Origin of the sequence: Acidovorax sp. LjRoot194, from assembly GCF_964253015.1 — a bacterium.
Lineage (GTDB): Bacteria > Pseudomonadota > Gammaproteobacteria > Burkholderiales > Burkholderiaceae_C > Acidovorax.
Map to the genome: position 1 here is coordinate 4594484 of NZ_CAXUQB020000001.1, position 55036 is coordinate 4649519.

Annotated in this window: 54 protein-coding genes (1 of these 54 only partly in view); 25 read left to right on the forward strand and 29 right to left on the reverse strand. The window is 67.6% G+C overall.

Annotated features, from left to right (window positions below; genetic code table 11):
• From ACSQ3N_RS20855 to ACSQ3N_RS20870, 4 genes are all read right to left on the reverse strand, one after another.
• Positions 1 to 861, reverse strand: the 5' portion of a protein-coding gene (locus ACSQ3N_RS20855; RefSeq protein WP_436147342.1) for an ABC transporter permease. It extends 60 nt beyond the left edge of the window; only the first 861 of its 921 coding nucleotides appear in the window; the start codon lies at positions 859 to 861; its stop codon lies off the left edge, out of view.
• Positions 861 to 1934: an ABC transporter permease gene (locus ACSQ3N_RS20860; protein ID WP_056167796.1), complete on the reverse strand. Its 1074-nt coding sequence runs from the start codon at positions 1932 to 1934 to the stop codon at positions 861 to 863. Before ACSQ3N_RS20860 ends, ACSQ3N_RS20855 begins: the two co-directional genes overlap by 1 nt.
• Positions 1927 to 3540 carry an ABC transporter ATP-binding protein gene (locus ACSQ3N_RS20865; protein ID WP_056167794.1) on the reverse strand — a complete coding sequence of 538 codons (1614 nt, stop codon included), beginning with the start codon at positions 3538 to 3540 and terminating at the stop codon, positions 1927 to 1929. The genes ACSQ3N_RS20860 and ACSQ3N_RS20865 overlap by 8 nt, the downstream gene beginning before the upstream one ends.
• 79 nt (positions 3541 to 3619) lie before the next feature.
• Complete coding sequence (locus ACSQ3N_RS20870) at positions 3620 to 4552, reverse strand: LysR family transcriptional regulator (RefSeq protein ID WP_436147343.1); 933 nt, start codon at positions 4550 to 4552, stop codon at positions 3620 to 3622.
• Between the two features lie 253 nt (positions 4553 to 4805).
• Here ACSQ3N_RS20870 and cobG point away from each other — a divergent pair, with 253 nt between their 5' ends.
• Genes cobG through cobJ form a run of 4 tightly spaced genes read left to right on the forward strand, consistent with a single transcriptional unit; the run spans position 4806 to position 8380 of the window.
• The gene (gene cobG / locus ACSQ3N_RS20875; protein WP_436147344.1) at positions 4806 to 6245 is read left to right on the forward strand and encodes a precorrin-3B synthase; all 1440 of its coding nucleotides are present in this window, start codon (positions 4806 to 4808) and stop codon (positions 6243 to 6245) included.
• Positions 6167 to 6796 (forward strand): precorrin-8X methylmutase, encoded by a 630-nt coding sequence (locus ACSQ3N_RS20880; RefSeq protein WP_056167792.1) that lies wholly within the window; start codon positions 6167 to 6169, stop codon positions 6794 to 6796. The genes cobG and ACSQ3N_RS20880 overlap by 79 nt, the downstream gene beginning before the upstream one ends.
• Before the next feature lie 4 nt (positions 6797 to 6800).
• Positions 6801 to 7556 carry a precorrin-2 C(20)-methyltransferase gene (gene cobI, locus ACSQ3N_RS20885; protein WP_156372068.1) on the forward strand — a complete coding sequence of 252 codons (756 nt, stop codon included), beginning with the start codon at positions 6801 to 6803 and terminating at the stop codon, positions 7554 to 7556.
• A complete protein-coding gene (gene cobJ / locus ACSQ3N_RS20890) occupies positions 7550 to 8380 on the forward strand; it encodes a precorrin-3B C(17)-methyltransferase (RefSeq protein WP_056167786.1) in 831 nt (276 codons plus the stop codon). Before cobI ends, cobJ begins: the two co-directional genes overlap by 7 nt.
• On the opposite strand, the gene ACSQ3N_RS20895 is transcribed toward cobJ, so the two are convergent.
• Positions 8335 to 9114: a cobalt-precorrin-6A reductase gene (locus ACSQ3N_RS20895; protein WP_056167782.1), complete on the reverse strand. Its 780-nt coding sequence runs from the start codon at positions 9112 to 9114 to the stop codon at positions 8335 to 8337. The two genes, cobJ and ACSQ3N_RS20895, sit on opposite strands and share 46 nt — an antisense overlap.
• Here ACSQ3N_RS20895 and ACSQ3N_RS20900 point away from each other — a divergent pair.
• From ACSQ3N_RS20900 to xdhB, 6 genes are all read left to right on the forward strand, one after another.
• Entirely contained in the window at positions 9113 to 10306 is a 1194-nt protein-coding gene (locus tag ACSQ3N_RS20900) for a bifunctional cobalt-precorrin-7 (C(5))-methyltransferase/cobalt-precorrin-6B (C(15))-methyltransferase (RefSeq protein ID WP_056167780.1), read from the forward strand. The genes ACSQ3N_RS20895 and ACSQ3N_RS20900 overlap by 2 nt on opposite strands.
• The gene (locus ACSQ3N_RS20905; protein ID WP_436147345.1) at positions 10303 to 10854 is read left to right on the forward strand and encodes a cobalamin biosynthesis protein; all 552 of its coding nucleotides are present in this window, start codon (positions 10303 to 10305) and stop codon (positions 10852 to 10854) included. Before ACSQ3N_RS20900 ends, ACSQ3N_RS20905 begins: the two co-directional genes overlap by 4 nt.
• Positions 10851 to 11693, forward strand: a complete 843-nt coding sequence (gene cobM, locus ACSQ3N_RS20910; RefSeq protein WP_056167778.1) for a precorrin-4 C(11)-methyltransferase — start codon at positions 10851 to 10853, stop codon at positions 11691 to 11693. The genes ACSQ3N_RS20905 and cobM overlap by 4 nt, the downstream gene beginning before the upstream one ends.
• The gene (gene cobF, locus ACSQ3N_RS20915; RefSeq protein WP_436147346.1) at positions 11690 to 12511 is read left to right on the forward strand and encodes a precorrin-6A synthase (deacetylating); all 822 of its coding nucleotides are present in this window, start codon (positions 11690 to 11692) and stop codon (positions 12509 to 12511) included. The genes cobM and cobF overlap by 4 nt, the downstream gene beginning before the upstream one ends.
• Before the next feature lie 164 nt (positions 12512 to 12675).
• Complete coding sequence (gene xdhA, locus ACSQ3N_RS20920) at positions 12676 to 14343, forward strand: xanthine dehydrogenase small subunit (RefSeq protein ID WP_436147347.1); 1668 nt, start codon at positions 12676 to 12678, stop codon at positions 14341 to 14343.
• Positions 14340 to 16793 carry a xanthine dehydrogenase molybdopterin binding subunit gene (gene xdhB, locus ACSQ3N_RS20925; protein ID WP_056167774.1) on the forward strand — a complete coding sequence of 818 codons (2454 nt, stop codon included), beginning with the start codon at positions 14340 to 14342 and terminating at the stop codon, positions 16791 to 16793. The genes xdhA and xdhB overlap by 4 nt, the downstream gene beginning before the upstream one ends.
• Positions 16794 to 16870: 77 nt before the next feature.
• On the opposite strand, the gene rsmD is transcribed toward xdhB, so the two are convergent.
• From rsmD to ACSQ3N_RS20940, 3 genes are read right to left on the reverse strand one after another with little or no spacing between them, the layout of a single operon-like run.
• Positions 16871 to 17569 (reverse strand): 16S rRNA (guanine(966)-N(2))-methyltransferase RsmD, encoded by a 699-nt coding sequence (gene rsmD / locus ACSQ3N_RS20930; RefSeq protein ID WP_056167771.1) that lies wholly within the window; start codon positions 17567 to 17569, stop codon positions 16871 to 16873.
• Complete coding sequence (locus ACSQ3N_RS20935; protein ID WP_436147348.1) at positions 17566 to 18912, reverse strand: M16 family metallopeptidase; 1347 nt, start codon at positions 18910 to 18912, stop codon at positions 17566 to 17568. The genes rsmD and ACSQ3N_RS20935 overlap by 4 nt, the downstream gene beginning before the upstream one ends.
• A 21-nt stretch (positions 18913 to 18933) precedes the next feature.
• Positions 18934 to 20367: a M16 family metallopeptidase gene (locus ACSQ3N_RS20940; RefSeq protein WP_436147349.1), complete on the reverse strand. Its 1434-nt coding sequence runs from the start codon at positions 20365 to 20367 to the stop codon at positions 18934 to 18936.
• Between the two features lie 552 nt (positions 20368 to 20919).
• Here ACSQ3N_RS20940 and ftsY point away from each other — a divergent pair.
• Positions 20920 to 21891: a signal recognition particle-docking protein FtsY gene (gene ftsY, locus ACSQ3N_RS20945; RefSeq protein ID WP_369817151.1), complete on the forward strand. Its 972-nt coding sequence runs from the start codon at positions 20920 to 20922 to the stop codon at positions 21889 to 21891.
• Positions 21892 to 22010: 119 nt separating this feature from the next.
• Positions 22011 to 24668, forward strand: coding sequence for an EAL domain-containing protein (locus ACSQ3N_RS20950; RefSeq protein ID WP_436147350.1), 2658 nt, complete (start codon positions 22011 to 22013; stop codon positions 24666 to 24668).
• 112 nt (positions 24669 to 24780) lie between these two features.
• On the opposite strand, the gene ACSQ3N_RS20955 is transcribed toward ACSQ3N_RS20950, so the two are convergent.
• A complete protein-coding gene (locus ACSQ3N_RS20955) occupies positions 24781 to 25074 on the reverse strand; it encodes a hypothetical protein (protein WP_056167760.1) in 294 nt (97 codons plus the stop codon).
• 93 nt (positions 25075 to 25167) lie between these two features.
• Positions 25168 to 25455, reverse strand: coding sequence for a hypothetical protein (locus ACSQ3N_RS20960; RefSeq protein ID WP_056167756.1), 288 nt, complete (start codon positions 25453 to 25455; stop codon positions 25168 to 25170).
• Positions 25456 to 25946: 491 nt separating this feature from the next.
• Here ACSQ3N_RS20960 and rpoH point away from each other — a divergent pair, with 491 nt between their 5' ends.
• A complete protein-coding gene (rpoH, locus tag ACSQ3N_RS20965) occupies positions 25947 to 26888 on the forward strand; it encodes an RNA polymerase sigma factor RpoH (protein ID WP_056167754.1) in 942 nt (313 codons plus the stop codon).
• A gap of 133 nt (positions 26889 to 27021) precedes the next feature.
• Positions 27022 to 28080, forward strand: coding sequence for a Bug family tripartite tricarboxylate transporter substrate binding protein (locus tag ACSQ3N_RS20970; protein ID WP_056167751.1), 1059 nt, complete (start codon positions 27022 to 27024; stop codon positions 28078 to 28080).
• Between the two features lie 127 nt (positions 28081 to 28207).
• Here the strand turns inward: ACSQ3N_RS20970 and ACSQ3N_RS20975 are convergent, their stop codons facing one another.
• Genes ACSQ3N_RS20975 through ACSQ3N_RS20995 form a run of 5 tightly spaced genes read right to left on the reverse strand, consistent with a single transcriptional unit; the run spans position 28208 to position 32381 of the window.
• Positions 28208 to 28819 carry an SCO family protein gene (locus tag ACSQ3N_RS20975; protein WP_056167749.1) on the reverse strand — a complete coding sequence of 204 codons (612 nt, stop codon included), beginning with the start codon at positions 28817 to 28819 and terminating at the stop codon, positions 28208 to 28210.
• Positions 28820 to 28824: 5 nt separating this feature from the next.
• On the reverse strand, positions 28825 to 29724 hold the full coding sequence (gene cyoE / locus ACSQ3N_RS20980) for a heme o synthase (protein WP_056167746.1): 900 nt from the start codon (positions 29722 to 29724) through the stop codon (positions 28825 to 28827).
• Positions 29721 to 30902 carry a COX15/CtaA family protein gene (locus tag ACSQ3N_RS20985; RefSeq protein WP_056167743.1) on the reverse strand — a complete coding sequence of 394 codons (1182 nt, stop codon included), beginning with the start codon at positions 30900 to 30902 and terminating at the stop codon, positions 29721 to 29723. Before ACSQ3N_RS20985 ends, cyoE begins: the two co-directional genes overlap by 4 nt.
• Entirely contained in the window at positions 30902 to 31648 is a 747-nt protein-coding gene (locus tag ACSQ3N_RS20990; RefSeq protein ID WP_056167740.1) for an SCO family protein, read from the reverse strand. Before ACSQ3N_RS20990 ends, ACSQ3N_RS20985 begins: the two co-directional genes overlap by 1 nt.
• Positions 31590 to 32381 (reverse strand): SURF1 family protein, encoded by a 792-nt coding sequence (locus ACSQ3N_RS20995; RefSeq protein WP_056167737.1) that lies wholly within the window; start codon positions 32379 to 32381, stop codon positions 31590 to 31592. Before ACSQ3N_RS20995 ends, ACSQ3N_RS20990 begins: the two co-directional genes overlap by 59 nt.
• A gap of 15 nt (positions 32382 to 32396) precedes the next feature.
• Between ACSQ3N_RS20995 and ACSQ3N_RS21000 the strand changes: the two genes are divergently transcribed.
• Positions 32397 to 32627, forward strand: coding sequence for a twin transmembrane helix small protein (locus ACSQ3N_RS21000; RefSeq protein ID WP_056169145.1), 231 nt, complete (start codon positions 32397 to 32399; stop codon positions 32625 to 32627).
• Positions 32628 to 32746: 119 nt separating this feature from the next.
• Here the strand turns inward: ACSQ3N_RS21000 and ACSQ3N_RS21005 are convergent, their stop codons facing one another.
• The 8 genes from ACSQ3N_RS21005 to ACSQ3N_RS21040 form a co-directional block, all read right to left on the reverse strand.
• Positions 32747 to 33628, reverse strand: coding sequence for a cytochrome c oxidase subunit 3 (locus ACSQ3N_RS21005; protein WP_056167734.1), 882 nt, complete (start codon positions 33626 to 33628; stop codon positions 32747 to 32749).
• A 102-nt stretch (positions 33629 to 33730) separates the two neighbouring features.
• Positions 33731 to 33961 carry a DUF2970 domain-containing protein gene (locus tag ACSQ3N_RS21010; RefSeq protein ID WP_436147351.1) on the reverse strand — a complete coding sequence of 77 codons (231 nt, stop codon included), beginning with the start codon at positions 33959 to 33961 and terminating at the stop codon, positions 33731 to 33733.
• On the reverse strand, positions 33958 to 34590 hold the full coding sequence (locus tag ACSQ3N_RS21015) for a cytochrome c oxidase assembly protein (protein ID WP_436147352.1): 633 nt from the start codon (positions 34588 to 34590) through the stop codon (positions 33958 to 33960). The genes ACSQ3N_RS21010 and ACSQ3N_RS21015 overlap by 4 nt, the downstream gene beginning before the upstream one ends.
• Positions 34591 to 34607: 17 nt before the next feature.
• Complete coding sequence (locus ACSQ3N_RS21020; RefSeq protein ID WP_232727916.1) at positions 34608 to 34718, reverse strand: cytochrome oxidase small assembly protein; 111 nt, start codon at positions 34716 to 34718, stop codon at positions 34608 to 34610.
• Positions 34719 to 34728: 10 nt separating this feature from the next.
• Entirely contained in the window at positions 34729 to 36360 is a 1632-nt protein-coding gene (gene ctaD, locus ACSQ3N_RS21025) for a cytochrome c oxidase subunit I (RefSeq protein WP_056167726.1), read from the reverse strand.
• 33 nt (positions 36361 to 36393) lie between these two features.
• Positions 36394 to 37563 (reverse strand): cytochrome c oxidase subunit II, encoded by a 1170-nt coding sequence (gene coxB, locus ACSQ3N_RS21030; RefSeq protein WP_056167724.1) that lies wholly within the window; start codon positions 37561 to 37563, stop codon positions 36394 to 36396.
• Positions 37564 to 37622: 59 nt separating this feature from the next.
• Entirely contained in the window at positions 37623 to 38099 is a 477-nt protein-coding gene (locus tag ACSQ3N_RS21035; protein ID WP_056167722.1) for a DUF2244 domain-containing protein, read from the reverse strand.
• Between the two features lie 241 nt (positions 38100 to 38340).
• A complete protein-coding gene (locus ACSQ3N_RS21040) occupies positions 38341 to 39267 on the reverse strand; it encodes a class I SAM-dependent methyltransferase (RefSeq protein WP_436147353.1) in 927 nt (308 codons plus the stop codon).
• Between the two features lie 34 nt (positions 39268 to 39301).
• On the opposite strand from ACSQ3N_RS21040, the gene ACSQ3N_RS21045 reads away from it, so the two are divergent.
• Both ACSQ3N_RS21045 and trmL read left to right on the forward strand, forming a co-directional pair.
• Positions 39302 to 40024, forward strand: a complete 723-nt coding sequence (locus ACSQ3N_RS21045) for a ComF family protein (RefSeq protein ID WP_436147354.1) — start codon at positions 39302 to 39304, stop codon at positions 40022 to 40024.
• A 63-nt stretch (positions 40025 to 40087) separates the two neighbouring features.
• Positions 40088 to 40615, forward strand: a complete 528-nt coding sequence (gene trmL / locus ACSQ3N_RS21050) for a tRNA (uridine(34)/cytosine(34)/5-carboxymethylaminomethyluridine(34)-2'-O)-methyltransferase TrmL (protein WP_436147355.1) — start codon at positions 40088 to 40090, stop codon at positions 40613 to 40615.
• A gap of 207 nt (positions 40616 to 40822) precedes the next feature.
• Here the strand turns inward: trmL and ACSQ3N_RS21055 are convergent, their stop codons facing one another.
• The 4 genes from ACSQ3N_RS21055 to ACSQ3N_RS21070 all read right to left on the reverse strand — a co-directional run bounded on the left by ACSQ3N_RS21055 (position 40823) and on the right by ACSQ3N_RS21070 (position 43947).
• Positions 40823 to 41764 carry a LysR family transcriptional regulator gene (locus ACSQ3N_RS21055; protein WP_436147356.1) on the reverse strand — a complete coding sequence of 314 codons (942 nt, stop codon included), beginning with the start codon at positions 41762 to 41764 and terminating at the stop codon, positions 40823 to 40825.
• A 185-nt stretch (positions 41765 to 41949) separates the two neighbouring features.
• Entirely contained in the window at positions 41950 to 42414 is a 465-nt protein-coding gene (locus tag ACSQ3N_RS21060) for a MaoC family dehydratase (RefSeq protein ID WP_056417946.1), read from the reverse strand.
• A 105-nt stretch (positions 42415 to 42519) separates the two neighbouring features.
• A complete protein-coding gene (locus ACSQ3N_RS21065; RefSeq protein ID WP_436147357.1) occupies positions 42520 to 43137 on the reverse strand; it encodes an AAA family ATPase in 618 nt (205 codons plus the stop codon).
• Between the two features lie 171 nt (positions 43138 to 43308).
• Complete coding sequence (locus ACSQ3N_RS21070) at positions 43309 to 43947, reverse strand: LysE family transporter (RefSeq protein ID WP_436147358.1); 639 nt, start codon at positions 43945 to 43947, stop codon at positions 43309 to 43311.
• A gap of 360 nt (positions 43948 to 44307) precedes the next feature.
• Here ACSQ3N_RS21070 and kefC point away from each other — a divergent pair, with 360 nt between their 5' ends.
• Positions 44308 to 46212 (forward strand): glutathione-regulated potassium-efflux system protein KefC, encoded by a 1905-nt coding sequence (gene kefC, locus ACSQ3N_RS21075; protein WP_436147359.1) that lies wholly within the window; start codon positions 44308 to 44310, stop codon positions 46210 to 46212.
• Between the two features lie 148 nt (positions 46213 to 46360).
• Here kefC and ACSQ3N_RS21080 read toward each other — a convergent pair whose 3' ends face one another.
• Both ACSQ3N_RS21080 and ACSQ3N_RS21085 read right to left on the reverse strand, forming a co-directional pair.
• Positions 46361 to 47227, reverse strand: coding sequence for a DUF4424 family protein (locus ACSQ3N_RS21080; RefSeq protein ID WP_436147360.1), 867 nt, complete (start codon positions 47225 to 47227; stop codon positions 46361 to 46363).
• A gap of 92 nt (positions 47228 to 47319) precedes the next feature.
• Positions 47320 to 47811, reverse strand: coding sequence for a hypothetical protein (locus tag ACSQ3N_RS21085; protein ID WP_056167691.1), 492 nt, complete (start codon positions 47809 to 47811; stop codon positions 47320 to 47322).
• Positions 47812 to 48201: 390 nt separating this feature from the next.
• Here ACSQ3N_RS21085 and ACSQ3N_RS21090 point away from each other — a divergent pair, with 390 nt between their 5' ends.
• From ACSQ3N_RS21090 to ACSQ3N_RS21120, 7 genes are all read left to right on the forward strand, one after another.
• Positions 48202 to 50397, forward strand: a complete 2196-nt coding sequence (locus tag ACSQ3N_RS21090) for a TonB-dependent siderophore receptor (RefSeq protein WP_436147361.1) — start codon at positions 48202 to 48204, stop codon at positions 50395 to 50397.
• 34 nt (positions 50398 to 50431) lie between these two features.
• A complete protein-coding gene (locus tag ACSQ3N_RS21095; RefSeq protein ID WP_436147362.1) occupies positions 50432 to 51592 on the forward strand; it encodes a PepSY-associated TM helix domain-containing protein in 1161 nt (386 codons plus the stop codon).
• A gap of 157 nt (positions 51593 to 51749) precedes the next feature.
• Positions 51750 to 52604, forward strand: a complete 855-nt coding sequence (locus ACSQ3N_RS21100) for a hypothetical protein (protein ID WP_436147363.1) — start codon at positions 51750 to 51752, stop codon at positions 52602 to 52604.
• Positions 52601 to 52951 (forward strand): hypothetical protein, encoded by a 351-nt coding sequence (locus tag ACSQ3N_RS21105; RefSeq protein WP_436147364.1) that lies wholly within the window; start codon positions 52601 to 52603, stop codon positions 52949 to 52951. The genes ACSQ3N_RS21100 and ACSQ3N_RS21105 overlap by 4 nt, the downstream gene beginning before the upstream one ends.
• Positions 52952 to 53080: 129 nt before the next feature.
• The gene (locus ACSQ3N_RS21110; protein ID WP_056417913.1) at positions 53081 to 53728 is read left to right on the forward strand and encodes a trimeric intracellular cation channel family protein; all 648 of its coding nucleotides are present in this window, start codon (positions 53081 to 53083) and stop codon (positions 53726 to 53728) included.
• 129 nt (positions 53729 to 53857) lie between these two features.
• Positions 53858 to 54571: a transglutaminase-like domain-containing protein gene (locus ACSQ3N_RS21115; RefSeq protein ID WP_436147365.1), complete on the forward strand. Its 714-nt coding sequence runs from the start codon at positions 53858 to 53860 to the stop codon at positions 54569 to 54571.
• Positions 54568 to 55035, forward strand: a complete 468-nt coding sequence (locus ACSQ3N_RS21120; RefSeq protein ID WP_436147366.1) for a PaaI family thioesterase — start codon at positions 54568 to 54570, stop codon at positions 55033 to 55035. The genes ACSQ3N_RS21115 and ACSQ3N_RS21120 overlap by 4 nt, the downstream gene beginning before the upstream one ends.
• Position 55036: the final 1 nt, after the last annotated feature.

Genomic DNA, 55036 nt, shown 5'->3' on the forward strand with positions numbered 1-55036 from the left:
CGGATTGCGCGATATCAGCGCCAGCACCACGATGGTCGCCACGTACGGCAGCATCGACAGTAACTGGCTGGCCACCTGCACGCCCGTGGCCTGCAGGTGGAACTGCAGCATCGTCACGCCGCCGAACAGGTAGGCCCCAAGCAGCACCCGCGCAGGCCGCCAGGTGGCAAAGGTGGTCAGCGCCAGCGCGATCCAGCCGCGGCCAGCCACCATGCCCTCGACCCACAGCGGGGTGTAGACGGTGGAGATGTAGGCGCCCGACAGCCCGCACAGCGCGCCCCCGGCCACCACCGCGGCCAGCCGGATGCGGCGCACCGGGTAGCCCAGCGCATGGGCGGACTCGGGCGACTCGCCCACCGAGCGCAGCACCAGGCCCGCGCGCGAGCGGTACAAAAACCAGATGAGCGCCGCCACCAGCACCATGGTCAGGTACACCAGCGGGTGCTGCTGGAACAGCGCGGGCCCGAGCAGCGGCACGTCGGACAGCACCGGGATGGCGTACTTGGGCAGCTCGGGCAGCTTGGCCTGCACGAAGCTGATGCCCGCAAAGGCCGAGAACCCCACCCCGAACAGCGACAGCGCGAGCCCGGTGGCGTACTGGTTGGTGTTGAGCCAGATCACCAGCACACCGAAGATGGCCGCCAGCAGCGCCCCGGCAGCCATGCCCGCGGCAAAGCCCAGCCAGGTGTTGCCCGTGTGCACCACGGTGGCAAACCCGGCGATGGCGGCGCAGAGCATCATGCCCTCGGCCCCCAGGTTCACGATGCCGGCCTTCTCGTTGATGAGCAAGCCCAGGGCCGCGATGGCCAGGACCGTGCCGGCGCTCAAGGTGGCGCCGATGAGGAGTGCGTAGGATTCCATCAGGCCACCACTTTCTTGGCGCCTACCCAGCGAACGCGGTAGGCAATGAGTGTGTCGCAGGCCAGCAGCGTGAACAGCAGCAAGCCCTGGAACACGCCGGTGAGCGACTTGGGCAGCCCCAGGCGCGACTGCGCCAGCTCGCCGCCGATGTAGAACATGCTCATCAAAATGGCCGACAGGATCATGCCCACCGGGTGCAGCCGCCCGACAAACGCCACGATGATGGCCGCAAAGCCATAGCCCGCCGGCACGTACGGCGTGAGCTGACCGATGGGCCCGGCCACCTCCAGCGCGCCCGCCAGGCCCGCTGCACCGCCCGAAATGAGCAGTGCCGTCCACAGCGCCCGGCGCGATGAAAAGCCCGCGTACCGCGCCGCCGCTGGCGCCAACCCGCCCACCTGCTGGGCAAAGCCCGCGCGGGTGCGGAACAAAAACACCCACAGCGCCGCAGCCCCGGCCAGCGCCAGCAGCAGCCCGATGGACATGCGCGAGCCCTGCATCAGCCGCGGGATCTGCGTGACCTTCTCGAACGTCTTGGTCTGCGGGAAGTTGTAGCCCATGGGGTCCTTCCACGGGCCGTAGACCAGGTAGCCCAGCACCAGCGTGGCCACGTACACCAGCATCAGGCTGACCAGGATTTCATTGGCGTTGAACTTGTCGCGCAGCAGGGCCGTGAGCCCCGCCCACGCCATGCCGCCCAGCACGCCCGCCACCAGGATGGCGGGCACGATCCACGGCCCGGTGGTCTTGTCGGCCAGCAGCGCCACGCCGCCGGCCACCACGGCACCGATGACGAACTGGCCCTCGGCACCGATGTTCCACACGTTGGAGCGAAAGCACACCGCCAGACCGAGCGCGATGAGCAACAGCGGCGTGGCCTTGACCATGAGTTCGCCGATGGCGTACTGCGTCTTGATGGGCTCCCAGAAGAACACCTGCAGCCCGCGCACCGGGTCCTTGCCCAGCGCGGCGAACAGCGCGATGCCGATCAGCACCGTGAAGGCCAGCGCCAGCAGCGGCGAGCCGTAGGTCCAGAGTTTGGACGCCTGGGGGCGCGGTTCGAGCTTAAGCATGCTGCACCTCCCCCACCTTGGCGCTGTGGGCGCTGTGAACGTTCTGGGCCAGATGGGCCTGCACGTCGGCATGCCACAGGCCACTCATCCATTCGCCGATCTGCTCCACCGTGGCATCGGCGCGCGGTACCGAGGGCGACAGGTGCCCCTTGGCCACCACATGCAGCCGGTCGCAGATTTCGAACAGTTCATCCAGCTCTTCACTGACCACCAGCACCGCGCAGCCGGCATCGCGCAGCGCCAGGATGGAGCCGCGGATCTGCGCCGCCGCACCCACGTCCACGCCCCAGGTGGGCTGCGAGACGATGAGCAGCTTGGGGTTGGCGTCGATCTCACGCCCCACGATGAACTTTTGCAGATTGCCGCCCGACAGCGATTTGGCCGCCGCGTGCGGGCCGCCCGCCTTCACGTTGAAGCGCTCGATCAGCGCCTTGGCATGCGCCTCCAGCGCACCCACCTTGATCCAGCCGCTGCCCGCCACCGAGTTGGTGCGCGTGAGCAGCAGGTTGTGCGCCAGGCCCATGGTGGGCACGGCGCCCCGGCCCAGGCGCTCCTCGGGCACGAAGTGCAGGCCCAGCGCACGGCGCTGCCCGGGGCGCATGCGGCCCGCGTTCTGCCCGGCCACCTGGATGGCGGCGGGCTCCGCCCGCGTGTCCTCGCCCGACAATGCGTACAGCAGCTCCTTCTGGCCGTTGCCGGACACTCCGGCAATGCCCACCACCTCGCCCGCCTTGACCTCGAACTGCAGGTCGACCAGGTCCACGCCGAACTGGTCCGCGCGCGGCAGCGACAGGCCCTGCACACGCAGCACCGTGGCGCCGGTCTGCACCGCGCGGTGCTCCAGCGCCGGCGGCTCGGCGCCGATCATCAGGCGCGAGAGCGACGCGTTCGATTCCTCGGCCGGGTTGCACACGCCCGTGACCTTGCCACCGCGCAGCACGGTGCAGGCGGTGCACAGCGCACGGATCTCGTGCAGCTTGTGGCTGATGTAGAGGATGCTGCAGCCCTCGCTGGCCAGCTGGCGCAGCACGACGAAGAGTTTTTCGACCGCCTGGGGCGTGAGCACCGAGGTGGGCTCGTCCAGGATCAGCACCTTGGGGTTGGTGAGCAGCGCACGGATGATCTCCACCCGCTGCATCTCACCCACGCTCAGGGTGTGCACCGGGCGCAGGGGGTCGATGTCGAGGCCGTACTCGGCCGCCTTGGCAGTGATGCGCTGCGTGACCTCGGGCAGCGACAGGCTCTTGTCCAGGCCCAGCCAGACGTTCTCGGCCACCGTGAGCGTGTCGAACAAACTGAAGTGCTGGAACACCATGGCGATGCCCAGCGCGCGCGCCTCCTGCGGGTTGCGCACCTGCACGGCCTGGCCGTTGAAGTGCACGCTGCCCTCGTCGGGCTTGACCGAGCCGTAGATGATCTTCATCAGCGTGGACTTGCCCGCGCCGTTCTCGCCCAGCACGGCGTGGATCTCGCCGGGCAGCACCGTCAGCGACACGCCGCTGTTGGCCACCACGGCCGGGTAGCGCTTGGTGATGCCCGCGAGCTGCAGCCGGGGCGGCGGTGCGCCCGGACCACCCGGGGCGCTGGAGGTAGGAGGTGAACTCATGCGGGGATTGTCTCTCAGTTTTATGACTTGTTTTTGGAATGAAAATACCGCCTTGCGCTTGCTCCGTATGCGCTAGCAGCTATTCTTTTCGTAGCGACGCAGCCACGGTCTTCACGCAGTCGCGCAGCCAGATGGCCGCCGCCGAATGGTGGGTGCGCGCATGCCACAGCTGGTAATACATCAGGCGCGGGAAGGGCACGGGGCTGGGCAGTATGGCCAGCGGCAGCTGGTCAACGTAGCGTTCGCAGTACTGGCGGCCGGTGGTCAGCACCAGCAGGCTCGACGCCACGATGGGCGGTATGGCGCTGAAGTGCGCGCAGCGTGCGGTGATGTTGCGGGCCATGCCCAGGCTGTCCAGGTGCGCGTCGATCACGCCGCGCGCGCCCGGGTGGGTGGGGGTGGGCGCGATGTGCTCGGCGGCCAGCCAGCTCTCGGCGTCCCAGCCCCGGCGCACGGCCGGGTGCTCGCGGCTGACCAGGCACACCACCTCGTCGCCGAACAGGCGGCCCATGTGCAGGTCTTCGGGCGGCTGCGGCCAGTTGCCGATGACCACGTCGACCTCGCCCTGCGCCAGGTGCGCGTGGTAGTGGGCGTCGGCCGACAGCGGCAGAATTTCGATGGGGCACAGCGGTGCCTCGACCTTCAGGCGCGCGACCAGTTGGGGCAGGAACAGCGGGTCCAGGTAGTCGCTGGCCGCCACGCGGAAGGTACGGGTGGACGTGCGCGGATCGAACCCCCGCGCATCGGAGAACAAGGCCTCGGCCGATCGCAGGATGGCGCCCGCGGGCTCCACCATGCGCAGCGCGGCGTCGGTGGGCATCATGTTGGCACCCGATCGCACCAGCAGCGGGTCGCCCGCCAGGTCCCGCAGGCGCTTGAGCGCGGCAGACACGGCCGGCTGGTGCATGCCCAGCCGGACGGCGGCCCTCGATACGCTGCGTTCTGTGAGCACGGTGTGCAAGACCCTTATGAGATGGAGGTCTATCTTGTCGAAAAGGGCGTGGTCTCTCATACGGGGGCCTGCATTCCTGTCATACGGCATCGTGTATGCCGTGCGGCGCGGGGCTGCGCAACGCACCGCAAGGGGCTTGCCAATCTTCACATAGAACGCCGCGCCAGCAGCAGCGCGCAAGGCAAAAGTCCCGCGACCGGGCTGCGGGTTGACGGCGACTGCCCGGTCGTGGCCGACCACGCCGCAGGTACATTTGTCGGTTGCGCGGCCCACGCATCCGCCTGCGCGCAAGCGCTCCTCCTGTTCCCCCTGCATGAATCCCACACCGCACATCCAAGGCTGGTGCCCCGGCGCCTGGCAGCCCATGGCCTCGGGCGACGGGCTGGTGGTGCGCGTGCGCCCGCCGCTGGGCTGGCTGACCCTGCACCAGGCACTGCGGCTGTCGCGCCTGGCGCAGGTGCACGGTGCGGGCACGCTGGAGCTGTCGAGCCGCGCCAACGTGCAGCTGCGCGGCGTGCCGCCCGAGCGCCATGCCGCGTTGCTGCGATCCCTGGCGGCCTGCGGGCTGCTGGATGCGGATGCACGCAGCGAGCGCCTGCGCAATGTAGTGGTCGACCCGCTGCACCGGCCCGGCGACGGGGTGCAGGCGCTGGCTTTGGCGCTGCACCAGGCGCTGGCGCAGTCGCCAGAACTGGACGCCCTGCCCGCCAAGTTCGGCTGGTCCATCGACGGCGGATATTCGACTTGGCTGCATGGCGTGTCGGCGGACATCCGCCTGCTGCGCGCACCGGGCCCGGGCACCACCGCATGGTGTGTGCAGCCCGATGGACTGCGCTGGGCGCTGGCGGCAAACAATCAGCAAGACGCTGTGGCTGCAGGCCTGGCACTGGCACGCTGGTTTGCACAACGTTGCGTGCGCCAGAAAGCCTTGGGGCAACGGCCCGGACGCATGGCCGCCTGTGCAAAAGAACTGGAAAGCGCACTTCATCACCCTGCTGACGAAAATTCCACGGCCACGTCATCCACGTCTCTGGAATGGCTGACGAGCCTGCCTGCGGGCGTGGCGTGGGTGCCGGCCGACGGGGTGGTCTCTGCACAAGCGTCAGAGCCGCCCCTTGAAGGCGATGCCCTGCCCTGCCTGGTGCCCGGCGTCGGCACGCTGGTGGCGGCCCCGCTGGGGCGGGTGCCTGCCCAAGCGTGGGCCGAAATGGTTTGCGCAGCGCGCCGCAGCGGCGTCACGGGCCTGCGCATCACGCCGTGGCGCATGGTGTTGCTGGAATCTGGCTCCGACGCCGTTGGCGGCGGCAGGCAGGGATGTGATGCCGCGGCGGGCCTCCCATCCAGCCCGCACTGGATCACCCACCCCGACGACCCGCGCCTGCGCGTTTCCGCGTGCACCGGCGCCCCGGGCTGCCCGCAGGCCCACGCCCCCACCCAGGCCCTGGCGCTGACCTGCGCGCCCCACGTGCCGCCGGGCGCGCACCTGCACGTGTCGGGCTGCGCCAAAGGCTGCGCGCGCCAGGCGCCGGCCACGGTCGCTCTGCGGGCGGAAGCGACCGAACGCGGACCGATTTGGGCGGTGATTCGCCAAGGGACTGCCAGCCAGGTCACCGATGAGCGCATGAAGGAGGCCATCCTGCAAGACAATCCCGGGTTGTTGTTTGCAAAGAATTCATGCTCCACCGCTACGAAACCCAGGGCGCCGAGATCTACCGGCAGTCCTTTGCCACCATCCGGCGCGAAGCCGAGCTGAGCCGCTTCACCCCCGTCGAAGAGCGCGTCGTGGTGCGCATGATCCACGCCGCGGGCATGGTCGAGCTGGCCCCGCTCGTGATGTTCTCCCCCGGCATGGCCGAGGCCGCGCGCCAGGCGCTGCAGGACGGCGCCCCCGTGCTGTGCGATGTGCGCATGGTGAGCGAGGGCATCACCCGCACCCGCCTGCCCGCCACCAACCCCATCATCTGCACGCTGCAGGACGAGCGGATACCCGCTCTCGCCCAGCAACTGGGCACCACGCGCAGCGCCGCGGCGGTGGAGCTGTGGCGCCCGCAGCTGCAGGGCGCCGTGGTCGCCATCGGCAACGCACCCACAGCCCTGTTCCACCTGCTCAACATGCTGCAGGAGCCCGGTTGCCCGCGCCCTGCGGCCATCATCGGCTGCCCGGTGGGCTTCATCGGCGCGGCCGAATCCAAAGATGCCCTGATGCACGACCTGCCCGTGCCGGCGATGATCGTGCGCGGCCGCCTGGGCGGCTCTGCGATGACGGTGGCCGCCATCAACGCACTGGCCAGCGATGTCGAGTAGCGCCATGGCATCCGCGCAGGCCCGGCCCGGCATCGTGTGCGTGGGCCTGGGCCCCGGTGACCCCGACCTGATGAGCGTGAAGGCCGACCGCCTGGTGCGCGGCGCGCTCCACGTGGCCTTCTTCCGCAAGAAGGGCCGCCCCGGCAAGGCGCGCCAGCTGGTGCAGGGCCTGCTCGCACCCGGCGTGACGGAATACCCCATGGAATACCCCGTGACCACCGAACTGCCGGTGGACAGCGCGGACTACGTAGCCCAGCTCTCGGCCTTCTACGACGACTGGTGCACGCGCCTGGCCCTGCTGGCGCAAACCCAGCAGGTGGTGGTGCTGTGCGAAGGCGACCCGTTTCTGTACGGCTCGTTCATGCACCTGTACACCCGCCTGCGCGAGCGCACCGGCACCGCGCCCGATGTGGTGCCCGGCATCCCCGGCATGGTGGGTTGCTGGCACGCCACGGGCGAGCCCATCACCTGGGGCGACGACGTGCTGAGCGTGATGACCGGCACCCTGCCCGAGGACGAACTGGTGCGCCGCATGCAGACCGCCGACGCGCTGGTGGTGATGAAGGTGGGGCGCAACCTGCCCCGCATCCGCCGCGCGCTGGTGCGCACCGGGCGGCTCGATACCGCGTGGCTGGTGCAAAACGGCACCACGTCCACGCAGCAGGTCGCGCGCCTGGCCGAAGTGGCGGACGACGCCTGCCCCTACTTCGCCATCGTGCTGGTGCACGGCCAGGGACGGCGGCCGGAGGCGGCATGGTGAACGGGTCTGCCAACCCCGCCCCGGGCCGCCTGACCATCGCAGGCCTGGGCCCCGGCTCGCTGGCGCAGATCACACCCGAGGTGGCAGCCGCCCTGCAGCACGCCACCGATGTGGTCGGCTACTTGCCGTACGTCGAGCGGGCGCAAGCCCTGCGGCAGCAAGCCGACGCACTACAACCTGTGGCCTGGCACGCGTCCGACAACCGGGTGGAACTGGACCGCGCGCAACAGGCGCTGGCCCTGGCCGCACAAGGCCGGCAGGTCGTGGTGGTGTCGTCGGGCGACCCCGGCGTGTTTGCCATGGCGTCAGCAGTGTTCGAGGCCATGGAGCACGCCGAGCCCGCCACATCGGCAGCCTGGCAGGCGCTGGACGTGCAGGTGCTGCCCGGCATCACTGCCATGCTCGCGGCAGCCGCGCGCGCCGGGGCGCCGCTGGGCCACGACTTTTGCTGCATCAACCTCTCGGACAACCTCAAGCCCTGGCCGGTGATCGCCAAGCGCGTGCGGCTTGCGGCCGAGGCCGACTTCGCGATGGCCTTCTACAACCCGCGCTCGCGCAGCCGGCCCGAGGGCTTCGTGCGGCTGCTGGAATTGCTGCGCGCCCACTGCGAGCCCGGGCGCCTGCTGGTGTTTGCGCGGGCCGTGTCCACGCCCGACGAGCAGCTCACCGTCTGCACCCTGGCCGAGGCTGCGCCCGAGATGGCCGACATGCGCACCGTGGTGCTGGTGGGCAACAGCACCACGCGGCGCGTGGGCCGGTTCACCTACACGCCGCGCTTTTATGGCGTGCCAGCCGACGCGTCTTCACCAGGCAATGCGCCATGACGCAGCCAGTGCATCACCGCGCCCACATCCTCGGTGCGCGCACGCTGCGGCAGGGCTGGCCGCTGCACCATCACCACCGGCAGGCCCAGCGCGCGCGCCGCGTCGAGCTTGCCGCGCGTGGCCTCGCCGCCCGCGTTCTTGGCCACCAGCCACTGCACGCGGTGCGCCTGCAGCAGGGCCAGGTCTTGGTCCGCGCTGAAGGGGCCACGCCCGATCTCCAGGCCCACCGAGGCATCGGGCCAAGGCAGGCTGCCGGGTTCGGGGGCATCCACCAGCCGCAGCAGGTAGTGGTGCTGCCCCAGGCCCGCAAAGGCCTGCAGCTGCTTGCGCCCCACGGCCAGGAACACCCGCGCCGGTGTCTCTGGCAAAGCCAAGGCAGCGGTCGCCATGTCGGGCACGTCGATCCACCGGTCGCCCGGCCCGGGTTGCCACGGGGCACGCTCCAGCGCCAGCAGCGGCACACCGGCCATGCCACACGCCTCGCAGGCATGGCGGCTCATCTGCGCGGCAAAGGGGTGCGTGGCGTCGACCGCGTGCGTGATGCCATGGTCCACGAGGTACTGCACCAGCCCCGGCACCCCGCCAAAGCCGCCGACGCGCACAGGCAAGGGCTGCGCCAGCGGGGCCTGTGTGACGCCCGCATACGAAAAAACGGCCGGCACGCCCGCCTGGTGCAGGGCCTGGGCCAACTGGCTGGCGCCGGTGGTACCGCCCAGCAGGAGAACATGCGTCATGACTGATCCGTGGTTGACATTGGTCGGCCTGAGTGAAGATGGGCTGGAAGGACTGGCCCCCGCCGCCCGCCGCGCACTCGATGCCGCCCAGGTGGTGTTCGGCGGCCCGCGCCACCTGGCGCTGGCCGAGGTGGGAGACCGCGGCCAGCCCTGGCCTGTGCCCTTCGACGTCGCCCCCGTGCTGGCCCTGCGCGGGCAGCGCGTGGTGGTGCTGGCATCGGGCGACCCGTTCTGGTTCGGCGCGGGCGGCAGCCTGGCGGCGCACCTAGCGCCCCACGAGTGGCGCTGCCACGCGCAACCCTCGACATTCTCGCTGGTCGCGGCGCGCCTGGGATGGCGGCTGGAGGCAGTCGATTGCCTGGGGCTGCACGCCAGCCCGCTGCAGCAGTTGCTGCCCCGCCTGGCGCCAGGGCGGCAGTTCATCGTGCTGCTGCGCGATGGCGCGGCCGTGGCGCAGCTGGCGCAGTGGCTGGTGCACGAAGGCTGGGGCGACAGCAGCCTGTGGGTGATGGAGGCCGTGGGCGGCCCGCGTGAGCGCTGCCGCAGGCTGGCGGCGCACGAGGCGATCATCGCGCTGCCGGCAGACCCCGCACAGGCCCCCTTGGCCGTGGCCCTGCAGGCCCTGGGCGGCGTGGGCATGCCCCAGGTGCCGGGCCGTGCCGACGATTTTTATGCGCACGACGGCCAGATCACCAAGGCCCCGGCCCGCGCGCTCACGCTGGCCGCCCTGGCGCCACGGCGCGGCGAGCGGCTGTGGGACATCGGCAGCGGCTCCGGCTCCATCGCGGTGGAATGGTGCCTGGCCGGAGGCATGGCGCACTGCGTGGAGCAGCACGCGGCCCGCGCCGACAACATCCGCCGCAACGCCGAGCGCGTGGGCCTGCACGCCGCGCTGCAGGTGGTGCACGGCCTCGCACCCGCAGCCTTGCACGGGTTGCCGTCGCCCCAGGCGGTGTTTGTCGGTGGCGGTTTCGACGCCGCGCTGTTCGCCGAACTGCAGGCGTTGATGCCCGCCGGTTGCCGCCTGGTGGTCAACGCCGTCACGCTGGAGACGCAGGCGCTGCTGGTGCAGCTGCATGGCGCGCACGGCGGGCAGCTACTGCGGCTGGAGCTGTCCAGCGCCCAGCCGCTCGGGCGCATGCACAGCTGGCAGGCCGCCCGTCCGCTGGTGCAGTGGAGCTGGCAGCGATGACGGGTGATACCCACCTGATGCCACCCCACTCCGCCTCGAGCCAGGACCACGTCTGCACGGTGGTGGGCGTGGGCCTGCGGGCCCATGCGCAGCCCGCCGCGCTGCACGCGCTGTGGGCCCAGGCGCAGGCCTTGCTGCGGGGCGATGCGGCGTGGGCTGCAGACGACCTGCGGCCTTGCGCCGTGGCCGTGCTCGACACCAAGGCGGCGCATCCCGCGCTCGCAGCCTGGCTGTCGGGCATCGCCGGCAGCGCACCGCCCGTACCGGTACGGGCAATACCCGCCGCAGACCTGGCCGGCCAACCGGTGGCCACCCAATCGCCGCGCTTGCAGGCGCGCTACGGCACCGGCAGCGTGGCCGAAGCAGCTGCCTTATCGGCTGCAGGCCCGCAGGCAGAGCTGGCCGTGCCGCGCCTCGTGGCCGCCGATGGCAGCGCCACACTGGCCGTGGCCATCCGGCGCACCGGCAACCCGGCCTGTGGCATCGCAGCGGTTGTCCTGCCGCATGCCACGGGCCCATCTCAAGAACTACAAGGAGCACCGGCATGACCGTGCATTTCATCGGCGCTGGCCCCGGCGCTGCCGACCTGATCACCGTGCGCGGCCGCGACCTGATGGCCGCGTGCCCAGTCTGCCTGTACGCCGGCTCGCTGATCCCGCGCGACCTGCTGGCGCACTGCCCGCCGGGCGCCCGCATCGTCAACACGGCGGCCATGAGCCTGGACGACATCGTGGCCGAGATCGAGGTCGCCCATGCGCAGGGCCAGGACGTGGCGCGCCTGCATTCGGGCGACCTGTCGGTGTGGTCCGCCATGGGCGAGCAACTGCGCCGGCTGCGCGTGCTGGGCATTCCGTACACCGTGACGCCCGGCGTCCCCTCATTCGCTGCCGCTGCGGCCACGCTGGGCGCGGAGCTCACGCTGCCCGGGCTGTGCCAGTCGGTGGTGCTCACGCGCACCTCGGGCCGCGCCACGTCCATGCCCGAGGCCGAGAACCTGGCGGCGTTTGCCGCCACCGGCGCGGTGCTGGCGATCCACCTGTCGATCCATGTGGCCGACAAGGTGCAGGCCGAGCTGCTGCCGCACTACGGCGCCGACTGCCCCGCCGCCATCGTGTGGCGCGCCAGTTGGCCCGACGAGACCGTGGTGCGCACCACGGTGGGCGCGCTGGCGCAGGCCGTGGCCACCAGCATGGAGCGCACCGCGCTGATCCTGGTGGGCCGCAGCCTGCAGGCCGAGGACTTTGCCGAGAGCCGCCTCTACGCCGCCGACTACGACCGCCGCTATCGCCCCCTGGGCACTGCGCCGCGCTTTCCGGCCACCGATGTGCGGGGCGGCACGGCGCTGGACACCGCCCGCGACGAGCCGCTGGACGCGCCCTCCGCATGAGCGCCGAACAGGCCCTGCCCCCCGTCGCGCTGACTCTCATCGGCATCGGCACCGGCAACCCCGACCACCTCACGCGCCAGGCCATCGCGGCGATGAACGCGGCCAACCTGATCCTGCTGCCGCACAAGGGCGAGGACAAGGCCGAGCTGGCGGCCCTGCGGCAGTCGCTGTGCGATGCGGTGCTGACGGGCACCGCAGTGCCGTGCATCGCCGGCTTCGACATGCCGGTGCGCCGCAGCGAGGGCGACGACTACCTGGCCCAGGTGGACGAATGGCATGCCGCGATCACGCAGCAGTGGCAGGCGGCCATCGCCAGTGCACTGGCGCAGGCCCGCCTGCCTGTGCCCGCCGATGGCGCAGCGCTGCGCGTGGCGCTGCTGGTGTGGGGCGACCCGTCGCTGTACGACAGCACGCTGCGCATCGCGGCCCGCCTGCAGCCCGCGCCGGCACAGGTGCAGGTGGTTGCGGGCATCACGTCGGTGCAGGCGCTGGCGGCGGCGCACGCCATCGCACTCAACGACATCGGCCAGCCCTTCGTGGTGACCACCGGCCGCCAACTGCGCGACCACGGGTGGCCCGCCGGGGTGGACACGGCCGTGGTCATGCTCGACGGGCAGTGCAGCTTCACCACCTTGCCAGCTGAAGGGCTGCACATCTGGTGGGGCGCCTACCTGGGCATGCCCCAGCAATTGCTTGACAGCGGCCCGCTGGCCGATGCCGGCCCGCGCATCGACAGCGCGCGCGCCCAGGCCCGCGCGCGCCATGGCTGGATCATGGACATCTACCTGCTGCGCCGCCAGCCTGCCCACGAGGGCTGATGGCGCGGCCCGGTGCCGTCCTGCCCAGCCGCAACATCAGAAACCCATAGCGCGCCGGGCATCCTCGTTATACGCTCGCGCTTATGTGGGCGCTGCGCGGTGCGCATACGCTCTGGAACTATCCTTCTGACGACTACCTGCCCGGACCCCGGGCCGCCCCACGCATGACGACGCCCCACCGCCTTATTCGCTTCATCCGCCGCGGCCAGCCCGTGGTGCTGAACCACATACCGCCCGACCGCACACTGCTGGAGGTGCTGCGTGAAGACCTGGGCTGCACGGGCACCAAGGAAGGCTGCGGCGAAGGCGACTGCGGCGCCTGCACGGTGGTGCTGGGCGAACCGCGCGACGGCCATGTGCACTACAGCGCGGTGAACAGCTGCATACGCCTGGCGCATTCGGTGGACGGCATGGCGCTGTGGACGGTGGAGGACTTGGCGGAAGACCCACTGATTCAGCCGGCTGATGAACCGCCCAAACCGTCGCGAGCGGACGGCGGGCTAGGCGCACGGAGCGCAGGAACCGGAATGGACATTCAGGTCCATGAGGATTCCGAGCACCGCGCAACGACGCCCACCGTTCGCGCAGCAGGTTTGCATCCTGCGCAGGAGGCCATGGTGCAGTGCCATGGCTCCCAATGCGGCTTCTGCACCCCCGGCTTTGTGATGAGCCTGTTTGGCATGTACCAGCGGCACGTCGTGCCCCTGCAGGCCGTGGGCTGCACCACCCAGGCCACCCACCCCATCCAGACCATCCAGCCCATCCAGCCCATCACCCGCGAGATGGCGCAGGAAGACCTCTCGGGCAACCTGTGCCGCTGCACGGGCTACCGCCCCATCCTCGACGCAGCGCAGCAGATGGCCGCACTGCCCCCCGTAGCGGTCAACGAAACGCTCTTGCTACAGAAATTGCAGCAAATGAATGAATCAGGGCCAGCGGCAGCGCCTGATTCTTCTTACATCGCCCCCACGACACTGCCTGAACTGCTGGCCGCCCGCGCCGCCCACCCCGGCGCGCAAATCGTGGCCGGCTGCACCGATGTCGGCTTGTGGGTGACCAAGCAGCACAAGCAGTACGAACGCATCCTCGATGTGACCCGCGCGGCCGAGCTGCGCAAGGTGCAACGGGATGCGCACCACATCGCCATCGGCGCCGCCGTATCGCTGACCGAGGCGTTCGCGGTGCTCAAGGCCCAGTGGCCCCAGTTGCACAGCTTTGCCGCGCGCTTTGCGGGCCTGCCGGTGCGCAATTCGGGCACGCTGGGCGGCAATGTGGCCAACGGCTCGCCGATTGGCGACTCCATGCCGCTGCTGATCGCGCTGCGCGCCCAGGTGGTGCTGGCCAGCAGTGCGCGCGGCGAGCGCACGCTGCCGCTGGAAGACCTGTACACAGGCTACCGCCAGAACGTGATGGCGGCCGATGAGCTGCTGGTGCGCATCGTCGTGCCGCGCCCCGGCGTGACCGAGGCGCTGCGCGCGTACAAAATTTCCAAACGCTTCGACGACGACATCTCCGCCGTGTGCCTGGTCATCAACCTCGACATCGACGCGGGTGTGGTGCGCCATGCCAGCATCGGCGCTGGCGGCGTCGCCGCGACGCCCGCGCGGGCCCGACAGACCGAAGCCGCCCTGACTGGCCAGCCCTGGAATGCCGACACCGTGCAGCGCGCCGTGCAGGCGCTGCAGGCCGAGTTCAACCCCATCTCCGACATGCGCGCGAGTGGCGCCTACCGCCGCACCGTGCTGGCCAGCCTGCTGCAGCGCTTCTGGCTCGAAAGCCAGGGCGAAGACGTGGTGAGCGTGGAGAACTTCCGCCTGGAGGCCACCGTATGAACCAGCGCGACAACGGCTCCACCAGCCTGCCCGTGAGCCGCGACGCAGGCGACGACCCGATGGTGGCAGCGGCCGACGCCCACGCCGCCGACCCGCAGCCCCCGACGGCTGCCGGCGCACCCTCCGCCCCGGTCCCCGCGCCCAGCCTGCGTGCCATGGGCCAGTCCCACATCCACGAAAGCGCACGCGCCCAGGTGGCCGGGGCTGCCCACTACATTGACGACCTTCCCGAGGTGAAGGGCACGCTGTACGCCGCGCCCATCCTGTCCACCGTCGCTCACGGCAAGCTGAACAGCGTGGACGCCAGTGCCGCCCTCGCACTGCCCGGCGTGCGCGGCGTGGTGCTGTCGGCCGACGTGCCGGGCGACAAGCTGCTGGCCGCCTTTGCGCACGACGAGCCCGTGTTCGCCATCGACACCGTGCAGCACATCGGCCAGGTCATCGGCCTCGTCGTGGCGGACTCGGTGATGCAGGCGCGCCGCGCGGTGCGGGCGGTGAAGCTCGACATCACACCCCTGCCCGCCGTGCTCACCGTGCAGGACGCGCTGGCGGCCCAGAGCTATGTGCTGCCGCCAGTGTTCGTGCGCCGGGGCGACGCGGCCGCAGGCCTGGTCTCGTCCGAACACCGCCTGAGCGGCCAGTTCGAAGTCGGCGGGCAAGAGCACTTCTACCTCGAAGGCCAGATCGCCTACGCCCTGCCGCTGGAGCAAAAGCAGTGGTGGATCTACTCCAGCACCCAGCACCCCGGCGAGGTGCAGCACTGGGTGGCACACGCGCTGGGCATCGACAACCACGCGGTCAAGGTCGAATGCCGCCGCATGGGTGGCGGCTTCGGCGGCAAAGAGACGCAGGCCGGCCACCTGGCCGTGTGGGCGGCCGTGGCCGCGAACAAATTCGGCCGCCCCATCAAGCTGCGCCTGGACCGCGACGAAGACTTCATGGTCACCGGCAAGCGCCACCCGTTCGCGTACGACTACGACGTGGGCTTTGACGCCACCGGCCGCATCACGGGCCTGAAGCTGCAGATGGCGGCCAACTGCGGCTTTTCCGCCGACCTGTCGGGCCCCGTGGCCGACCGCGCCGTGTTCCACAGCGACAACGCGTACTACCTGAGCGACGTGGAGATAGCCTCGTGCCGCTGCAAGACGAACACCCAAAGCCACACGGCGTTTCGCGGCTTCGGCGGCCCGCAGGGCGTGATCGTGATCGAGGCCATCCTGGGCGACATCGCGCGCGCGCTGGGCCGGGATGCGCAGGACGTGCGCATGGTCAACCTGTACGGCAAGGACGCATCCGAAGGCCGCAACGTTACCCACTACCAGATGACGGTGGAGGACAACATCCTGCACGCGCTTTTGCCCCAGTTGGAGCGCGACGCCGACTACCGCCAGCGACAGGCGTCGATTGCGGCGTGGAACGCCACCAGCCCTGTGCTCAAGCGGGGCCTTGCGATCACCCCGGTCAAGTTCGGCATCAGCTTCACCGCTACCCTGTTCAACCAGGCCGGCGCGCTGGTGCACGTGTACACCGACGGCAGCGTGCAGGTGAACCACGGCGGCACCGAGATGGGCCAAGGCCTGCACACCAAGGTCGCGCAGATCGTGGCCGACGAGCTGGGCGTGCCGCTGGCCCGCGTGCTGGTCACCGCCAGCGACACCAGCAAGGTGCCCAACGCCAGCGCCACCGCCGCCAGCAGCGGTACCGACCTGAACGGCCGCGCAGCCCAGTTCGCAGCGCGCAACGTGCGCGACAACCTTGCAGCTTTCGTGTCGGGGCTCGACACCTGCGGCGCGGGTGCGATCCGCTTCGAAGGCGGGCAGGTGATCTCGCCCAAGAAAGTGCGGCAGTTCGACGACGTGGTGAAAGAAGCGTACGCCAACCGCATCCAGCTGTGGAGCGACGGCTTCTACCGCACGCCCAAGATCCACTACGACAAGGCCACGCTCACCGGCCGGCCGTTCTACTACTTCGCCTACGGCGCGGCATGCTCCGAGGTCGTCATCGACACCCTCACCGGCGAGAGCCGCGTGACGCGCGTGGACATCCTGCACGACGTGGGCCACAGCATCAACCCGGCCATCGACATCGGCCAGATCGAAGGCGGCTTCGTGCAGGGCATGGGCTGGCTCACCACCGAGCAGCTGGTGTGGAACGACAAGGGGTACCTGGTCACGCACGCCCCCAGCACGTACAAGATCCCGGCGACGGGCGACATCCCCGCGCACTTCCGCGTGACCCTGTGGCCCGAGGCCAACCGCGAAGACAACGTGGGCGGCAGCAAGGCCGTGGGCGAGCCGCCGTTCATGCTGGCGATCAGCGTGTACGAGGCGCTGCGCAACGCGGTGGCTGCCGGGCGCGCTGGCGATGAAGCAGCGCAAGCGCCGGTGGTGTTGACAGCGCCTGCGACGGCGGAGAATGTACTGAAGGCGCTGGGGCGATTAGGCAACTGAGCCAGGGTGCGGGCCAATCAGGCTGGGCAATAGCGGACGGCGTGTAGGGCCACACCGCCATGCCAGCACATCGCCGCTCAGGCGGCGGTAGCCGCCGCTCCCCGGCGCAGCAGATGGGCATGCACCGCCCCCGCCTTCAGATGCCGGTGCACCACCAGCCCCCAATCCGCCAGCTCCTCATCTACCCACACCCGCGGTGCCTCCAGGTAGATATGCCCATCGGGGGCCACGGCACGCGCTGCGGCCTGCAGTGCCTTGCCAAAGATATCGCTGCCGAACGGCGGGTCGAGCAGGATCAGGTCGAGGCTGCCGGGCCCGGCCTGCTGCAGGGCAGATAGGCCGTCGCCGCGGGTCACCCGCACGGTGGTGGCCTTCAAGCGCTGTTGCTGGGTGTTGAGCTGCGCCACCAGGGAGGCATCGTTCTCCACCAGTTGGACCGCCGCGGCGCCGCGCGATGCGGCTTCCAGGCCCAGGGCGCCGGTGCCGGCGAAGGCGTCGAGGCAGCGCCAACCAGTGAGGTCCTGGCCGAGCCAGTTGAACAACGTCTCGCGCACGCGGTCTGGCGTGGGGCGCAGGCCGGGATGGCGGGCGACTGCGAGGCGGGTGCGTTTCCACTGGCCGCCAATAATGCGGATCTCGCCCGCGCCCTTATGGACGGCCGGGTCGGTGGGTGCGGCATTGCTTTGGGGACCTTTCGGCTTCGCTGTAGACGCGGCGGTTGCGCCCGCGTTTTTGCCGCCGGGCAGGTCGCTGGGGCGCAGGGTGGAGCGGCTCATGGCTTGCCTCCCACCACTACGGTCACCATGCGCTCGGGCTGCAGCTTGCGGGCCATGGCGGCGCGCACTTCGGCCACCGTGAGGGCATCGACCTTTTGGGTCCACTTGTCCAGGTAGTCGAGCGGTAGGTCGTTCCAGGCGATGTTGGCCACGTTGCCCAGCAGTTTCTTGTTGCTGTCGATGCGCAGTGCGAAGCCGCCGATGAGGTTGTCCTTGGCGGCACGCAGCTCGGCCTCGGTGGGGCCTTCGGCCACGAAGCGGGCGATGACCTCGCGCGAGACCTTGACGGCCTGGGCCGCCTGGTCCGGGCGGGTCTGCAGGCCCACGGTAAAGGCACCCGCATGCATGCCGGCGGCAAAGTAGCTGTACACGCTGTACGAGAGGCCGCGCTTTTCACGCACCTCGTTGGTCAGGCGCGAGACGAAGCCACCGCCGCCCAGGATGTGGTTGCCCACCAGCAGCGCGATGAAGTCCGGGTCGCGGCGCTGAAAGCCGGGCTGGCCGATCAGAACATGGGCCTGAGCCGACGCGAACGGGATGTTCTGCTCGGCCGGCGCAGTCAGCGCGTTGATCTCGCCAACTGCTGGCAACGGCGCGCAGCCCGACGTGGCGGGCAGGCGCGAGAGCAGCGTGGCCACCAGCGTCTGTGCCTGCGCACGCGACACGGCGCCCACGATGCTGACCTTGGCACGGCAAGCTGCGATGAGCTGGGTGTGAAAGGTCTGCATGTCGGCGATGTTGACGCGCATGAGGCTTTCTTCCGTGGTGCGCAGGCCGTACGGGTGGGTGCCGTACACGGCCGATGCAAATGCGTAGCCCGCCACGGTCGCTGGACGCGTGGCCGCTTCCTTGAGGCTGGCGGTCCAGCGGGCGCGGTCGCGTGGCCACACGTCGGCAGGCCAGCTGGGCTCGCCGATCTGGCGGGCGGCCAGGCGGGCGGCCTTGTCGAGCAGCGGCGGGTCGGTGAGCGAACGCAGCGAGTAGTGAAGTGCATCGTTCTCGGCACCGGCCTCGAAGTTCGCGCCCAGGTCGGCCCAGGCCTCGCCCAGGCCGTTCTCGTCCAGCGCGGGCTCGCTGCCCACAGCCTTGACGCCCTTCGATGCCATGGTGGCCACCGCGCTGGCCAAGCCTTCTTTACCGGAAGGATCGCGGCGACTGCCGGCGTCGAAGTCGATCTGCACGTCCACCATGGGGATGACCGGGCTTTCGACCAGATAGACCTTGGCGCCGTTCGCCTCCGTCCAGTGCTGAATGGGCAGCAACGCCCAGGCAGGGTTTGAATAAAAAACCACTCCAGCGCTTATCAGGCAAGCGCGAGCAGCTATATTTTTGATAGTAATCATGTGCAATGGCCCAAGGCTTGTTCAACGGATCACGGTGCCAGGGGGCAGTGTGGGGCGGGCGCGCAGGCCCTCCAGGGGCTGGGGCAGCAGCGTGCCCACGGTGAGCTGGTCGTCGCCGAAGTACTTGGCGGCCACGGCCTGTACCTGGGCTGGCGTCACGGTGCGCAGCAGCGCCAGCAGGCGCTCGTTGGCGTCGAGCGGAAAGCCCTGGATCCAGTTGCCGCCCAGCTCCTGGGCCTGGTTCATCACGGAGTCGCTTTCGTACACGGTGGAGGCGATCCACTGCGTCTTGACCCGTGCCAGTTCGGCCTCGCTCACGCCGTCACGCGCCACGCGGGTGACTTCGGCGCGCAGCGCGTCTTCGACCTGCTGCGCGGTCTTGCCCGCAGCGGGCACGCCACTGAGCATGAACAGGCTGGGACCGCGGCCGGTGACCATGGCGCCGCTGCTGGCACTGTCGGCCACACGGTTCTCGCCCTGGGTCAGGGCGCGGTCCAGGCGGGCACCGTCATAGCCGCTGAACACGGCCGACAGGACCATCAATGCCAGAGCATCGTTGTCGGCGTCGGTGAGCTTGTCCAGCCGCTCCAGGCTGGGCGTGCGAAACGCCAGCGCCACGTAGGCCTGCTCGGCCGGGGCCTTGACGGCGATGCGGCGCATGCCTTGCTGTACGGGCTCGATGCGCGGCTTGCGCTCGGGCAGCGCATGGGCGGGGATGCTGCCGTAGTACTTTTCGGCCCAGGCGCGCACCTTGGCGGGGTCTACGTCGCCAGCCACCACGACCACCGCGTTGGTGGGCGTGTACCACTGGCGGTAGAAGGCGCGGGCGTCGTTGGGGGTGAGCGCATCCAGGTCGCTCATCCACCCGATGATGGGGCGGCGGTAGGGCGATGCGATGAAGGTGGTGGCAAAAAGCTGCTCGGACAGCACGGCCCGGGGCTGGTCTTCGGTGCGCAGGCGGCGCTCTTCCTTCACCACCTCCAGCTCTTTCTTGAATTCCTCATCCGGCCACTGGTTGTTGGCAAACCGGTCGGATTCGAGCTTCATCACGTCTTCCAGCCGATTGGACGGGATCTGCTGGTAGTAGCCCGTGTAGTCGCGGCTGGTGAACGCGTTTTCGCGCCCGCCCAGGGCGGCCACGCGGCGCGAGAAGTCGCCGGGCGGCAGCGTCTTGGTGCCCTTGAACATCATGTGCTCGAGCACGTGGGCGACGCCCGTGACGCCATCGACCTCGTCCATGGAACCCACGCGCACCCACACCATGTGCACCGCGGTGGGTGCGCGGCGGTCCGGCTGCACGATGAGCTGCATGCCGTTTTTGAGCGTGAACAGCTCTGCGCCAGAGGCCGTACTGGACGGCGTGGCGGGGGTTGGAACAGCCGGGGTGGTCGCCGCAAAGGCAGCCCCGGACGAGAGGCAGGCCACCAGGGCCAGAAGGGTGAAAGCGCGTTTCATAGAATGGCTGATTCTAAGAACCCGCCAATGTTCAGTTTTTTCAAGAAAAAGCCCTCCCCCGAGTCCACCCCGGCCCCGGAAGCCGCCGCACCTGCGGCCGCCCCTCCGGTCACAGCCGCGCCGACCACGCCCCCAGCCCCTTTAACCCCTCCATCGGCGGCCCCCGCCCCGACTGCGGCGCCTGTGCCGCCCTGGCCTGCCGCGCCTGCCCCAGCGGCTTCCGGGGCCGTGCAACCCGTTGCGCCAGTCGCAGCGCCAGCCCCCTCGGCCTTCGGCTGGCTGCGCAATCCTTTTGGCAACAAGACGGCGGAGCCGCCACCCTCAACGCCGGTAGCCGCCCCGGTACCTACACCGGCACCTGCGCCGGTGTCCACGCCGGTGTTTGCGCCCGTGGCGGTACCTGCAGCGGCACCTGTGCTTGCGCCCCCTGCGGTGACGCCGCCTGCCGCAGCGCCCGCTCTGGCGCCCGCCGCTCGCGTCCCTGCGCCCGCGCCGTCCACCCCGGCCGTCGCACCATCTCCGGCTCCGGCTCGGGCTCCGCTCGCGCCGTTCATGGCGCCCACACCAGTGCCAGTGCCGGTGTCAGCACCAGCCCCCGCTGCAGCCATCGCCGCCGCCCCTGCCGAACGCACGGGCTGGCTCGACCGCCTCAAGTCCGGCCTGCGCAAGACCGGCACCAGCATCACCACGGTCTTCACCGGCACTCAGATCGACGATGCGCTGTACGAAGAACTGGAAGAAGCCCTGCTCATGGCCGACACGGGCGTCAAGGCCACCACGCACCTGCTGCAGGACCTCAAGCGCCGGGTGAAGGATGCCAAGGCCACCGACCCTGCAGCGGTCAAGGGCCTGCTGGCTGACGCTTTGGCCGACCTGCTGCGCCCGCTGGAAAAGCCGCTGGTCATCGGCGAGTTCACGCCCACCGTGATCATGGTGGCGGGCGTCAATGGCGCGGGCAAGACCACGTCCATCGGCAAGCTCACCAAGCACCTGGCCGACGAAGGCGCCGCCGTGCTGCTGGCCGCGGCCGACACCTTCCGCGCCGCGGCGCGCGAGCAGCTCGGTGTCTGGGCCGACCGCAACACGGTGGAGATCGTGAGCCAGGAAGGGGGCGACCCGGCCGCCGTGAGCTTCGATGCCGTGACGGCCGGCAAGGCACGCGGCAAGGACGTGGTGCTGGTGGACACCGCCGGCCGCCTGCCCACGCAGCTGCACCTGATGGAAGAGCTGAAAAAGATCCGCCGCGTGGTGACCAAGGCCGATGCCACGGCACCGCACGAGGTGCTGCTGGTCATCGACGGCAACACCGGCCAGAACGCGCTGGCCCAGGTGCGGTCTTTTGATGATGCACTGCAGCTCACCGGCCTGATCGTGACCAAGCTCGACGGCACGGCCAAGGGCGGCGTGCTGGCCGCCATTGCGCAGGAGCGCCCGATCCCGGTGTACTTCATCGGCGTGGGCGAGAAGCTGGAAGACCTGGAAACCTTCAACGCACGCGAATTCGCCCAGGCACTGCTGAGCTGAATCCGGCAGCCTCCACGGCGCGCCATGGCCCCTTGCCGGGGCCATTTTCACGTTTACGGATCACGGTTATTCCCCCATGATGGACCTTTTCCGTCCAGAAGAAAACGTGTGGAAGGCCCATGTTCATTGAGCTGGTCAAAGGTCTCGCCCTGCTGCTGGCTCTGTGTTTTCTGCACAGCACTAGCATCCGGCTGTGGCGCCATCATCCGTTGACCGGACAGGCCGTCTCCGGGGTCTTGTTTGGCGGCATCTGCGTGGTCGGCATGCTGACTCCGGTGGTGTTGATGCCAGGGGTGATCTTCGACGCACGCTCGGTGGTGCTCAGCATGGCGGGCCTGTTCGGCGGCCCCCTGGTGGCCTGCATTGCCGCCGCCATGGCTGCTGCGGACCGGCTGTGGCTGGGCGGTGGCGGTACCGAGGTCGGCCTGGCCAGCATCGCGCTGTGCACGGTGCTGGGGCTGCTTTACCGCGAAGCGCGCACGCGCGGGCGCCTGAGCGTGAACCTGCTTCCGCTGGCCCTGTTCGGGCTGCTGGTGCATGTGGCGCTGCTCGGCGTGTTCCAGTGGCTGCCGCCCGCCGCGGTGGCGCGGGTGAACGAGACGCTGGCTCTGCCCTTTTTGCTGACCTTTACTCCTGCCACAGTGGCGCTGGGCCTGCTGCTGCGCGACGTGGAGCAGCGCTTGGCCACCGAGCTTGCCCTGGCCGGCAGCGCCGCCCGGCTGCGTGCCATTGCGCATGCGATCCCGGATGTGCTGCTGGTGCTCGATGCGCAGGGGCGCTATGTGGAAGTGCTGTCGTCCGACGATGCATCGCTCGCGGCCAGCCCTGCACAGCTGATCGGCAAACGCCTGCACGACGTGCTGCCTGCCGCGCAGGCAGACCGCTTTCTGCGGCTGGTGACCGACACGCTGCAATCGGGCCAGACCCACAGCATGGAGTACGAGATGCAGACGCAGTCGGGGCTGCGGCATTTCGAAGGCCGGACGCAGCCACTGGGCGTGAAGGTGGGTGGGCTGGCGGCCGTGGCCTTTCTTGCGCGCGACATCACCCACCGCAAGCAGGCCGAAAGCGCGCTGCGCGAGTCGGAGCTGCGCTTTCGTTCGCTGCTGCGCAACATCCCATCCATCTCGGTGCAGGGCTACCTGGCGGACGGCACCACGAGCTACTGGAACAAGGCTTCCGAGCACCTGTATGGCTACACGGCCGAAGAGGCGCTGGGCAGCAACCTGCTGGACCTGATCATCCCGCCGCCGATGCGCGAGGTGGTGCGCGGCAACGTGCAACAGATGTTCGCCACCGGCGAGGCCATCCCCGCGGGCGAGCTGCAATTGCGGCGCAAAGACGGCACGCCCGTGCACGTGTTTTCCAGCCACGCCTACATCCAGGTGCCGGGGCAGCCGGCCGAGATGTTCTGCATCGACATCGACATCTCGGGGCGCAAGGCGGCCGAAGACGAGGCGCGGTACCTGGCGTTCTACGACGCATTGACCCAGTTGCCCAACCGGCGCCTGCTGGTGGACCGTCTGCAGCAGGTGCTGGCCAGCGGCGCGCGTTCGGTCCTGACCACGGCGGTGCTTTTTGTGGACCTGGATAACTTCAAGACACTGAACGACACCCGCGGGCACGAGGTGGGCGACCTGCTGCTCAGGGAAGTGTCCGAGCAGCTGCGCCGCTGCGTGCGCGAACAGGACACCGTGGCGCGCCTGGGCGGCGACGAGTTCGTGGTGGTGCTGCAGGCCCTGAGCAGCGATGCGGCCGAAGCCGCCGCGCAAGCCCGCACGCTGGGCGAGCTGATCCTGGCCCAGTTGCGCCAACCCTCGGTCCTGGCAGGCCACGAGCACCATTTTTCGGCCAGCATCGGGATCACGCTGCTGCGGGGCCACCAGGACTCGGTGGACGAAGTGCTCAAACAGGCAGACATGGCGATGTACCGCGCCAAGGACGCCGGGCGCAACACCCTGCGGTTTTTCGACCCCGACATGCAGCAGGCGGTGAACCGCCGCGCCCAGCTGGAAGCCGAACTGCATGCGGGCCTGCGGCAATCGCAGTTTGTGCTGCTGTACCAGCCGCAGGTGGACAGCCGCGGGCACGTCATCGGCGCCGAAGCCCTGGTGCGCTGGATGCACCCGGTGCGCGGCATGGTGCCGCCAGCGGAGTTCATTGCGCAGGCCGAGGAGTCCGGCCAGATCGTGCCGCTGGGCCATTGGGTGATGCAGACCGCACTGCGCCAGCAGGCGCTCTGGCGCGAGGACCCTGCCCTGGCCCGGCTGGCGCTGGCCATCAACGTGAGCGCGCGGCAGTTCTTGCAGGACGACTTTGTGGCCCAGGTGCTGCAGCTGCTGCAGGACACGGGGGCGGACCCCACGCGCATCAAGCTCGAGCTGACCGAGAGCCTGCTGCTGGACAACGTGGACAGCGTGATCGCCACCATGCGCGCCCTGAAAGCCCACGGCGTGGGCTTTTCGCTGGACGATTTCGGCACGGGCTATTCGTCGCTGAGCTACCTCAAGCGCCTGCCACTGGACCAGATCAAGATCGACCAGGGCTTTGTGCGCGGGGTACTGCAGGAGCCCAACGACGCAGCGATTGCGCGTTCGATCATTGCGCTGGCGGACAGCCTGGGGCTGGACGTGATCGCCGAAGGGGTGGAGACCACGGCGCACCATGAGTTTCTGCTGGCGCACGGCTGCAGGTCTTTTCAGGGCTACTTGTTCGGGAGGCCGCTGGCGCTCGATGTGTTCGAGCGGCAGGCGCGCGAATCATCGTTGCCTGGCTGATTTGCACCTCGCAAGCTTTGCCCCCGGCCAGCGCCCGGCGGCGCACAGTGCGCATAGCCACAAAAAAAGCGCCCGAGGCGCCTTTCTTGTCAGCGGGGCCAGAGCCCAGCCATTACATCGCGCTGATTTCGCCCGACGAGATCTGGCCTGCGCGCAGAGCCTGGGCAGCCTGGGCCTGCACGGCAGCGCGATCAGCGGTGGACTTGTAAGTCACCACGCGGGAGCCTGCGGGTTCGATGCTGCGGGTCTGGGCCACGCTGGTGGCTTCTGCAGCCACTTCGGCACGGGTGCGGTTGGTGTCGAACTTGGCAGCGAACTGCGAAGCATCGGCTTCGTCAGCGTGGGCGCCAAAGGCAGCGAAAGCGGACACAGCGGCGATGGAGAGGAAACGTGCGGTCTTGTTCATGATGGAACTCCTGTGCAATCGGGTGAATAAAGATGAGGATCGAAAGTACCTAGGTACTCAGTGATACGGGACGCTGAATCGATTGGATTCAGATCAACCCTGCTCACCCGAAGGGATCTGGCCGGTGCGCACAGCGTCGGCAGCCTGGGCACGCACGGCAGCGCGATCAGCGGTGGACTTGGAGGTCACGACGCGCGAACCTGCTGGCTCGATGCTGCGGTTCTGGGCGACGGTGGCAGCTTCTGCAGCCACTTCGGCGCGGGTGCGGTTGGTTTCGAACTTGGACACGTATTGCGAAGCGTCGGCTTCGTCGGCTTGTGCACCGAAGGAAGCGAAAGCGGCAACGGCGGCGATGGAGAGGAAGCGTGCGGTGTTGTTCATGATGAAAGTCCTTGAAGTTAAAAAGCGTCTCAATAAAGCCGGGACAAAACAATTCTTGAACCGGGCTCGGTGAGTCGCCTTGCGGGTTCGGCTCATCGATGGTTTGAACTGTACGCCGGTGGTGTTCAAAGAAAAACCGTCCGGTCGCGAACTGACTGTTCTGTAAATGGCAACAATCGTTTCCCACGCTGAATTGCAGATAGCCGACGCAAGAATCACCAAAAATGCGGGCGGTTAGCTGCATCATTTGCAGCAATGACCGCGCCTATTGGAGGTCACTTGCAGTCATTAGATGGGATCAAAGCTCACATTAATCCTATATGAATCAATGGCCTGCGTGCGAATTGGCCGACACTCGCGACGCATGCCGCCCTACTCCCGACGTCATGCGGGCCATGGCACCATGGACGAACAACCAGAGGGAACTTGTGGTTTAGCACTCGATCTGAACGAGTGCTAATATTCACGGCTTAGAGGAAAGGATTCCTGGAATGAACATTCAGTATGGAACCGCGACGACGACTTTGGCGCCTTCCAACCCCTGGGCGCTGGTGCCCCCATTGGGCAATTTGGACGCCTATATTTCGGCCGTCAACCGCTTGCCCCTGCTCACCCCCGAGGAAGAGCAAACCTACGCCCGCCAACTGCGTGACAACAATGACGTGGATGCCGCCGGACGCCTGGTGATGTCGCACCTGCGCCTGGTGGTGTCGATCGCTCGCCAGTACCTGGGCTATGGCCTGCCCCACGGCGACCTGATCCAGGAAGGCAACGTGGGCCTGATGAAGGCCGTCAAGCGTTTCGACCCCGAACAGGGCGTGCGCCTGGTGAGCTACGCCATGCACTGGATCAAGGCCGAGATCCACGAATACATCCTGAAGAACTGGCGCATGGTGAAGGTGGCCACCACCAAAGCCCAGCGCAAGCTATTCTTCAACCTGCGGTCCATGAAGCAGGGTTTCAAGGCCGACGCTGCAGCCGCCGACGCTGCGACGCACCGTGACACCCTGTCGGACAGCGAGATCAACGCGGTGGCCGCGCAGCTCAATGTGAAGCGCGAAGAAGTGATCGAGATGGAAACCCGGATGTCGGGCGGCGACGTGTTGCTGGACCCCGCTCCATCGGATGACGGCGAACAGGCGTTCGGCCCCATCGCCTACCTGGCCGACGCTTCGCATGAGCCCACCGCCATGATCGAGTCGCGCCAGCGTGACGCGCTGGCCACCGATGGGATCGCCACGGCCTTGGAAAGCCTGGACGACCGCAGCCGCCGTATCGTGGAAGAGCGCTGGCTCAAGGTCAACGACGACGGCTCGGGCGGCATGACGCTGCACGAACTGGCTGCTGTCTATGGAGTCAGCGCTGAGCGCATCCGCCAGATCGAAGTGGCTGCGATGAAGAAGATGAAGAAGGCGCTGGCGGAATACGCATAAGCATGCGCACGGTTTGCCAGCGGCAGCACGAAGTAGCGCGTTAACATCGCTGCTTCGCGGCTGGTATACACACCAAAGGGCCCCGTCGGGGCCCTTTGCCATTCCAGCCTCCCGAACGAATAATTCCAAGGAGATGCTCTTGTCACGCCCTGTTCCCCGCCGCGCCGCCCTGGCATTGGCGCTTGCCGCCCTGTCACCCTGGGCCCTAGCGCAGCAGTCCGCCCAGAAGCCCGCCACCAAACCAGCGGCGGCGGCTGCTCCCGCTGCGGCTGCGGCATCCGTGGCCTGGCCGACCAAGCCGGTGCGCATCATCGTCGGCTTTCCCGCAGGCTCTTCCCCGGACCTGACGGCACGCACCATCGCCGAGCCCCTGTCCAAAGCGCTGGGCCAGCCGGTGATCGTGGAGAACAAGGTGGGCGCGGGTGGCAACATCGGTGCCGATGCGGTGGCCAAGGCGCGTGACGACCACACCATCGGCCTGATGATCAACGGCAACATGACCATCGCCAAGATGCTCAATCCGGCCGTGCCCTACGACCCGATCAAGGACCTGGCGCCGTTGAGCCTGATCGGTACCTCGCCGCTGGTGCTGACCGCGCCTGTGAGCCAGCCGGGCGTGTCGGCAACGGCCGATGCGCGCGAATTCTTCGTGGCCGCCCGCAATGGTGGCGACAAGTGGAGCTACGGCACGCCGGGCGTGGGCACGGTCGGCCACATCGGCACCGAACTGCTCAAGTCGCGCAGCAACATCAACCCCGTGCACGTGCCCTACCCCGGCTATCCCCAGGTAGCCACGGCCATGCTGGGCGGCCAGTTGCAGATGGCGCTGCTGCCGCCCGCCCTGGCCCAGGCCCAGGTCAAGGCCGGCAAGCTGCGCGCCATCGGCGTCACGTCCGCGGGCCGCAGCCCGCTGGTGCCGGATGTACCGAGCCTCGCGGAAGCGGGCATCACGAACTTCAACCTGGAAATCTGGAACGCCTTCGCAGCCCCGGCCACCATGCCCAAGCCCATCCAGGCCAAGGTGGCGGCGCTGATCAGCGAGATCGCCCGCAGCCCGGATGTGCGCAGCAAGCTGTTCCAGCAGGGCTGGCAGGTGGTGGGCACCTCGCCCGAAGGCCTGGCCAACCGCATCAAGGCCGACACCAACCTGCTGGGCGGTGTGATCGCCATGCGGGGCATCAAGGCTGAGTAAAGGCACTGGGGTGCACCCATGACCATCACAAAGGGCCCGCAAGCGGGCCCTTTGTCGTTTCGCGACGCACTGCCGACGCAGGCGTGGCGGGGCGATGGAGGTGATGGAGGCGGGCAGCCCGCCCGGCTCAGGCCGCCTCGCCCAGGAGCGCCTTGACGTCCGAAGCCAGCGCCTGCGCGCCGCTGCCGTAGCGGTTGTAGACTCGCAGGCGCCCTGCCGTGTCGTACACGTAGCTGCCGGCGGAGTGGTCCATCGTGTAGCTCGTGGGCGTCTTGCCGTCGACCTTCTTGTAGTAGATCTTGAAGTCCTTGGCGACGGCGGCCAGCTCTTCGGGCGTGCCGCGCAGGGCCAGGAAGCTGGGGTCGAAGTTGGTCATGTAGGCCTTGAGCACTTCGGGGGTGTCGCGCTCCGGGTCCACCGTGACGAAGATGCCCTGCAGGCGCTCGCCGTCCTTGCCCAGCATCTGCTTGACCTCGGCCAGCTCCTGCATCGACGTGGGGCAGACATCGGGACACTGCGTGAAGCCGAAGAACACCACCACCACCTTGCCGGCAAAGTCCTTGATGTGGCGCGGCTGGCCGTTGTGGTCGGTCAGGGGCAGGTCACGGGCATAGTCTGCGCCGGTGATGTCCACGCCGCGGAACTCGGCCTTCTTCTCTGTGCATGCCGTCAAAAGCCCGCCACCGCTGATGGACAGGGCGGCAACAGCTATCGTTTTAAGAGCATTTCTCTTGAGCATGGTATTTACAGCACGTAGTGGTCCACCAGCAGCGCCGCGAACAGCACGCTCAGGTGGATGAGTGAAAAACGGAAGGTCTTGCGCGCCAGCGCGTCCGAGTAGTTGCGCCACAGCGCAAAGCCATAGCCGCAAAAGCCCGCGCTGAGCACCACCGCAGCCGCCAGGTAGATCCACGAGCTCATGCCGTACACGAAGGGCATGAGGCAGCCAGCGAACAGGATCAGCGTGTACAAAAACACCTGCAGCCGCGTGAACTCGTTGCCGTGGGTCACGGGCAGCATGGGCAGTCCGGACTTGCGGTAGTCCTCCACGCGGTACAGCGCCAGCGCCCAGAAGTGCGGCGGCGTCCACAGGAAGATGATGAGGAACAGGATCAGCGCCTCGGGGCCCACATCGTTCGTCATGGCCGCCCAGCCCAGCACCGGGGGCATGGCGCCGGACGCGCCGCCGATCACGATGTTCTGCGGCGTGAGGGGTTTGAGGATCACCGTGTAGATCACGGCATAGCCGACGAACGTGGCGAAAGTCAGCCACATGGTCAGCGGGTTCACCCAGAAGTAGAGCAGCAGCGAGCCGGCTGCGCACAGCGCGGCCGAAAACAGCAGCGTCTGGGCGTTGGACAGCTCGCCCTTGGCCGTGGGGCGCCAGGCGGTGCGCTTCATTTTGGCGTCGATACCCTGCTCCACGATGCAGTTGAAGGCCGCCGCCGCGCCGGCCACCAGCCACACCCCCAGACAGGCGATGACCATCAGACCGAACTGCGCCGCCGTGGGCATGCCCGGCACCGCCAGCACCATGCCGATGAGCGCGCAAAACACGATGAGCTGCACCACGCGCGGCTTGGTCAGCGCATAGAACTGCGCAAAGCGTGACGGCGGGGAGACAAGGGCGGGGGCAGCGGTCATGCGGAGACTCTCGATGCGCTCGAACGCGCGGGGACATTGTGGGTGGCAGCGGCCACGCGGCTGGACGCCAGCGCCCAGGTCAGCACCACCACCAGCGCCGCGGCGCCACCGGTGTGCAGCACGGCGGCGACGAGGGGCCAGTCCAGCACCACATTGGACAAGCCTGTGGCCAGTTGCAGCAGCGCCAGGCCCGCCAGCCACCGCGCCTGTACCGGCAGCGCGCCGGTGCGGTGCAGGCGCCATGCGGTCAGGCCCAGCGCCAGCAGCACCACATAGGCCGCAAGCCGGTGGACGTAGTGGATGGCGGTCAGGCCCGCAAAACTGATGTGGCTGCCGTCCTGCAGCATGCCGAGCGCGCGCCAGATCTGAAAGCCCTGGGCAAACTCCATGTCGGGCCACCAACTGCCCTGGCAGGTGGGAAAGGTCGTGCAGGCCAGCACCGCGTAGTTGGTGCTGACCCAGCCGCCCAGCACCACCTGCGCGCTGACCAACACGCCCGTCCACACCAACCCACGGCGCAGACCGGCGGAGATGCCCACGGGCGCCTTGCCCAGCGCGCTGTGGGTGTGGCGCACGGCCTGCACACACAGCAGCGCCAGCAGCACCAGGCCGCCAATGAGGTGCAGCGTGACGATGGCAGGAAAGAGCTTCATGGTCACTGTCAGCGCACCGAAGGCGCCCTGCAGGCACACCCAGAACAGCGTGAACGTCGGCCACCAGGGGCTCAGCGGCGGTCGCTCGCCCTCGCCCCGCGCAGCGCGGCGATGCTGCACCCAGGCAGACACCGTCAGCACGATGATGAGCACGCCGACACCGGTGGCCAGATAGCGGTGGATCATCTCGACCCAGGCCTTGCCGTGTGTGACCGGGCCCGTGGGCATCGCCTCCTGCGCCGCAGCGATCTCGGTGCGCGCGCCGACCGGGCTCGCGCTGCCATAGCAGCCGGGCCAGTCGGGGCAGCCCAGGCCCGAGTCGGTCAAGCGCGTGAACGCACCGAACAGCACCAGATCGAAGGTGAGGAATAGCGTGAGCACCGTGAGGGCCTGCAGACGGCGCAGCGGTGAGCTGCCGCGGTTGCGCAGCCCCACCCAAGCCAGCGGGCCCAGGGCGATCACCACGCCCAGCAGCATCATGCGGGCCAGCGGAGCGAGGTCGTACAGGGGCTGTGACGCGTCCATCAGGGCTTTCCGGGCCGGCCGGCCTCGTCCCAGGACGACGAGGCGCGCAGCAGGCGTTCCAGGTCACGCTTGGCCTTGGCCGCGCCGCTGCTGTCCATGGCGGCCGGAAAGCGCATCATCCAGTTACCCATGGGGTCCACCACGTAGAGGTGCTCGGCTATCTGGTGGCCGTCGGCCGGGGCCAACCAGGCGCTCAATGCCGCGCCATCCACCCGCAGCGCCGTGGCTTTTTGAATCGCTGGCTGCAATTCGGCAGGGATCGGGGCGCCATCGTTCACGAGCCACACCCAGTCCACACGGTCCTTTTCCCTGCCGACGCTCTCACGCAGTTGCCGCTGCAGGTACAGGTGCTTCTGGCACGCCGCATCGCAGGCGCCCCCGGCGACGCTGACCAAGAGCCATTGGCCTTTGAGCGACGACAGCTGCACCGGTTTGCCATCCAGCGCCGTCGCGGTCAACGCGGGCATGGTGCGCTGGGGATCGATCAGCTCGCCGTAGTTGCGCCGGCCCTCGGGGCGGATCACGTAGTAGGTGAAGTAAGAGGCGACGACCGGGGCCGCGCAGATGAGCAGCACGCCCAGCATCTTCCAGCGGCCGTGGTGCGTGCGCTGCGCCGACGCCACCGCATCGCCTGCAGCAGGCAGCGTGTGCACGGTCAGGCCCAGGGGATGCTCGTCCCCCTGGCCCTCAGGCGGCAGGCTGGCTGCGCGGGCGAATGAACCGTCGGACGAGTTGGAACCAGACATAGAGAAGTGCAATCAGGCCGCAGAGCCCGAACCATTGAAATGCGTAACCGTAGTGTTTGTCGACACCGGCGCCGACCACGGGCCAGTCGCGTTGCAAGCCTTCGCTCGCTGCGCCGGTTTGGAGCACCGTGAGATTGGCGAGCGCAAGACCGGTTTCGGTGCGGTACGCTGCCAGGTCGAGATTTTGCCGGATGCGGGAAGACCCCTGAACGCTATCGGCGCCCTGGAACTCATAAAGCCGCGATGGCGCCGCAGCCACGCGCCCTTCGACGCGGACTACCGCACTGGCAGGGGTCTGGATTTGCGGCAGTGCGGTGCGGTCCTGAAAATTGCGCGGTGCCCAACCCCGCTGTACCAGCACCACGCCACCGCCCGGCGCGCTCAGTTGCAGCGGTGTCAGCACGAAGAACCCGGGGCGGCCCTGCATCTGGCGGTTGTCGAGGTAGACGGTGTGCTCGGGCAGCCACCGCCCTTCCAGCACCACCGCACGGTGCACCAGCGCCTGGCTGCCCGGCGCTGACGCAGCGGCGGCTGGGCCCGCGCTGAGGAACAGGCTGGAGCCATCGATGGCGGGCATCCGCCCGCGCTCATCCAGAGCGGTCTGCAGGGATTCCTTTTCTGCAGCGCGCGACAGCTGCCAGCGCCCGAGCGACGCCGTAACGGCCATGCCCACCAGCGCGGCCAGGGCGATCAGCCAGAAACGCAGGCCCACAGGACGTTGGATAGCGGTCACGGGATAATGGACTCCATGAAATATCTTGTGGTGGTGGCGTTCATCGCTATTTTGGCCAGCTTGGCTTCGGCCCTGTTCTTCATGATGCGCAATGGCCGCAGCGACAAGGACGACAGGGCCAAAGGCAACCACATGGCCAAGGCGCTGGCGGTTCGGGTGGGACTGTCCATTGTGCTGTTTCTGTGCCTGCTGTTGGCCTGGAAGCTCGGGTACATCCAGCCCACCGGTCTGCCGGCGAGCCGTTGAAGGCTCTGGATGGTCTGAACACTGGCCACTGGCGTCCAAGCAGCCCCTGGCGCCAGCCCTGACATTCCCAACAAAAAAGCGCCTTGCGGCGCTTTTTTGTTGATGCATGGCACTGCTGATTACATCCAGTAGACCAGCACGTACAGGCCGAGCCAGACCACGTCCACAAAGTGCCAGTACCACGCGGCGCCTTCGAAGCCGAAGTGCTTGTCCGCCGTGAAATGGCCCTTTTGGAGGCGCAGCGTGATCACCAGCAGCATCAGCATGCCCAGGAACACGTGGAAACCGTGAAAGCCGGTCAGCATGAAGAAGGTGGAGCCGAACACGCCCGAGTTGAGCTTGAGGTTCAGGTCGGTGTACAGGTGGTAGTACTCGTAGCCCTGCACCAGCAGGAACACGAAGCCCAGCAGTACCGTGGCCCACATGAAGGCGATGGTCTTGCCGCGGTGGTTTTCGCGCAGTGCGTGGTGGGCAATGGTCAGCGTCACGCCCGAGGTCAGCAGCAACGCGGTGTTGATGGTGGGCAGCCAGAAGGGACCCACGGTCTGAAAGGGCTCGACGATGCCGGCAGGCGAAGCGGTGACGCCCGCAGCCAGGCTGGGCCACACGGCCTTGAAGTCAGGCCACAGCAGTGCGTTGTCCAGGCTGCCCAGTGCGGGCACCGAGTGCGAACGTGCCCACCACAGGGCGGTGAAGAACGCGCCGAAGAACATCACCTCTGAGAAGATGAACCAGCTCATGCTCCAGCGGTAGGAGATGTCGATCTTGTGGCCGTACAGGCCGTTCTGGCTCTCGCGCACGGCGTCGCCGAACCACTGGTACAGCACGAACAGCCACCACACCATGCCCACCGCCAGGGAATACTTGCCCCAGTCGTGGCCGTTGATCCATTGGCCTGCGCCCAGGATGACGAAAAACAGCCCTATCGCCGCCATCACCGGGTGGCGAGACTCTGCAGGCACGTAGTAGTACGGGGTTCCGCCGTGGGTCGATGCACTCATTTCAGCTCCTGGCTCTCAAAATCTTTGTTTGTCTCGGTCTTGTCTTCGGGGTACGTCGTCCCCACCCGATTCGACCAATATTCATCTATTTATTCACGCAACTCAAACGATCCAGTTCACCAGCCCGATCAGGCCAATCACCAGCAGGAATACCGCTGCGAGGCCGACCACGATGATGTGCAGCGGGTTGAGCTTTTCCACATCCTGCTGGTACTCGCTGCCCTTGCGCAGGCCGATCAGCGACCAGGCCACGGCGCGCACTGTGCGCAGCAACGAGCCCTTGCGCTCGTGCGGCTTGGCGGCCACAGCGGGTTGCTCCACCGGCGCGTTCATGAGCCTGCCCCGGTGGCCAATGCTGCGGGGAGCACGCTGCCCACGGCCGCTGTCGATTCGGGCGCTGGGGGCGTCTTGCCGCCAACTTCGAAGAAGGTGTAGGACAGCGTGATCGTGGTCACATCCTTGGACAGGCGCGGGTCGATCACGAAGGCCACCGGCCACTCTTTCTTTTCACCGGGCTCAAGCGTGTACTGGTTGAAGCAAAAGCATTCGAGCTTGTTGAAGTGCGCTGCCGCCTGGCGCGGCGCATAGCTCGGAATGGCCTGAGCCGCCATGCGGCGGTTCTGGATGTTCTGGAACTCGTACATCACCGTCGTCAGCTCGCCAGGGTGCACCTGCACCGAACGCTGCGCGGGCTTGAAGTCCCAGGGGCCGCGCGCATTGGCGTCGAACTCGACGGTGATGGTGCGGGTCTTGTCCACCTGCGTGTTGGCAGGCACCTTCACGTCCTTGCCCGCCACGCCGTTGCCTGGCACCTGCCGCTCGGAGAGCGACAGGATGTTGATGCCCGTCATCTCGCAGATGTGCTTGTAGATGGGGATCAGCACATAGCCGAAGGCGAACATGCCGGCCGCGATCACGACCAGCTTGCCGACCATCTTGGCGTTTTCGCGGTGCAGGCTCATGGCAGTCGGTGCATTGTTCAGCGGGACATCAGCACGACCTTGACCATGAACCCGACGAAGAAGACGACGGCCACGGAGGCAAGGATCAATGCCATCCGCAGGTTGCTCTTCTTTTGCTCGGGCGTCATGGGCATGGCATCAACCGATCACGCGGGTTGCCGTGGCATCCAGCTTGGGTGGGTTTTCGAAGGTGTGGAAAGGTGCAGGCGATGGCACTTCCCATTCCAGGCCTTCGGCACCGTCCCATGGCTTGGCGGGGGCCTTTTCGCCCTTGCCGCGCATGGCGGGCACGACCACGGCCAGGAAGAAGTACACCTGCATCAGGCCGAAACCGAACGCGCCTACCGAAGCGATGGCATTGAAGTCTGCGAACTGCATGGGGTAGTCGGCATAGCGGCGGGGCATGCCGGCCAGACCCAGGAAATGCATCGGGAAGAACGTGATGTTGAAGGTGATCAGCGAGCCCCAGAAGTGGATCTGACCACGCTTTTCGGAGTACATCACGCCCGTCCACTTGGGCAGCCAGTAGTAGACGCCAGCGAACATGGAGAACAGCGAGCCGGCCACCAGCACGTAGTGGAAGTGGGCCACCACGTAGTAGGTGTCCTGCAGCTGGATGTCGATGGGCGCCATGGCCAGGATCAGGCCGGTGAAGCCACCCATGGTGAACACGAAGATGAAGCCCACGGCGAACAGCATGGGGGTCTCGAACGTCATGGAGCCGCGCCACATGGTGGCGATCCAGTTGAAGATCTTCACGGCCGTGGGCACGGAGATCAGCATGGTGGCGTACATGAAGAACAGCTGGCCCGTCACAGGCATGCCGGTCGTGAACATGTGGTGGGCCCACACGATGAACGACAGGATGGCAATCGACGAGGTGGCGTACACCATGGAGGCGTAGCCGAACAGCTTCTTGCGAGCGAACGCGGGCACGATCTGGCTGATGATGCCGAAGGCCGGCAAGATCATGATGTACACCTCGGGGTGGCCGAAGAACCAGAAGATGTGCTGGTACATCACCGGGTCACCGCCGCCGGCGGGGTTGAAGAAGCTGGTGCCGAAGTGGCGATCCGTCAGCGTCATGGTGATCGCGCCGGCCAGCACGGGCATCACGGCGATCAGCAGGTAGGCGGTGATGAGCCAGGTCCAGGCGAACATGGGCATCTTCATCAACGTCATGCCGGGGGCGCGCATGTTCAGGATGGTCACGATGATGTTGATCGAGCCCATGATGGACGAGGCACCCAGGATGTGCATCGCGAAGATGCCGGCGTCCATGGAGGGGCCCATCTGCAGCGTCAGCGGTGCGTACAACGTCCAGCCGGCGGCGGGTGCGCCACCTGGCATGAAGAACGAGCTCACCAGCATCAGTGCCGCAGGAATCATCAGCCAGAAGCTGAAGTTGTTCATGCGGGCGAAAGCCATGTCGGATGCCCCGATCTGCAGCGGGATCATCCAGTTAGCAAAGCCCACGAAGGCCGGCATGATGGCGCCGAACACCATGATCAGGCCGTGCATGGTGGTGAGCTGGTTGAACAGCTCGGGATTGACCAGTTGCAGGCCGGGCTGGAACAGCTCGGCACGGATCAGCAGGGCCAGGATGCCGCCCACCATCAGCATGGTGAACGAGAACAGCAGGTACAGCGTACCGATGTCCTTGTGGTTGGTGGCGAACACCCAGCGGCGCCAGCCGGTGGGACCATGGTGGCCATGGTCGTCGTGTGCGTGGTCGCCAGCGTGCCCGTGGTTGTCGAGAACTGCGCTCATGTTGGATTCCTCAATCAATACGTAGGGCGATGTTTACTTGCCGCGCTGGGCCACGATTTCAGCAGGCTGCACCAGCTGCCCGGTCTTGTTGGACCAGGAGTTCTTCGTATAGGTCGCCACAGAGGCAATATCGGTATCGCTGAGCTGGGCCCAGGAAGGCATCGCGCCATTGGCCGCGCCCTTGAGCAGGATCTGGATCTGCTTGGCGTGGTCGGCATCGAGCACGATGGCCGAGCCGTCCAGTGGCTTGATCGGGCCGGCACCCTTGCCGTTGGCCTGGTGGCAGGCCGCGCAGTTGGCGGCATACACCTTCTCGCCGCGCTTCATGATGTCGTCCATCGTCCAGACCTTGGTCGGGTCGTCCAGCTTGGCGGCGGCCTTCTTCTTCTGGTCGGCCACCCAGGCGGTGTAGTCCTCAGCGGACACGACCTTCACGTGGATGGGCATGTAGGCGTGTTCCTTGCCGCACAGCTCGGCGCACTGGCCGTAGTAGTCGCCGATCTTCTCGGCGCGGAACCAGGTGTCGCGCACGAAGCCGGGGATCGCATCCTGCTTGATGCCGAATGCGGGCACCATGAAGGCGTGGATCACGTCGTTGGCCGTGGTGATGATGCGGATCTTCTTATTGACCGGCACGACCATCGGGTTGTCGACCTTGAGCAGGTAGTCGGCGGGTGCGTCGGCGACCTTGCCGCTATCGGACATCACGCGGTGGCTGCTGTCCAGCGTAGAGATGAAGGCCAGGCCCTCGCCTTCGCCGGTGATGTAGTCGTAACCCCACTTCCACTGGTAGCCCGTGGTCTTGATGGTGAGGTCGGCGTTGGTCGTGTCCTTCTGCGCCACCAGCACCTTGGTGGCGGGCAGGGCCATGAGGATCACGATGATGAAGGGGACGATGGTCCAGACCACTTCGACAGTGACGGACTCATGGAAATTGGCCGACTTGGCGCCCTTGGAGCGGCGATGTTTCCAGATCGAGTAGAACATCACGGAGAACACTGCCACGAAGATCACCGTGCAGATGATCAGCATCATCCAGTGCAGAAAATGCTGCTCCTCGGCAATCTTGGTGACCGGAGGATGCAGATTGAGCTGGTTGACTGCAGGACCGCCGGGCAGGTCTTGAACGGCATGGGCCACGCCACCCACCCATGCACCGGCGATCAGGAGCAGAGAAGCCAGCTTGTTGGAAATGCTCTTCATAGTTCTCACTTACTTCTAAGCCTTAATTTAACCAATCCCCTGTGTGCGCCTGCGTGGGGTCAGGCTGCGCGCAAGGCCATGCGGATCTCCGATGCCAGGGCCGGGCGAAGCTCGGGGCGCACGTAACGCCCCACGTCTATCGACCGTCCTTGGCCAGACAAGGTGATCAGCGATCGGTCGCCGGTCTTGGGTTCCACACGGACCCAGTTCCGGTCGAATTCGGCGCGTTTCAGCTTGCCTGCTGTCTCCTGCTCCACCACCAGGCGTGAGCCCTGCAGTGAAATCCTCTCGCCGTCGGCCGCATGACGTCCGTACATGGCGAATGCCCATCCAACAACCACTATCTCCAGCCATGCAAACGGCATGACCAGACGGGCTCCAAGCATCCAGAAAAAAGTCGCAATGCCCAGTGACACCGAACACAGCGACAGGTACATCCACCCCATCTGCGCGGGGGTGACCGAGCAGTTGCGAGCCAGACGCCAATCGATGCGCTGGCCCGAGACAGTGGCAAAACGAAGAATCAAGCCTGTCACCGGTGGTGTTCACAAGACCGGCGACTGCCGCTGCACCAGCAAAAATACTGGTGCAACATGCGCAGCCGCCACGTTGCGCGGGAGGATGTGCCCGAAATCCCAATAACCCTGAATTGTACCGTGCCTTGTTCCACATCATTGACACGCTGTTGCAAGTGAAGGCCATAGCCCCATATGGGTGCGCCGCCTTCGCAACACTCGCACAAATCAAGTCTGGAAAACCCTGTGCGGGCCGGCCCGATCAGGGGTTGCGCGGCCCGCCGTCCTGGCTGTCTTTGCCGCCTTGGCGCAGCATGGCGCGCATGTCCTGCAGCGACACGGCGCTGCTCTCGCTCACGCGCACCCGGGGTGCGGGCTTGAAGGCGTGGCCGTAGATGATCTCGAAAGTCAGTGCCAACTGGCCACCTTCGGCCGGGTCTGCCAGCCTGTCTGCCAGCGCCTGGTACAAACGGTCCCGCCAGCGCTTGCCGCGCAGTGCGCCGAAGCGCGCCGGGTGCAGGTTGCAGCCCAGTTCTCGCAGCTCCTGCACCAGCCGCTCGGGCGTGGCAAAGGTCAGCGTGATGCGCTCCATGTCCATCACCGGTTCGGCAAAACCGGCGTGTACCAGCATGTCGCCCCAGTCGTGCATGTCCGTGAAAGCATGGCCTGCCGGCGGCCAGCCCAGCGCGGCATAGACGGCGTGCAGCTCGCGCAGGGTGTCCGGGCCCAGGCACGAGAACATCAGATAGCCATCGACCGCCAGGGCGCGGTGCCATTGGCCGATGAGCGCCTGCGGGTCGGCCGCGGTGTGCAGCGCCATGTTGGCCCAGAGCATCTGCACACTCGCATCCGGCGGCATGCCGAACCGCGGGTTGCCCGCCCCCCAGCTGGCAGGGTTCCACCAGGACTTGGCCAGTGCCTGCTGCGCCGCGCTCTCATGCCGGTGCGCGCTTTCGTAGACTTGGCAACGCGCCTTGGGGTAGCGTGCGCTCACCAGCGCGTGGGCGTCGAGTCCGCCGCGCACGGCGTCCCAGTGGCACCAGGAATCGGGAGGCTGGCGTATCCACTGCAGGCGGTCTTCCATGCGGCGGGCCACCTCTTCATGCAGCCAGGGCGAAGTAGCGGGGGCAGCAGCATGCCAGCGGGCTGCGGCGGTGGGATCGATGGTGGGGGGGCGCTCGGAGGACATGGGAATGCACGGGGACGGGCGAGTATATTGATTCATGCTCTTCAAGGCCCTTCAAGGGATTTCGCACCGCGTGCGCAGCAGTGCCCACCGCGTCCCCAGCCAGTGCGCCATATGCCACGCCTGGCCGTCGCAACGCGTTTGCAACGCCTGCGCGGCGCGGTTCGCCCAGCCGGCCGCCCGCTGCCAGCGCTGTGCGCTGCAGGTCCCCCAGGGCGTTGCCGTCTGCGGCGCCTGCACGCTGCACCCGCCGCTGTTTGACGCCTGCATGGCGGCGGTGGACTACGCCTATCCCTGGGCGGAGATCCTGGGGGACTTCAAGTTTCGAGGCGACGCAGGCTGGGCCGCCACCCTGGCCACCCTGATGCGCAGCACGCCGTGGATCGAACCAGCGCTGGATGCCGCCGACCGGGTGCTGCCCGTGCCGCTATCAGCCCAACGCCTGCGCGAGCGCGGCTTCAACCAGTCGGCCCTGCTGGCGCGGCAGCTGGCCGGGCCCAAGGCCGACGCACGGACTCTGCTGCGGATACATGCCACCGAGGCCCAGAGCGGCCTGCCGCGCGCGCAGCGGCTGCGCAATCTGAACGGCGCCTTTGCGGTGGAGCCCGCTCGCGCCGCCGCGTTGCGCGGGCAGCGCGTGGTGCTGCTGGACGATGTGATGACCACCGGCGCCACCCTGCACGCAGCGACGCAGGCCCTGCGTGAGGCCGGGGTGGCACACATCACGGCCGTGGTGCTGGCCCGCACCGGCACCGACTGACGGGATACTTTTGATTACCAGCGGCTGTCCCACTCTCGCGCGGGACGAAGACAATAGAGGCCTATGTTCCATATCGTCCTCGTCGAACCCGAGATCCCGCCCAACACCGGGAATGTGATTCGCCTGGCGGCCAACACCGGCTGCACGCTCCATCTGATCGAGCCCCTGGGGTTTTCGATGGACGACAAGCAGATGCGCCGCGCCGGCCTGGACTACCACGAGTACGCCCAGGTGCAGTGCCACGCAGGCTGGACTGCCTTTCTGCGCGACGCCCAGCCCGACCCGACCCGCATGTTCGCCATGACCACGCAGGGCTCGCAGCCTGTGCATTCCACCCCGTTCTTCGCGGGCGACTGGCTGGTGTTCGGGGCCGAAACCCGGGGCCTGCCACCCGAGCTGCGCGACACCTTCCCGCCCGCCCAACGCCTGCGCCTGCCCATGGTGGCGGGCCAGCGCAGTTTGAACCTGTCCAACGCGGTGGCAGTGACGGTGTTCGAAGCGTGGCGTCAGAACAGTTTTGCCATGCCGGACGGCGCGATCGACGTGGAGCCTGAAGGCACGATCATCAGCGGCTTTGCGCAGTTGAGTTGAGCTCAATTGAGGCAAGCTGAGCGGGACCTGGTTGCGCTGGTCTGAGGTGCGGTGATTCAGGCCCAGTCTTTTCAGACCCGGCCCGATCCGCGCTGCAAGCCGACCCTGCTGCCTGTCCCTGCTGCCTGTCCCTGCCGCTCTCGCAGCATCACCCGAATTCAAACCCGCACTTCCTTCGCCGAGATCAGGTGCAGACACACGCCAGCGCTACAGCTTCTGGCGCTGCAGCTCCGCCATCGCCAGCGGTACCTGCTCCGTCAAAAAGTCCAGCAGCACCTTGGTGCGCGCGGGCAGCATGCGGCCTGACGGCAGCGCGGCGTAGATGGTGTAGCGCGAGAAGATCCACGCGGGCAGGATGTGCACCAGCTCGCCCCGCGCCAAGTGCTCTTCGGCCAGCAGCCGCGAGGTGACCGCCACGCCCGCGCCGTCCACCGCAGCGCGCAGCAGCAGCTCGGTGCTGACCGACTGCAGCACGGCGGGCACGTCGATTTCCTGCGCGGGCTGGTTGCCATTGAGCGACTGCAGGCGCAGCTTGCGCCCGGGTCCGGCCTGCGACCGCGCCGCCATGCCAGAGTCGCGCAGGTGGTCGTGGTGCACCAGGTCCTGCGGTTCGCGCGGAATGCCGCGGCGCTCCAGGTAGTCCGGCGATGCGACCACGATCGCTTCGCCCTGCAGCAGGGGCCTCGCCACGATGTTGGCGTCGAAGTCCTCGCCCGCGACCATGATGGTCACATCGAACTCGTCCACGCGGGCCATCGCGAAAGCGTCGATGCTGATGTCCAGCATCAGCTTGGGGTAGTGGGCATGCCACAGCGCCACCATGGGCGCGAGGAAATTGCTGGCCAGCACGGGCGCTGCCACGATGCGGATGGTGCCGCGCAGGTCGCGCGTGCTGGCGGCGGCCGCGGCTTCGGCGTCATCGATCTCGTGCAGGATGGTGTGCACGCGCTGCAGGTACGACTCCCCCGCGTCGGTGAGCGCCAGCTTGCGCGTCGTGCGCTGCAGCAGGCGCGTGCCCAGGTGCTGCTCCAACTCGGCCACCATGCGGGTGACCACCGGGGGCGACATGTCCATGGCGCGGGCGGCGGCGGCAAAGCCGCCCTCCTCCACCACGCGCTCGAAGACTTTCATGGCTTGCAGACGGTCCATGGTTCAAGCCTCCTGCCTAAAAACACGAGCGTCTAACGAGAGCGCAGTCCGTGGAACACGCGCGATCCAGGCCAGCGACCGCCGCGCAAGGGCCGCCCCGCCGCGCTGGCGGTGTCCCCCTTCCCGAATGGCGCAGCCATTCGAGAGAAGGGGGAAGCGGCACAGCCGCTCAGGGGGTTGTCCTTCTACGCCGGAGCGCCGAAGTTGCGCGCCAGCGATTCCGCCACGCACACCGGCTTGTCGCTGCCCTCGCGCTCCACGGTCACCAGCCACGTCATCTGCATGCCATCGGGCGCCACGGGCTCGGCGGCCTGCAGCGTCAGGCGCGCACGCAGGCGGCTGCCCACCGGCACCGGCGCGGTGAAGCGCACCTTGTTGAGCCCGTAGTTCACGCCCATGCGCGAGCCCTCGATGGCCAGGCCCGTCTCGAAGAACTGCGGAATCAGCGACAGCGTGAGAAACCCGTGCGCGATCGGCGCGCCGAACGGCCCGGCCTTCGCCCGCTCGGGGTCCACATGGATCCACTGGTGGTCGCCCGTGGCCTGGGCGAACAGGTTGACCTGTTCCTGCGTGATGGTGATCCAGTCGGTCACGGCGACCTCCTGGCCGACGCTGGCGCTGACTTCGGAGTAGGAGCGGAAGATTTTCATCGCCCCAATGTAGCGCCGCACCCGGGCGCGCCTTGTCTGGCGCGGGACAGCAGGTGTTTTCCCGCAGGATTTCTTGTTTCACAGCGTCCTTCAAAACCGCGTCCGTCATGCGTCGAGCCAGGTGCGGATGCCTTGCCATTGCTCCAGGTCGCGCGCCACGCGGCCCGGCGCCACGTCGAACAGCGTGAGGCCGTGCGCCGCCAGGTGCACATAGTTCTGCGTGTCGCGCAGATAGCCCAGGACCGGAAACCCCAGCGTGTCCACGAAGTGGTGCAACTGCTCGGCCGCCTTGGTGCGCCCATCCACCCGCATGCCCACGATGCCCACTGGCACGCCCGCTGCGTGGCGGTGCTCGGCCAACTGGTCCAGGAAGCTGCGCGTGGCAAAGATGTCGAACACGCTGGGCTGCAGGGGCACGATGACCTTGTCGGCCAGCTTGAGCACGTCGTTCAGCCGCCAGCCATGCAGGCCGGCAGGCGTGTCCAGCACCGCATGCGTCGTGCCCTTGGGCGGGCGGCTGATCACGTCCGAGCTGGCATCCCAGGCTCCGATGGTGCGTGCGGCGGGAGGCCGCAGGCCCCGCCACAGCTTGGCGGACTCCTGCCGGTCCGTGTCGCCCAGGATCACGGGGTGCCCCTGGCTCGCAAAGTAGCCCGCGATGTTGGTGGACAGCGTGGACTTGCCCACGCCGCCCTTGGGATTGGCGACAACGATCACTGGCATGGCGAGCTCCTTCGAATCTTTGGGTTCATGAAAACTTCAAGCCAAATCGTGCCCTACCGCTTGATGGATAAGCGCTAGCAGCTATTAAATTCAGAGCAAAACCGTGCAGACCGCACGGACCGCACAGACCCCCTGCACGGCGGCGCTGCAGCCACCCGGGGCGGTCCGCCCTCAGGCGTGCTGCCCGCCCCGCTTCACAAAGAACAGCCCCGCACCCACCGCCATCAGCAGCCCGCCGAACACCCGGTTCTGCGTGCGCACGGCCCGCGCACTGCGCATGAGGCGGCGCAGCGCGCTGGCCCCGAAAGCGTAGCCGTGCATCACCACCACGTCCACCGTCAGCGTGGTGGCGGCCATCACCAGCAGTTGCGTCCACAGCGGGCGGGTGTCGGTCATGAACTGTGGCAGCACGGCCACCATGAAGATGATGCCCTTGGGGTTGGTGGCATTGGTCAAAAAGCCTGTCAGGCAGCGCTTTTGCCAGGTGCCCGCCGACGCGGCCTCGTCGCCCTGCACGGGCGACGCATCGCCCGCGCGCCATTGGTTGAAACCGACGTAGATCAGGTAGCAGGCGCCCAGCACCTTCACGATGCTGAAGGCCACCTCGGACGCCAGCAGCAGCGAGCCCACACCCGCGCCTGCGACCAGCAAGATCAGCAGCAGCCCCAGCTGCAGGCCCAGGATGGTGGCGCCCGTCTTGCGCACGCCGTACGACAGGCCGTGGCTCATCGACAGCACGGCGCCGGAGCCCGGCGACACCGCTATCAGGCACGATGCCACAAAAAACGCCAGCCAGGTCTGCAAGTCCATGAGGTCACACCAAGAGAAAGCCAAGAGGGGCCCGCATCTTAGCAACGCGGCCTGCCTGGCGGCTTGACGCAGGCAAAAACAGCCGCTCGCGCTCAGCCACCCAGCGCAAGCAGCTATCAAAACAGAAGCACGCCGGTGGACTGCCGCGCAACCACGTCAGGCTGGTGCAGTAAACACGGCACACCCGCTGCCGCGCGGCCTCAGCGGTGCCAAAATCCATGCCATCCGTACGCCTTTAGCACGGGCATGCGGACGTGCGGCCTCAAGCCCCGCACAGGCCCGCTCGTACGTTCCGCACACGCTCCCTCACACCGTTGAACAGGCCACGGCTTAGGCCGTCGCCCCAGCCTTTATTCAGACATGGAACACGCCCCTACCTGGCTCACCTACGGCTTCCTGTACCTCACCGCCGCGGTGCTGGCCGTGCCCATTGCCAAAGCGCTGGGCCTCGGGGCCATCATCGGCTACCTGGCGGCGGGCATCGCCATCGGGCCCTGGGGCCTGGGGCTGGTGAGCAATGTGCAGGACATCCTGCACTTCGCTGAATTCGGCGTGGTGTTGATGCTGTTCCTCGTCGGGCTGGAGCTGCAACCGAGCCGCCTGTGGGCGCTGCGCCGCCCCATCTTCGGCACGGGCTCCGCGCAGGTGCTGGGCTGTGCGGCCGTGCTGTTTGCGCTGGGCGCCCTGGCCGGACTGCCCTGGCGCGTGAGCCTGGTGGGCGCCCTGGGCCTGGCCTTGTCATCCACCGCCATCGCGCTGCAGTCGCTGGCCGAGCGCAACCTCATGCGCACCCAGAGCGGGCAGGCGGGCTTCTCCATCCTGCTGTTCCAGGACGTGGCGGCCATCCCCATCCTGGCGCTGCTGCCGGTGCTGGGCGCCGCTGCGGGCGACGGCGCGGGCCACACGCCGGGCGAGATGGCGCTGGAGGTGCTCAAGATCGTGGGCGTGATCGCCGCCATCATCCTGGGCGGGCGCCTGCTGCTGCGCCCCGTGCTGCGCTGGATCGCCAAGAGCAACACGCCCGAGATCTTCACCGCCGCCGCACTGCTGTTGGTGGTGGGCATCGCTTACCTGATGGTGATCGTGGGCCTGTCGATGGCGCTGGGCGCCTTTCTGGCCGGCGTGCTGCTGGCCGACAGCGAGTACCGGCGCGAGCTGGAGGCCGACATCGAACCCTTCAAGGGTCTGCTGCTCGGGCTGTTCTTCATCGCCGTGGGCATGAGCATCGACTTCGGCGTGATCCTGCGCTCGCCGGGCCTCATGGCCGCCATCCTGGTCGGCTTTCTGGCGGCCAAGGCCATCGTCATCTACACCCTGGCCAAGCTCGTCAACATCCCCTACCAGGAGCGCCCGGTGTTCACGCTGCTGCTGGCCCAGGGCGGTGAGTTCGCGTTCGTGGTGTTCCAGGCTGCGGCTGGTGCCAGCGTGTTCCCGGCCGAGACGGCGTCGCTGCTGATCGGCGCAGTGGCGCTGTCGATGCTGATCAGCCCGCTGCTGCTCGTGGTGCTCGACCGCGCACTGCTGCGCCGCTATGCGCACGTCAAGGCCCCCGCGGCCGAGGAAATCTCCGAGCCACAAGAGGCGCCCATCATCATCGCGGGCTTCGGCCGCTACGGGCAGATCGTCTCGCGCGTGCTGCTGGCCCAGGGCTTTCGCACCACGGTGCTGGACCACAGCGTGGAGATGCTGGAAGTGGCGCGCACCTTCGGCTACCGCGTGTTCTACGGCGACGCCACGCGCCTGGACCTGCTGCGCATCGCTGGCGCCGAGCACGCCCGCATCCTGGTCATCGCGGTGGACGACGCCGAGCAGTCCCTCAAGATCGCCAAGCTGGCCCGCGAGCATTTTCCCCAGCTGCAGATCGTGGCCCGCGCCCGCGACGTCACCCACTGGAACAAGCTGCGCGATGTGGGCGTGACGCTGGTGCAGCGCGAGCTGTTCGAATCCAGCCTGCAAAGCGCCCACACCGTGCTGGAACTGATGGGCCTGCAGCCCACCGAAGCCACGGCCATCGCCCAGCGCTTTCGCGCCCACAACATCGCGCTGGCCGACCGCATGTACCCGCACCACAAGGACCGCGCCAAGTTCATCGCCGTGGCGCGCGAGGGGCGCAACCAGTTTGCGGAGCAGATGGCGAGGGAGCGGCAGGAGAGTGCCGCGCTGGATGCCGCGGGTGGCGCGTATCCGGGGTATGAAGCAGAGAAGGCTGGCGAGGGGGGCGATGCGATCGCCAGCGCCCAAGATGAGACCAAAAACCGGACCTAACGCCTATTCATCAAACGCTGGCAGCTATTTATTCAATAGCACTACAGGTCTTCAGAGGTGTTCCACCGAGCCCGAATGGCGCATCCACGACGGCGGTCCACTGCCTGCATTCGCGCGAACCTAGCAGGTCCGCTTTGCGTCCGCGCCATCAACGGCCGGCAGGCTCCAGCGTCAACACATGCAGCACCGCACGCTGATCCGGCACGACCTCGACATCGGTCCAACCGCCCACGCCGGCGGGGCGCGCATGGCCCCGCGTGCAGGCGGCCACCAGCGCGCCCCCTGGCTGCGGCACCACGCTCAGGCGCACCGGCGGCGGCGTGCGGTCTTGCGCGCCCACGGCAATCTCGTAGCGCTTGGCGATGAACTGGGCAGAACGGCCGAACTGTGTGCTCAGCGCGCGCAATGGCGCGTCCGTCAGGCAGTAGCGGTGGCGCAGGTTGGCTTTTGCGAGGGCCTGCTGCGTCATCAGGGCGTACCCGGGGCGCGGCCGGTAACGGATGTCGAGCGTCTGGCCTGGTGACACGGTAACGCCCAGCGTGCGCTGCGCGCGCCACTGGGCGAGGTGGTCGGTGCCCGAGGTGCCGACAGCACCTGCGCGAATTAGCTGGGAGAGCACGTCGGCAGAGAGGCCTTCCGTGGGAACGAACGGCGGCGTGTCGGCGATCAGCCAGGGGTTGATGCCGGCCTTGCGCAGCAGCTCGGAGACATCCACCGCACCGGCAACCGCCCGGACCGACTCCGTGACCTCTACGGGCTGGCCATTGCTGAGGACACGCAGCTCCGGGAAGTGGCGGTCCGGATAAGGGTCCGAGTCTCCCAGCCAGCCAAACAGCGGCCCTTGAATCAGCCACTGCGCCGGGGCGGCCAGTGTGGGTGGGGGCGTCAAGGACACAGTCACCTCATCACCCTGCATGCGCACTGCGCTGCTGACACTGGGCGCGCCACGCAGCGGGGCATCCTGGGGCGCCGAGAGAATGCGGGGCGCCACGCCATCGCTGGTGTCGTTCGCCATGACGGGCTGCGCCAGACACAGACTGGCTCCGATCACGACGGCACATCGCACCGCGCTCCGCAGGCGTTGATGAAGATCAGGCAGGGCCGCAGTCATGGAGCGCTGGTCTGGTAGCGGTAGACCTTGGGAGGATCCGGCCGCCAGTAGCGCAAGGACGCCGGCATGTACGCGGGCCCGTTCGGACGGGTGGCCGTGAAAATATCGTTGTGCTGCGTCCAGTTCTTGCCATTGGCGTTGACACGCTGCGTGGTGGCGTCTTCCTTTTGAAGCGCAGAACCAGCATAGATCGCCATGTGATTGGGCCAGGACAGCACATCGCCCGGTTGCACCGCCTCCGTCGCCGTCAACAGGCGAAATAGCCCTGAGCGCTGGGCATAGGCAGGGAAGGTGCCCGACGTCTGATATTCGTACGGAAAGCCCGCTTCGCGGTAGATCAAGAACGTCGTTCCGCTGCAGTCGCCAGAGCCCCCTTTGGTGGAAGCAGATCCGCGCAGGGCATACGTCGTTCCTTTCCAGGTGGCCGCTTCTTTGATGAGGGGAAGCGCTTCGTTGGCGGTGATATCGCGCCTTGTTTTTTGCGTCATGTCGGAGAGGTGTTTTGAATATTGCCGCTGGTGCAGGGCTGCTGCACTGAACGCTTTCGGCCCGCTACCGTCCGCTCTGATGCTTGGTGCGCATCGAGTGGAAGGTGCTTCGCAAAGCCCGCGATCGTATCGACGGCACCGATGTTTTCACGACCGCAGCACCAACCAATATGTGCCAGACACGAAACATTTGCAGCAAACTGCTTCTACGACTCCTACAAAGTGCAGCGGATGACACAGGCCACCGCGGCGCAACATTTTCCCGTGCCAAGCCTCCCAAACGATAACCATTCGCATTAGAATCCCACCCCTCAGCCAGCCAGCGTCCCCGGACAGAGAAACGCGAGCCAGTGCCCCTTCGCGTTTTGCCCACTCTCCAACGGGACTTTCATGTCTTTCCAGCCCTCCTGCGCGGCCCTGGCGTCCAGCGCTGCACGCACGTTTGCGTCTCCCACTCCATCGGCCCGCAAGGCCCGCTTTTTCGCCCTGACCCCGCTGGCCCTCTGCTTTGCACAAGCAGCGATGGCGCAGCAGGCCGCCGCGCCCCCTGTTGACCCAACATCCAACGCCAACGTCACAGCCCCCCAACTGCAAGAAGTCCGCATCAACGCCAGCACTGAAAAAGACATGGGCTTCGCCCCGGTCGAGGCCCAGACCGCCGGCAAGGCGCCCATGCGCCGGCTGGAGACGCCGCAGTCGGTGAGCGTGGTCACGCGCGAGCAGATGGAGTCGCGCCAGATCGTGAACGTGCAGCAGGCGCTGCAGACCGTGGCGGGCGTGAGCCCCGTCAACTTCGGGCGCCGGGGGTTTGACGACATCAACATCCGCGGCTTTCGCTCTACCGAATCCATCCTGGTCGATGGCCTGGTGCAAAGCCCTGGCATGTGGGCCAAGCTGCAGCCCTACGGCTACGAGCGCTTCGAGGTGCTCAAGGGCTCGGCGTCGGTGCTGTACGGTCAGGTGCAGCCCGGCGGCATCGTCAACGCGGTGAGCAAGCGGCCCAAGAAGGATGCGCTGAACGAAGTGGGCGTCGAGGTGGGCAGCTTCGGCCAGCGCACGCTGCAGGCCGACGTGAACAAGCCGCTGTCCGAATCGGGCAAGACGGCGCTGCGCATCAATGCCCAGGTGTCCAACGCCGACGACCCCACCCAGTTCGTCTACCGCAAGGACCGGTGGTTCGCGCCCTCGCTCTCCATCGACCTGGGCGCGCAGACCGACCTGGTGCTGTTTGCCACCTACAGCCGCAGCGAGTGGATGCGCCAGCAGGGCATCACGCCGTATGGCACGCTGCTGCCCAACCGCAACGGCACGCTGTCCCGCACGATGTTCACCGGCGACCCTGCCTTTGGCGTGTACGACGTGGAGAGCACCACGCTGGGCTATGCGCTGGAGCACAAGGTGTCCGACGCCATGACCTTCCGCCAGAACGTGCGCTACGAGACCGAGAAGGGCACGGGCAACTTCGTCTCCAACCAGGCGCTGCAGGCCAACCAGCGGCTGCAGAACCGCCAGGCCTCGCGCCAATACATGGACTACGACCTGCTGGCCACCGACACCTCGATGCTCACGCGCTTCGAGGCGCTGGGCGCCAAGCACCAGATCGTCACGGGCCTGGACGTGCGCAGCGGCCACAGCCTGCTGGCCAGCCGCACCTGCCGCATCGGCGCGCTGGATTTGTTCGCGCCCGTCTACGGCATGCAGGCCGTATGCCCCACGGCGCTGACCAGCGACGCGCCCGCCAAGCTCTCGGTGGCCGGCTTGTATGCGCAGGACCAGATCAAGTTCGGCCAAGGCTGGACGGCCCTGGTGGGCCTGCGCCGCGACTGGTCCACCAACGACACCGACAACCGCGTGGCCAACACGCAGACGCGCCAGAAGGACAGCGCCACCACGCTGTCCGCCGGCCTGGTGTATGAGTTCAAGCCTGGCTGGGCCGCGTACGGCAGCTATGGCGAATCCTTTCTGCCCCAGTCGGGCCTGACGTTTGCAGGCTCGCCTTTCGTGCCCGAGACCGGCAAGCAGTGGGAGGCCGGCGTGAAGTACGAGTCGCCCAATGGCCAGCTCACCGGCGCACTCGCCGTGTTCGACCTGGTGCGCGAGAACGTGACCACGGCCGACCTGGCGAACACGGGCTTCAGCGTGCAGACCGGACAGCAGCGCGCACGCGGCCTGGAGGTGGAACTGGGCGCAGACATGAAGAACGGCTGGAAGCTGACCAGCGCCTACACCTACACGCAGTCCAAGGTCACGCGCGACAACAACGCCGCCATCGTGGGCCTGCCGCTGAACCTCACGCCGCGCCACACGCTCACGGCCTGGGCCACCTACAAGCTGCCGCAGTACCAGCGCATCACGCTGGGCATGGGCGGGCGCTATGTCAGCGAGCAGATCGGCTCCTACCCGTTCACGCTGCCGTCGTATGTAGTGGCCGATGCGTCCATCAGCTACGCGGGCGACAACTACCGCGTGACGGCCGGCGTGAAGAACGTGTTCAACAAGGCGTACTACGACGGCGCGATCAATGCCAACGTGGTCTCGCCCGCGTTGCCGCGCAGCTTCAACCTGGGTGTGACGTACTTCTTCTGACCGCAGCGCCATCACCCGCCACCGCCAGCCGACCATGACCAGCCAGCGCACCCTGAACCGCCTTTTCGTGCTGCACTCCTGGGCGGGCATCGTCACGGGGCTGCTGCTGTTCATCGTGTGCTTCTCGGGCGCGGTGGTGGTGTTCAAGAACGAGATCGACCTGTGGGCCAACCCGTCGCTGGCGCAGTTGCCACGCTCTGACAAACCCGCGTCGCTCGACGTGGTGCTGACGCAGTTGCACACCCGCTACCCCGGCGCCACGGTGGAGACCATCGCGCTGCCCGATGCGGTCAACCCGAGCTACTTCGCCTTCGTGCGCGAGCGCGGCGCGCCGGCCAGCACGCGGACCAAGGTGGCACTGCGCTCGGACACGGGCGCGGTGGTGGGCCCGGTGGACAGCCAGCTCGGCCAGTACCTGCGCATGCTGCACGTGTTCCTGTTCTTCGGGCCGCGGTGGATCGTGGGCTTTCTGGGCGCAGCCATGCTGGTGCTCATCGTCACGGGCATCGTCATCCACCGCAAGATCCTGGCCGAGCTCTTCACCCAGCGCTGGGGCCGCAGCTTTCGCGTGGTCATGTCCGACCTGCACAAGTCCGCGGGCATCTGGGGTTTGTTCTTTCACATCCTGATCGCGACCACGGGCGCATGGATGGGCCTGGCGCCGCTGTTCGAGCAGGGCTACAAATACGTAAGCACCGTCAACAGCAACACCAGCGGCACCGATGCCGCCAAAGCCCCCAAGCCTGCGCGCAAGGCCGCGGGCGATGCCGCAGAGCCCGTGCGCATGCAGTCGCTCGATGCCCTGTACGCCACTGCGCAGCAGGCCGTGCCGGGGCTGGAGGCGCGCTACGTGTCGATGCGCCGCTGGGGGACTGATACCGCTGAGGCGGGCTTCACCGGCAACCTGAGCGACCACCTGGCCAGCACCGCGCGGGTGGATATCAACGCCGCCACCGGCGTGCCCAGGAAGGTGCACGACCCGCGCACGGCGGGCTTCTGGTCGCTGGTCAATGGCCTCATGGAGCCGCTGCACTTCGGCGACTTCGGCGGGCTGGCGCTCAAGTGGCTGTATTTCTTGCTGGGCATGACGCCCGCGTTCCTGTCGATCTCGGGCACCTTGATCTGGCTCGACGCTCGCCAGCAACGCCGGCGCGAGGCGGAGGCTGCGGGCGGCGGGATCGCTGCGGCGAGTTGATGGTCATTGAACCGGTCACGCTGGGCCTGCGGAAGCGCCGCGCAAGGCTTCGACAGGCTCAGCCCGAACGGTATTGAATGATTGAAAGCCCGTCTTTGCGAGGCCCATCCACCCCCATGTCTACCTCCAGGCCCCCCATTCGTTTTTTTCCTTGACCATGCAACGCTTCTTCCTGGCCCTGCACGCCACCACGCCCGCCGCGCTCGTCGTGGCGGTGTTCGTGCATTTTTGGGGGCCTTCCGGCATGCCGTCGCTGGCCCAGCGGCCGGTATGGGCGACGTGGGTGCTCATCGGCGCGTGGCTACTAATGTCGGGCATGGCCGCATGGGCGCTGCGCACGCTCGCGCTGTGGCGCGTGGCGCTGGGCGGTGCGGGTGCCATGCTGGCCATCGCCGGCGTCGTGGGCCTGGCGCTGGGCAGCGCGCACGCGGTGGGCATGTGCGCCAGCCTGCTCGCCGTGGGCCTGGCGTTTGCGGGCATCGCCGCCTTCATCGGGCCGCGGCGGGTGCAGGCCCACCGGCGCAAGGCAGCGCGCCACGCCACCGTGGCCACATCGGGCCCTGCAGCGCACCCGGTCGCTCCCCGTCCGCGCTGGCATCCGCGCGGCTGGGGCCGCCTTGTGGTGCCGGCGCATCTGCCCTTCTGGCTGAGCGGCCTGCTGGCTGTGGAGTCTTTCCGCCTGGCCCACATCGTGGCCACCGAACCCGCGCGCTCGTCCGGCATGCTGGGCCTGCTGCTCGCCTTCTTCATCGCCCTGCCCGCCGCCACGCTGCGCCACTGGGCGCCGCGCACCACCGTGCTGCTGTGGGCGGTGGCCGCGCTGGCCTATGGCGGCCTGGCGGCCAAGGCCGGGCTGGTGCAATGGGCGGTGGCGTGTGCACTGTGCGCAGTGGCAGCCGGGGCCCCACTGCTGCTGCGCGCGCGGCGGGCACTGCGCTGGCGGCGGACGGGCAATAACGCGCCGCACGCTCCAGCCCCAGCGGCGGACCCTCACCCCCCGGAGGCTGCATGAACGAATTCACCGGCCTGTGCGCCGCAGTCGCTTCGCTGATGGCCCTGACCTGCTGGGCGCACAGCGTGCCCACCCGTGCGTGGGGCGACGGCAATCCGGCTCCCCGCCGCGCCTGGGCCGTGGCGCTGGCCACCGTCGTGCTGCAGGTACTGACCGCCACTGCAGCGGCTGGGCTGGCCGCAGGCGTTGCCCTGGTGGTCGCTGCGTGGATGGTGCTGGGCTGGCTGCTGGTGCTGGCCATGAACCAGTGGCCCACCGCCAGCCTGCAGTGGGCTCGCCGGCTGGGCGCGCTGGGCGGCGTGGGCTGCGTTCTGGCGCTGGCGTGGCACTTCTTCTTCCAGACCTGAGCCTTCTTTTTTCAATCAAAAAGGCCGCTATCGCTTGATGGAAAAGCGCTGGTAGCTGCTATTTTTATAGCATCACAGCCACACACTGAATGCTGAGTGCCCACCCGGCGCCACGGCACAATCGCGGCCATGGACCAGTTGCTGCTCGACGCCCCCTGGGTGCACACCCTGCGCTTTCTTCTGGAGGTGGCTGCCACCATCGCGTTTGCACTCTCCGGCGTGATCGCTGCCGCGCGCAAGCGGCTCGATGCCGTGGGTGTGTGCGTGCTGGCCTTCGTCGCGGCCTTTGGGGGCGGCACGCTGCGCGACCTGCTGCTGGACCAGCGGCCCTTTTTCTGGATCCGCCACACCGGTTTTGTCTGGGGCATCCTGGCCCTGTGCGTGGGCGCGATGCTGTTCATGCGCCAGCGCCACTTCGAGCCCACCCAGCGCGCCATGCTCGTGCCCGACGCCATCGGCCTCGGCTTGTTCGCTGCGGTGGGAGTCGACATCGCCACCGCCGTCGGCATGGAGCCGATCATCGCCGTGATGATGGGCGTGATCACCGGCGCCTTCGGCGGCGTGCTGCGCGACGTGCTGTGCAACGAAGTGCCCCAGGCCTTCAGCGACCACCGGCCGTATGCGCTGTGCGCGTTTGCCGGTGGCTGGGCCGACGTGGCCCTGCGCCACCTGCACGCCCCCGACTGGGCACCGCTGGTGGCCTGTGTGCTGCTCACCGCCGGGCTGCGCGGCCTGGCGCTGTGGCGCAACTGGGAGCTGCCGGCCTGGCGGGTGTGACACTTGATTGCCGCCTTTTAAACACCCAGCATCATCAACGGAATCAGCACTGCGCACTGGCCCTGGCGCCACCGTGACAGCCGTGCACTGGCGCGGGCGGCACACTGGGCCACGAGGAGCCATCGAACCATGACGAGTCCCGACCAACCCACCGCCGCGCACCTGCAGGCCACCGCGCTCATCGACAGCGACGCCCCAGCGGTCCAGGCCTTTGCAGCCCAACACGCCCACGGAGCCACCGACCGCGAACGTGCCGTGGCGCTGTACCTGGCCGTGCGCGACGGCTTTCGCTACGACCCCTACCGCATCGACCTGTCGCCGCCGGGCATGACAGCGAGCAGCGTGCTGGCCAACGGCTACGGCTGGTGTGTGCCCAAGGCGGCGCTGCTGGCCGCCGCGTGCCGCGCAGCGGGCATCCCTGCGCGCATAGGTTTTGCCGACGTGCGCAACCACCTCTCCACCGAGCGCATGCGCGAGACCATGAAGACCGACCTCTTCATCTGGCACGGCTACACCGACCTCTGGCTCGATGGCCAATGGCGCAAGGCCACGCCGGCCTTCAACATCGAGTTGTGCGACCGCTTCGGGCTGCTGCCGCTCACGTTCGATGGCGAGAACGATTCGATCTACCACTCGTTCGACAAATCCGGCGCACGCCATATGGAGTACGTGCACCAGCGCGGCGCGTTTGACGACATGCCGCTCGCGCAGATCGTGGCGGATTTTCAGGCGGTGTACGGCGGTTGGCTCGACAGCGGCAGTGGTGCTAGCAGCAGCAGCACCACCAGCATGCTGCACGGCGCCAGCTTTGCCGACGATGTGGAGCAGGAGGCCGCGCAGTGACGTCCAACCCCTCCTCAGCGCAGGCCCCGTCGCCGCAGATACCCGATGGTTTTGTGGCGCTGGCCTCCGGTGGGCCGTTCATTGAGCACAACGGCCCGCTGTATGTGCAGCACGAGGGCGACGTGGTGCGGTTCGGCTTTCGGGTGGAGCGCCGCCACGTCAACCCCATGAACAACCTGCACGGCGGCATGATGGCCAGCTTTTGCGACATGCTGCTGCCGCTGTCCGTGCACCGCAAGAGCACCGAGGTGGCCGACCGCTTTTTGCCGACCATCAGCCTGCAGATCGACTACCTCGCCCCTGCCCCGCTGGGCGCGTGGGTGGAAGGGGAGGCCGATCCGCTGCGCATCACGCGCTCGCTGGTGTTCGCGCAGGGGCTGGTCACGGCCGATGGCGTTCCTTGCGCGCGGGTGAGTGGGGTGTTCAAGATCGGGCCGGCTGCGCCACAAAACGCTGTCGAGTGAG

Bases quoted from the DNA above. Each gene is read 5' to 3' on its own strand.
- ACSQ3N_RS20960 (WP_056167756.1), bottom strand. From the start codon at position 25,455: ATGAACAACACCGCACGCTTCCTCTCCATCGCCGCCGTTGCCGCTTTC.
- ACSQ3N_RS21000 (WP_056169145.1), top strand. From the start codon at position 32,397: ATGAAATATCTTGTGGTGGTGGCGTTCATCGCTATTTTGGCCAGCTTG.
- ACSQ3N_RS21040 (WP_436147353.1), bottom strand. From the start codon at position 39,267: ATGTCCTCCGAGCGCCCCCCCACCATCGATCCCACCGCCGCAGCCCGC.
- ACSQ3N_RS21045 (WP_436147354.1), top strand. From the start codon at position 39,302: ATGCTCTTCAAGGCCCTTCAAGGGATTTCGCACCGCGTGCGCAGCAGT.
- ACSQ3N_RS21105 (WP_436147364.1), top strand. From the start codon at position 52,601: ATGAACGAATTCACCGGCCTGTGCGCCGCAGTCGCTTCGCTGATGGCC.
- xdhA (WP_436147347.1), top strand. From the start codon at position 12,676: ATGACGACGCCCCACCGCCTTATTCGCTTCATCCGCCGCGGCCAGCCC.
- ACSQ3N_RS21020 (WP_232727916.1), bottom strand. From the start codon at position 34,718: ATGACGCCCGAGCAAAAGAAGAGCAACCTGCGGATGGCATTGATCCTT.
- rsmD (WP_056167771.1), bottom strand. From the start codon at position 17,569: ATGAGCCGCTCCACCCTGCGCCCCAGCGACCTGCCCGGCGGCAAAAAC.
- ACSQ3N_RS21070 (WP_436147358.1), bottom strand. From the start codon at position 43,947: ATGGACTTGCAGACCTGGCTGGCGTTTTTTGTGGCATCGTGCCTGATA.
- ACSQ3N_RS21060 (WP_056417946.1), bottom strand. From the start codon at position 42,414: ATGAAAATCTTCCGCTCCTACTCCGAAGTCAGCGCCAGCGTCGGCCAG.
- ACSQ3N_RS21065 (WP_436147357.1), bottom strand. From the start codon at position 43,137: ATGCCAGTGATCGTTGTCGCCAATCCCAAGGGCGGCGTGGGCAAGTCC.
- ACSQ3N_RS20975 (WP_056167749.1), bottom strand. From the start codon at position 28,819: ATGCTCAAGAGAAATGCTCTTAAAACGATAGCTGTTGCCGCCCTGTCC.
- ACSQ3N_RS20870 (WP_436147343.1), bottom strand. From the start codon at position 4,552: ATGAGAGACCACGCCCTTTTCGACAAGATAGACCTCCATCTCATAAGG.
- cobF (WP_436147346.1), top strand. From the start codon at position 11,690: ATGAGCGCCGAACAGGCCCTGCCCCCCGTCGCGCTGACTCTCATCGGC.
- ACSQ3N_RS21115 (WP_436147365.1), top strand. From the start codon at position 53,858: ATGACGAGTCCCGACCAACCCACCGCCGCGCACCTGCAGGCCACCGCG.
- ACSQ3N_RS20955 (WP_056167760.1), bottom strand. From the start codon at position 25,074: ATGAACAAGACCGCACGTTTCCTCTCCATCGCCGCTGTGTCCGCTTTC.
- ACSQ3N_RS20865 (WP_056167794.1), bottom strand. From the start codon at position 3,540: ATGAGTTCACCTCCTACCTCCAGCGCCCCGGGTGGTCCGGGCGCACCG.
- trmL (WP_436147355.1), top strand. From the start codon at position 40,088: ATGTTCCATATCGTCCTCGTCGAACCCGAGATCCCGCCCAACACCGGG.
- ACSQ3N_RS20970 (WP_056167751.1), top strand. From the start codon at position 27,022: ATGCTCTTGTCACGCCCTGTTCCCCGCCGCGCCGCCCTGGCATTGGCG.
- ACSQ3N_RS21005 (WP_056167734.1), bottom strand. From the start codon at position 33,628: ATGAGTGCATCGACCCACGGCGGAACCCCGTACTACTACGTGCCTGCA.
- ACSQ3N_RS21015 (WP_436147352.1), bottom strand. From the start codon at position 34,590: ATGAGCCTGCACCGCGAAAACGCCAAGATGGTCGGCAAGCTGGTCGTG.
- ACSQ3N_RS20935 (WP_436147348.1), bottom strand. From the start codon at position 18,912: ATGATTACTATCAAAAATATAGCTGCTCGCGCTTGCCTGATAAGCGCT.
- ACSQ3N_RS21110 (WP_056417913.1), top strand. From the start codon at position 53,081: ATGGACCAGTTGCTGCTCGACGCCCCCTGGGTGCACACCCTGCGCTTT.
- xdhB (WP_056167774.1), top strand. From the start codon at position 14,340: ATGAACCAGCGCGACAACGGCTCCACCAGCCTGCCCGTGAGCCGCGAC.
- cobG (WP_436147344.1), top strand. From the start codon at position 4,806: ATGAATCCCACACCGCACATCCAAGGCTGGTGCCCCGGCGCCTGGCAG.
- ACSQ3N_RS20860 (WP_056167796.1), bottom strand. From the start codon at position 1,934: ATGCTTAAGCTCGAACCGCGCCCCCAGGCGTCCAAACTCTGGACCTAC.
- ACSQ3N_RS21055 (WP_436147356.1), bottom strand. From the start codon at position 41,764: ATGGACCGTCTGCAAGCCATGAAAGTCTTCGAGCGCGTGGTGGAGGAG.
- ACSQ3N_RS20900 (WP_056167780.1), top strand. From the start codon at position 9,113: ATGACTGATCCGTGGTTGACATTGGTCGGCCTGAGTGAAGATGGGCTG.
- ACSQ3N_RS20905 (WP_436147345.1), top strand. From the start codon at position 10,303: ATGACGGGTGATACCCACCTGATGCCACCCCACTCCGCCTCGAGCCAG.
- ACSQ3N_RS20950 (WP_436147350.1), top strand. From the start codon at position 22,011: ATGTTCATTGAGCTGGTCAAAGGTCTCGCCCTGCTGCTGGCTCTGTGT.
- ACSQ3N_RS20940 (WP_436147349.1), bottom strand. From the start codon at position 20,367: ATGAAACGCGCTTTCACCCTTCTGGCCCTGGTGGCCTGCCTCTCGTCC.
- coxB (WP_056167724.1), bottom strand. From the start codon at position 37,563: ATGAAGAGCATTTCCAACAAGCTGGCTTCTCTGCTCCTGATCGCCGGT.
- ctaD (WP_056167726.1), bottom strand. From the start codon at position 36,360: ATGAGCGCAGTTCTCGACAACCACGGGCACGCTGGCGACCACGCACAC.
- ACSQ3N_RS20990 (WP_056167740.1), bottom strand. From the start codon at position 31,648: ATGTCTGGTTCCAACTCGTCCGACGGTTCATTCGCCCGCGCAGCCAGC.
- ACSQ3N_RS21090 (WP_436147361.1), top strand. From the start codon at position 48,202: ATGTCTTTCCAGCCCTCCTGCGCGGCCCTGGCGTCCAGCGCTGCACGC.
- ACSQ3N_RS20880 (WP_056167792.1), top strand. From the start codon at position 6,167: ATGCTCCACCGCTACGAAACCCAGGGCGCCGAGATCTACCGGCAGTCC.
- ACSQ3N_RS21080 (WP_436147360.1), bottom strand. From the start codon at position 47,227: ATGGCGAACGACACCAGCGATGGCGTGGCGCCCCGCATTCTCTCGGCG.
- ACSQ3N_RS21010 (WP_436147351.1), bottom strand. From the start codon at position 33,961: ATGAACGCGCCGGTGGAGCAACCCGCTGTGGCCGCCAAGCCGCACGAG.
- ACSQ3N_RS21085 (WP_056167691.1), bottom strand. From the start codon at position 47,811: ATGACGCAAAAAACAAGGCGCGATATCACCGCCAACGAAGCGCTTCCC.
- cobI (WP_156372068.1), top strand. From the start codon at position 6,801: ATGGCATCCGCGCAGGCCCGGCCCGGCATCGTGTGCGTGGGCCTGGGC.
- ACSQ3N_RS21095 (WP_436147362.1), top strand. From the start codon at position 50,432: ATGACCAGCCAGCGCACCCTGAACCGCCTTTTCGTGCTGCACTCCTGG.
- rpoH (WP_056167754.1), top strand. From the start codon at position 25,947: ATGAACATTCAGTATGGAACCGCGACGACGACTTTGGCGCCTTCCAAC.
- cobJ (WP_056167786.1), top strand. From the start codon at position 7,550: ATGGTGAACGGGTCTGCCAACCCCGCCCCGGGCCGCCTGACCATCGCA.
- ftsY (WP_369817151.1), top strand. From the start codon at position 20,920: ATGGCGCCCACACCAGTGCCAGTGCCGGTGTCAGCACCAGCCCCCGCT.
- ACSQ3N_RS20895 (WP_056167782.1), bottom strand. From the start codon at position 9,114: ATGACGCATGTTCTCCTGCTGGGCGGTACCACCGGCGCCAGCCAGTTG.
- cyoE (WP_056167746.1), bottom strand. From the start codon at position 29,724: ATGACCGCTGCCCCCGCCCTTGTCTCCCCGCCGTCACGCTTTGCGCAG.
- ACSQ3N_RS21100 (WP_436147363.1), top strand. From the start codon at position 51,750: ATGCAACGCTTCTTCCTGGCCCTGCACGCCACCACGCCCGCCGCGCTC.
- ACSQ3N_RS20985 (WP_056167743.1), bottom strand. From the start codon at position 30,902: ATGGACGCGTCACAGCCCCTGTACGACCTCGCTCCGCTGGCCCGCATG.
- kefC (WP_436147359.1), top strand. From the start codon at position 44,308: ATGGAACACGCCCCTACCTGGCTCACCTACGGCTTCCTGTACCTCACC.
- cobM (WP_056167778.1), top strand. From the start codon at position 10,851: ATGACCGTGCATTTCATCGGCGCTGGCCCCGGCGCTGCCGACCTGATC.